We start from the raw sequence: 50,973 nt of genomic DNA on the forward strand, positions 1-50,973 counted from the left end.
CCGACACCGCCGAGCACCACCACCAAAAACGAGTCGATGATGTAGCTTTGGCCCAGGTCGGGGCCGACGTTGCCAACCTGGCTCAGGGCCACGCCGCCGAGCCCGGCGATGCCTGAGCCAAGGCCGAAGGCGAGCATGTCGATGCGCCCGGTGGGCACACCGCAGCAGGCGGCCATGTTGCGGTTCTGGGTGACCGCGCGCACGTTCAGCCCCAGCCGCGTGCGGTTGAGCAGCAGCCAGGTGAGCAGCACCACGGCCAGGGCGAAGCCGATGATGACCAGGCGGTTGTACGGCAGCACCAGGTTGGGCAGCAGCTGGATACCGCCCGACAGCCACGCCGGGTTGCTGACCTCGACGTTCTGCGCGCCGAACAGCAGGCGGATGGCCTGGATCAGAATCAGGCTGATACCCCAGGTGGCCAGCAGGGTTTCCAGCGGGCGGCCGTAGAGGTGGCGGATCACCGTGCGCTCCAGCGCCATGCCGACCGTGGCGCTGACCGCGAAGGCCACGGGCAGGGCGATCAGCGGGTAGAACTCGATGGCGCCAGGGGCGTAGCGCTGCAGCAGCACCTGGACCATGTAGGTGCTGTAGGCGCCGAGCATGAGCATCTCGCCATGGGCCATGTTGATCACCCCCAGCAGGCCGAAAGTGATCGCCAGGCCCAGGGCCGCCAGCAGCAGGATCGAGCCCAGCGACAGGCCGCTGAAGGCCTGGCCGAGCAGTTCGCCGAACAGCAGTTTGCGTTTGACCTGGGCCAGGCTGGTTTGCGCCGCGGTGCGCACGCCGGCGTCGGTTTCGGCGTCCGGTTGCAGCAAGGTCTCAAGGCGGGTGCGGGCCAGCGGGTCGCCGGTTTCGCCGAGCAGGCGCACGGCAGACAGGCGCACGGCCGGCTCGCTGGCGCCCAGTTGCAGGTTGGCCAGGGCCAGGCCGAGGGCCGCGTGCACGGCCGCATCTGGCTCGCTGGCGAAGCGCCGGTCGAGGAAGGCCACCTGCGCCGGTTGCGCGCTTTTCTGCAGTTGCTGGGCGGCGGCCAGGCGGGTGTCGCTGTTGTCGCTGAGCAACTGATGACTGGCCAGGGCGTTGTCGATCAGGCCGCGCAGGCGGTTGTTCAGGCGCACCTTGCGCGTATCGCCTTCGGCGATGCGGCCCTGGCGCAGGTTTTCCAGCAGCGGCAGGCGTGCGGCATCGGGTTGCGCGGCCCAGCCCTCAAGCAGGCTGGCTTGTTCGGCGGGCTTGGCGGTGAGGAAGAATTCGCCCTCGCTCGCCTGGCTTGCCAGGGGCAGCAGGAGCAGGAGGGTGAGCAGGAGTCTGAGCATGCGAGCAATCCTGGAGATCGGCGGTGGATTCATCGCGAGCAAGCTCGCGCCTACAGGGAGTTGTAGGCGCGAGCTTGCTCGCGATTGGGCCGCATGGCGGCCCCAGTACACTCAGTTACCTTTCACTGCATAGTCCGGGCGCTTGTCATTGCCCGGAATGAACGGGCTCCAGGGCTGGGCCCGCAGCGGCTGCTCGGTTTGCCAGACCACGCTGAACTGCCCGTCATCCTGGATCTCGCCGATCATCACCGGCTTGTGCAGGTGGTGGTTGGTCTTGTCCATGGTCAGGGTGAAGCCCGACGGTGCCTTGAAGCTCTGTCCGGCCAGCGCCTCGCGCACTTTGTCGACATCGGTGGACTTGGCCTTCTCGACGGCCTGGGCCCACATATGGATGCCCACGTAGGTGGCCTCCATCGGGTCGTTGGTCACCGCCTTGTCAGCGCCTGGCAGGCCTTTGGCCTTGGCGTAGGCCTTCCAGTCGGCGACGAACTTCTGGTTTACCGGGTTATCCACCGACTCGAAGTAGTTCCACGCGGCCAGGTGACCCACCAGCGGTTTGGTATCGATGCCGCGCAGTTCTTCTTCGCCCACCGAGAACGCCACCACCGGTACGTCGGTGGCTTTCAGGCCCTGGTTGGCCAGCTCCTTGTAGAACGGCACGTTGGAGTCGCCGTTGACCGTGGAGATGACCGCGGTCTTGCCGCCGGCGGAGAACTTCTTGATGTTGGCAACGATGGTCTGGTAATCGGCGTGGCCGAACGGTGTGTACACTTCTTCGATGTCTTTGTCGGCCACGCCTTTGCTGTGCAGGAAGGCGCGCAGGATCTTGTTGGTGGTGCGAGGGTAGACGTAGTCGGTGCCGAGCAGGAAAAAGCGCTTGGCGTTGCCGCCGTCTTCGCTCATCAGGTACTCCACGGCCGGGATCGCCTGCTGGTTGGGCGCGGCGCCGGTATAGAACACGTTCGGCGACATCTCTTCACCCTCGTACTGCACCGGGTAGAACAGCAGGCCGTTGAGCTCTTCGAACACCGGCAGCACCGACTTGCGCGACACCGAGGTCCAGCAGCCGAATACCACCGCGACTTTGTCCTGGGTCAGCAGCTGGCGGCTTTTTTCGGCGAACAGCGGCCAGTTGGAGGCAGGGTCGACCACCACCGGCTCGAGCATCTTGCCGTTGACCCCGCCTTTGGCGTTGATCTCATCGATGGTCATCAGCGCCATGTCCTTGAGCGACGTTTCGGAAATCGCCATGGTCCCGGACAGCGAATGCAGGATACCGACCTTGATGGTCTCGGCGGCCTGGATGCTCCAGCTAAGACCCATCGCCGCAATCGATGCGCTGAGGGTAAAGGCCTTGATCAGACTGCGACGCTTCATGTGCTCTCTCCGCTGAGTTTTTATGGTGTTGGCCTGGCGGGAGGGGCGTTGCAAGGGGTGTGCCGAGTGGCAGAAGCTGCGGTTTAGACGGGGTGTGCGAGGTATTAGGGCGCAAGGGAGGCCCAGGATGGTGCCTGAAGGGTTTGCGTGCACAGCATTGGGGCCGCCAGACGGCCCATCGCCGGCAAGCCGACGATGGGCTGCACGGCAGCCCTGAGGTTGATCAACTGTCGCGCACAACACTGCGCGGATGGCGCTTGCTGCGCACCCACTGGTAGGTGATGGCCAGCACCACGAACCAGATCGGCGTGACCAGCAATGCAGAGCGGGTATCGTCTTCCAGGCTCAGCAGCACCAGGATGAAGGCGAAGAAGGCCAGGCACACGTAGCACATGAACCGCCCGCCAGGCATCTTGTAGATCGACGCCTGGTGCAGCGCTGCGCGGCGTTTGCGGTAGCTTAGGTACGACAGCAGGATCAAGGTCCAGACGAACATGAACAGCACCGCCGACACGGTGGTGACCAGGGTGAACGCCTCGACCACATTCGGTACCAGGTAGATCAGTACGGCGCCAAGCAGCAGGCAGGTGCAGGAGAAGTACAGGCCGTTGGCCGGCACGGCACGCCGCGAGAGCTTTTCGAACGCCTGGGGTGCATCGCCTTCCTGGGCCAGGCCATACAGCATGCGGCTGGTGGAGAACACCCCGCTGTTGGCTGAGGACGCGGCCGACGTCAGCACCACGAAGTTGATGATGCTTGCCGCCGCCGGCAGGCCGGCCAGCACGAACAGCTCGACGAACGGGCTTTTGCCCGGGACCACGTCGCGCCATGGGGTGACGGCCATGATCGCGATCAGCGCCAGCACGTAGAACACGATGATGCGGATCGGGATCGAGTTGATCGCCCGTGGCAGGGTACGTTCGGGGTTCTTCGCTTCGGCGGCGGTGGTGCCGACCAGTTCGATACCGACAAAGGCGAACACGGCGATCTGGAAGCCCGCGAAGAAGCCCATCAGGCCGTTGGGGAACATGCCGCCATCGTTCCACAGGTTGGCCAACTGCGCGGTTCGCCCGCTCGGCGACTCGAAGCCGGTGATGACCATGTACAGGCCGGTGGCGACCAGGCCAAGGATGGCGACGATCTTGATCAGGGCGAACCAGAACTCGAGCTCCCCGAACATCTTCACGGTCACCAGGTTCAGCGCCAGCAGCACGCCCACACAGGTCAGCGCGGGTATCCATTGCGGCAGGTCGGGGAACCAGAACTGCGTATAGGCGGCGATCGCGACCACGTCGGCGATACCGGTGACCACCCAGCAGAACCAGTAGGTCCAGCCGGTGAAGTAGCCAGCCCAGGGGCCGAGCAGGTCGGCGGAGAAGTCGATGAACGACTTGTAATTGAGGTTCGACAGCAGCAGCTCGCCCATGGCGCGCATGACGAAGAACAGCATGAAGCCGATGATCATATAGACGAAGATGATCGACGGCCCTGCCAGGCTGATGGTCTTGCCCGAGCCCATGAACAGGCCGGTACCGATAGCGCCACCGATGGCGATCAGCTGGATATGGCGGTTGGTCAGGTTGCGCTGCAGGTGCTGTTCTTCAGCAGGAGGGGAAGAGGTCCGGGTCATTGGCTGCATTCCATTGAGGGTCAGTCTTTTTGTGAAAGCCGAGTAGGCTAACACGAGCGTCCCAATTCGGGGCGCGACAGATCGACACGACTTTTGCGGCACAGCGGGGGGCTGCTCAGGCCTGATCGCCGGCAAGCCAGCGATGAAGCCTGAGCAGCCCGCAGAGCCTCACGCCTGCGCCAGCACGCGGCGCCGCACCACCAGGCTGTCCACCACCCACAGCGCCAGCATCGACACGCCCACCAGCGGGAACACCACGCCCAGCAGCACCATCACCCCGACGGCTGCCTTCCAGCGCGGCAGGCCATGGCGCAGCGGCGGCACGCCGAGCCCCCCGACAGGCCGACGCTTCCACCACATCACCAGCCCGCTGACCGAGCCCAGCAGAATCATCAGGCATACCAACAGAATGATGGCCTGGTTCAGCGCGCCGAACATCTTGCCCTCATGCAGCATCACGCCCAGCTCGGTGGCGCGCGCGACTGGGCTGTAGTCCTGCCAGCGCACGTCGGCGAGCACCCGGCCGGTGTACTGGTCGACATGCAACGTTGCGTCGTTGCGCGGATCGTCAGCGAACACCGCGACGGTGTACACACCGTCTGCAGTGGAGGGCACGGTGATGCTGTAGCCCGGTTCGACCTGGCGTGAGGTGGCGATGGCTTCTACCTGCTGCAGGGTCACCTGGGGCGCGGCCGGCAGCGCTGACATGCCATGATGCCCCGCATGTTCGGCATGGGCGCCGGACTGCGGCATCGGCGTGTTTTCCATGGCCCACGGTACTGTCTGGCGATGGGCGCTGTTCAGTTCCCTGGCCTGTTGATCGGACTTCGGCACGTCGTTCCACATGGCCACCGGAAAACGGTTCCACAGGTCGGCGTACTGCTTGCCCCACAGGCCCGTCCAGGTCATGCCGCTGAGCAGCATCAGCAACAACAGGGCTGACCCCCAGAACCCGCTCACGGCATGCAGGTCACGCCAGAGCACTCGGCCACGGGCCGATAGCCGGGGCCACAGCACGCCGGCACCCTTGCGCCCGCGTGGCCACCACAGGTAAAGGCCAGACACCACCAGCACGATGCCCCAACCGGCGGCCAGCTCCACCAGCCGGTCGCCGACCGTGCCGACCATCAGCTCACCGTGCAGGGCCCGGGCGATGGCCTGCAGGTTCTGTTTGCCGTCCTGTTCGCCAAGAATCTTGCCGCTGTACGGGTCGACGAACACGTTCAGCTCGCGGCCACTGTCATGCACCACGAATTGCGCGCTGCGCTCGGCGTTGATCGGCGGCAGGTACTGACCTACGTGGCCCTTGGGGTAGGCCTGGCGCACTTCGGCCAGCATCAGGTCGGCGCCCTGGCGATGATGCCCCGCCTCGACCACCATCAGGTCACGGTACAGCAGCGGGTCCAGCTGGGGCTTGAACAGGTAGATTATCCCGGTGATCGCCAGCAGGATCATGAACGGGGCGACGAACAGACCCGCGTAGAAGTGCCAGCGCCAGGCGAGGTTGTAAAAGGAAACACGTGGTCCACTCATGGGAACCTCCTGTTGACCAGTAAGGGGCGCAACCCGAGGTAGCGCCCATGGTTATTGTCAGAAGCTCAAGTCGACCTTGGTCCAGAAGGTCCTGCCGGGCTCGTTCACCGGCTGTGGATCGGTGGCCGGGTAACCGAACCCGGCGTTCCCGGCCAGGTTCAGGTGCTCGGCGTAGGTTTTGTCGAACAGGTTGTCGACCCCCGCGCTGAGCTTGAGATTCTGGTTCACCTTGTAGGCACCATTGAACGAGAACACGCCGAACCCGGCGCTCTTGTCGTAGTCCTTGCCGACCACGTTGCCCTGGTTTTCCGCGATGCGGTTCTGCGCCGCGACCAGCCGCCACAACGCCCCCACGCTCCAGGTATCACGGCTGTAGGTCAGGCCCAGGCGGCTTTCCAGAGGAGGCATTTGCGGCAGCGCCTTGCCGTCGCTGCTGTTCTTGCCCCAGGCGTAGGCCAGGGTGGCGTCGGCCTTCCAGCTGTCCGTTAGCTTGTAGGCGGCGCCCAGTTCGCCGCCCATGATGCGCGCGTCGATGTTCTGCGCCTGGGAGGTGCCCATGCCCATCATGCCGGTGCGGTAGTCGAACAGGATGTAGTCGCGGATCTGCCCGACATAACCCGAGGCCCAGGCCTCCAGGCGTTCGTTGCGGTACTGGATGCCGACGTCGAGCTGGGTGGTCTTCTCAGGCTTGATGCCGTCGAAGGCGTTGGCAGCACCAGGCGGCGCCAGCTTGGGCGAAAACAGTTCCCAGTAGTCGGGGAAGCGTTGGGCGTGGCCCAGGCCGATGTAGGTAGTGGCAGGGAGGCCGGCCAGGTCGTGCTCGTAGCGCACGAAGCCGCTGGGCAGGGTATCGGCGCGGGTATCGCCTTCGGTTGCGCTGCCAGCCCGGAAGTCGCGCGCCGACGCGCGGTCCAGGCGGGCACCGGTGATCAGCCGGTCTTCACCGGTGGCGTACCAGGTCAGTTCGCCGAAGGCACCATAGTTGTGGAAGTCGGCGTCCTTGGTCCAGGGCTGGCCCTTGTGGGCATCGACGCCCATGCCGCCACGTTGGCGGTGTTCGTTGGTCTGGGCGTCGATGCCGCTGATCAGTTGTACGTCGGCCCACCGCCAGGTGGCCTTGAGCCGCGCCCCCAAGGTGCGTCGGTCGACGTTGCTGACCATGGGCATGCCCATCATGCCGCTGCCTGACGGTGTGCGCAGGCTGTAGTTGTCCATCACATGGTCGGCGTAGTTGTAGTAGACCTGCGCCTCGACCTTGTCGAGCACCTCGCCCAGGTTTGATTTTTCAAAGCGCAGGCCCAGGCTTTCGCGCTTGAACTGCGAGCCGTCCATGCCGCGCCCGGCATAGCGGGCCTCGCCGTCGCCCTTGCCGGCCGTGAGTTCCAGCAGGGTGTCCTGGTCGGGTGTCCAGCCCAGGGTGACATCGCCGTTCCATTTGTCCCAGCGCGAGGGCACGGTATCGCCGCCGCCGTCCTTGTAGTCGTCCGAACGCGACTGATTGCCCACGAAACGTGCATAGGCCTGGCTGTTGCCGGCGGCGGCGTCGAGCACCTTGTCGAAGCGGCCGTTGGAACCGGCCAACAAGCTGGCGTTGACTCGGCTACCGAGGGTGCCGAACTGCTCCGGCTCACGTTCGAAGAGGATGGTGCCAGCCGAGCCTCCCGGGCCCCAGATCACGCTTTGCGGGCCCTTGATCACGGTGAGGCGGTCGTAGGTTTCAGGTGCGATGTAGGAGGTGGGGGCGTCCATGCGGTTGGGGCAGGCACCGAGCATCACTCCCCCGTTGGTGAGGATGTTCAGGCGGGAGCCGAACATGCCGCGCAGCACCGGGTCGCCGTTGGTGCCGCCGGCACGGATGGCCGAGAAACCGGGGATGGTCTTGAGGTAGTCGGCGCCATCGCTGGCCGGCACCGGCTGGCGCGGGTCCTTCGGGTTGGTGACCACGGTCAGGGGTGAACTGGGCGCGACGGCGGTGATGACCGTGGGGCTTAGCTCGGGCGCGTCGAGGGCGTGGCCTTCATGGCCTGGGTCGCCGGCCAGGGCCATGGGTGCGAGCAGCGAGCCGCAGACTGCGGCAAGCGTTCCTCGCAGGTAAGGGGCAAAAACAGGGATGCAGCCGGACATAGTGATTCCAGTCGATCAGTCATGGGGTGGCGCGAAGCCTCCTGGCTCCGTGCGGCAAAGGTGTTTTCAGAGGCTGATCGGATGGGGTGGTGCACGGCTGCGGGCACCGGGGAACACAGCCTGCCGGGCATGGCCCTGGTGCGTCGGCGCGAAGATGCGGTTGCTGGGAACAATGACGCTGGCGCTGAGCGGGCTGAGGGTTTGCGGTAATGCGGGGCAATTGAACAACAGGCTGCAGTAGCCGCACTTTTCCCACATCACGTGCAACTGGCCATCGTCACCATGGCCGTGATGTGCATCGCCGTGCGTGTGCCCGGCCTCCATGGCCATGCCCATCGGCATGTTCATGCCGGCGTGATGATCCATCGGCATCGCCTGGGAAATCAGCGGGCCGATGAAAATCATCCACATGGCGAACAGACTCAGCCAGCCGCCACCCACGCGCCTACGCTCAGGGCGGGTGATACGGCTGGTGCTGTTACACGGCAGGCTCATGGTGGCAAGCGCCTGTCAGCCAGAACTCAGTGCGCGTGTTCGTGGCCTTGAGCTTGGTCTGCCGGTGGCTGCTTCTGCACGGCCACGTCGACGGTGATGTCGCCGGCCTTCTCGAAGTGCAGGGTCAGCGGGAAGCGCTTGCCGTCGCTAAGCAGGCTGCGGTCCCTGGGCTGCATGAGCATCACGTGGTAGGCGCTGGGGGCAAAGACCAGGTCCTTGCCAGCCGGTACGGCCACGCTCTGCACCTGCTGCATCTTCATGGTACCGCTGGTGGTCAGCACATGCTCGTGCAGTTGCGCGTCCGCGCTGATCGGGCTGTCGACGCTGAGCAGGCGGTCATCGGCCTTGCCGTTGTTGTGCACGACAAAATACGCGGCAACGTTCGGCGCATTCGGTGGCAGTTCAAGCGACCAGGGGTGGGCGATGTGCAGATCGCCCACGGTGTATTCATGGGCATTGGCGAAGGCGCCGGGCAGCAGCAAGGCGGCCATTACAAGAGCTTGCTTGAGCATGGTGTAACTCTCCGTTCTGTTCAGATTCAGGCAGACAGCGTGATGAACTCAGGCCAGGGGAGAGGCACGGGGGTTTAGCGCGGGCCATAGCTGGCGCGGCGTCGGCTGGTAGCGGGTGAGCGGTGGCGTATGCTCCGCCAATAGCGTGGGCGGGTTGTGCAATTGGGGCGGGTAGCCCGGCAAGGCCAGCAGTGGTGCGCCGCCAGAGCAGCACCAGCAGTGCTGCATGTTGGAGTGCTCGTCGCTTTGCGTGCCAAGGTCGATCTTGGCCAACGCCTGCACATCGACCTTGGCCTTGCCTGCCATGCTGGAACAGAACGCCCCCCATAGCAGCTGCTCGGCCGGGCCTTTGGGCGCGGCAGAGGACAGCGGCATGGCCAGCAGGTTGAACAGCACTGCAAGGCAGGCTATCCAGGCAATGTGCCGACGTGGGGGCATGGAGAGATCCGGTCAGGAATCGTGGTGGCTATTGTACGGCGGAGTATAGGTAAAAAAGGTGGGGTGCGGTGAAGTGACGCAGGTGGGCGATGCTATCGGGGCTGCTTCGCGACTGGACCGCCGGCAAGCTGGCCCCCGCAGAAATCAGCGGCGCTTGCCGTACTCGGGGCGCCGCTGCCTTGCTCAAGGGCTATCAACCCTTGCTACGGCCCATCAGGCCGCGGACGGTCTCCTGCAGGTCCGCCGGCAACACCACCACCTTGGCATTGCTGCTGCTGGCCAGGCTTTCCATGGCACCCACATACCGCTCCCCCAGCAGGTACATGGCCGGCACCGTTTCATTGCCCACCGCTTCCTTGACCAGCGAAATTGCCCTTGCCGACGCTTGTGCCAGGTTGATCTGAGCCTCGGCATCGAGCTTGGCCGATTGCAGCCGTGCCTCGGCTTCCAGAATTGCCGCCTGCTTGGCACCTTCGGCGCGGGTCACATCGGCTTTTCGTTCACGCTCGGCGGCCGCCTGGCGCTCCATGGCCAGTTGCATGTTCTGGGACGGCTTGATGTCCTGAATCTCCACCGAACGCACGGTCACCCCCCAGTCCTCGGTCTGCTCCGACATCGCTTCACGCAAGCGTGCCTTGATCTGCTCGCGGCTCGACAGCGCCTCGTCCAGGTCCATGGCGCCCACGATGGCACGCAGCGATGTCATGGTCAGACTGGTGACGGCAAACGAGAAGTTCTGCACGCCATAGGACGCCTTCTGAGGGTCGACCACCTTGGCAAAGCACAGGGCATTGGCAACGATCACGGCGTTGTCGCGGGTGATGATTTCCTGCTCCTGCACGTCGAGGATGATGTCCTTGGTCGGCAGCCGGTAGGCAACCACGTCCATGTACGGGATGACAATGTTCAGGCCGGGCTTGAGGGTGCTGTGGTAGCGGCCCAGGCGCTCGACGATCCACTCTTCGCCCTGGGGCACGATGCGCACCCCCTTGAAGACGGTAACCAATACAAATGCGGCAAGGGTGCCGACGACGATGAGGCTGGTCATGCTGCGAACGTCCTTTTCAGTAAAGAGTCAGGCCCGAATGACCCGGGCAGTATTGCCTTCGATGGCGACGAGGCGCACGCGCTCGCCGGAGGGGATGTCACTGTCGGCGACGCAGGTCCACTGCTCGTTGCCGAGGATCGGCTTCTGGAAGCGCACGCGGCCTTTCTGGAATTGTGAAACGCTGCTGGTCAACAGCCCGACTTCACCGATCACGCTGTCGGCAGTCCAGCGCACATCCGGCTGCTTGCGCCGGAACACCTTGAACCACAGGGCCGTGGTGAGCGAAGAGAACAGCACCCACAGCAGACCCTGCATATCCAGTTGCAGGCTGGGGGCGGCGAGCGAAACGAGCGAGACCAGCACGGCGCCGATGCCGAACCAGAGAATGAAGAACGTGGGCAGGACCAGCTCGAGCAGAATCAGCGCGATACCGAAGACCAGCCAGATCCACCATTGCATTTCCATATGAGTGAAGCCTTCCGGGGGAGGGGCGATGATTTTAAGGGTGTCGACCGTCCAATGGCCACATGAAGGTATCTAACTTCAACGGTGGGAATGCTCAATTGTTGCTGTAGGACATACGAATGGAACCCGCCAATCAGGAACGATCAGAATCCGAGGGCGGAAAGCAGCAGACGGGGTTGGCTGAAGACGCAGTCAGCCTCGGGCAGTGTCGGCCGTTTCAGCACAAGCACCGGCACACCGCGCTCACGCGCCACTTCAAGCTTGGGTTCGGTCGCCACGCTGCCGCTGTTCTTGCTGACTAGCACATCAATATTGCGCCGTGCGAACAGCGCCCGTTCATCTTCCAGATGAAACGGCCCGCGCGCGCCGATCACTTCGCAGCGCTCGTTGCCGGGGCAGGCTTCCAGCGCCCGCAGGGTCCAGAACTGCTCCGGCGGAATGTCGTCAAGGTGTAGCAGCGGTTCACGCCCGAGGGTGAACAACGGCCGCCGAAATGGCCTGAGCGCCTCGATCAGCCCTGCCCAGTCATCCACTTCGCGCCAGTCATCACCCGGCTGCGCCTGCCAGGCCGGACGGCGCAAGGCCCAGCAGGGAATGCCGACGGCATAGGCGGCCGCAGCGGCATTGCGGCTGATCTGTGCAGCGTAGGGGTGGGTCGCGTCGATCAGCAGCGTGATACCCGCTTCACGCAGGTAGGTGGCCAAACCGTCGGCACCGCCGTAGCCCCCCACCCGTACCTGGCATGCCAGGTCCTGTGGCACGCGGCCGATACCCGCCAGGCTGTAGACATGCTCCGGCCCGAGCTGGCGAGCGATGGCCAAGGCTTCGGTGACACCGCCTAGCAACAGGATACGCCGGCTCATTGCACGCCTGCCTTGCCGACGATGCCACCCTGGCGATCGATGGCGAACACTTCCACCGCTACCTGTGCCGGCACCACGCTGCGGGCAAACGCCAGGGCATGGGCGCACACCGCATCGCCCAGCGGGACTGCGGCTGCATGCGCCAGTGCCAGGGCTTGCTGACTGGTGTTGGCGGCAATGATCGCTGCCTGCAGGTCGGCATCGGCGCCAAGGTCTGCCGCCCAGCCAGCCAACTGTGGCAGGTCGATGCTCGAGTGGCGGCTGTGCAGGTCCATGTGCCCGGCGGCCAATTTGCTGATCTTGCCGAAGCCACCACACAGTGACAGACGGGGCACCGGCACCTTGCGCAGGTGCTTGAGCACCGCGCCGACAAAGTCGCCCATCTCGATCAGGGCGATCTCCGGCAGGCCGTAGACGCGGCGCATGGTGTCTTCGCTGGCATTGCCGGTGCAGGCGGCGATATGCGTGTAGCCATTGGTGTGGGCCACGTCGATGCCCTGGTGGATGGAGGCGATGTAGGCCGCGCAGGAGAACGGCCGGACGATGCCACTGGTGCCGAGAATCGACAAACCACCGAGGATGCCCAGGCGCGGGTTCATGGTTTTCAGTGCCAAAGCCTCGCCGCCTTGCACATTCACCGTGACCTCGAAGCCGCCGCTGTAATTGCAGCCGTCGGCCAACTGCTGCAGGTGCTCGCTGATCATGCGCCGCGGCACCGGGTTGATCGCCGGTTCACCCACGGCCAGCACCAGACCGGGGCGGGTGACCGTTCCAACACCCTGGCCCGCGACAAAGCGTATGCCGGGCTCGTCCAGCAGGCGCACTTGGCTGTAAAGCAGTGCGCCATGGGTGACATCCGGGTCGTCGCCGGCATCCTTGAGGGTGCCGGCTTCTGCCCGTTCGCCGTCGCGGCGGCAGAACTCCAGGCGCATCTGCACCACCTTGCCCTTGGGCAGGGTGATGCTCACTGCATCGTCACATAGACCAGTGAGCAGCAGGCGTGCGGCCGCCAGGCTGGTGGCGGTGGCACAGCTGCCGGTGGTCAGGCCGCTGCGCAGGGGGGCGGGTTGTTCACGGGTTTCTTCACGCATCGCGAGGCTTGACCACATCGAGCAAGGTAATCGGCAATGCCTGGCGCCAGGTGTCGAAGGCGCCCAGCGGCTGGGCCTGGGCGACATGGATGCGGGTCAGTTCGCCGCCATGCTGTTCGCGCCAATGGGCCAAAGCCAGCTCGCTCTGCAAGGTCACCGCGTTGGCCACCAGCCGGCCGCCTGGGCGCAGGCGCTCCCAGCACAGCGCCAGCACGCCTTCGCGGGTGACGCCGCCGCCGATGAAGATGGCATCCGGGCGCTCCAGTTCCGCCAGAGCCTCTGGCGCTTTGCCGCGCACCACTTGCAGGCCGGGCACACCGAGGGCATCGCGGTTGTGCTCGATGAAACCCTGCCGGCCTTCGTCGGCCTCGATCGCCAGGGCTCGGCAGGCGGGGTGGGCGCGCATCCATTCGATACCGATCGAACCGCAGCCAGCGCCGACATCCCACAGTAGCTCCCCAGGCTGGGGCGCCAGCCGGGCGAGGGTGATGGCGCGCACGTCACGTTTGGTCAGCTGGCCGTCATGGCGGAAGGCGCTGTCTGGCAAGCCTGCAAGCGGCGAGAGGCGCGGGGTATCCGGGTTGGCCCGGCACTCGATGGCGACCAGGTTAAGGGCGGCGACCTGGGGCGCTGCCCAGTCATCGGCGGTGCCCACAAGCCGCCGCTCAGCCGCACCGCCGAGGTGCTCGAGCACCTGCAGGCGGCTTGGCCCAAAGCCTCGTGCGCACAGCAGCGCTGCAATGGCCGCAGGGCTGTGGCCGTCGTTGCTAAGCACCAGCAGGCGTACGCCGCTGTACAGGTGGGCGTTGAGGATCGACAGGGGGCGTGCCACCAGCGACACCACCTGAGTGTCTTGCAGCGGCCAGCCTAGGCGTGCGGCGGCCAGGGCACACGAGGAAGGCATCGGCAGCACGTGCATTTCTTCGGCCGGTATCTGCCGCGCCAGGCTGGCGCCGACGCCGTAGAACATCGGGTCTGCGCTGGCCAGCACGCATACGGGCTCGCCGCGCAGGGCCAGCACCGGGGCCAGCGAGAACGGGCTGGGCCAATCCTGGCGGGCAGCGCTGATGCAGCGTGGCAGCAAGGCCAGCTGGCGTGGGCTGCCGACGATCCGCGAAGCGCCGAGCAGGGCGCGCCGGGCCTGCTTGCCCAGGCCGTTGAAGCCGTCTTCGCCGATGCCTACTACTGTCAGCCAGGGTGTCATGTATTTCTGTTCCGCCATTTTGGGGGCCGCGTCGCGGTCTTGCCCGCAAAAGGGGCGACGCGGTGATGATTTTTTGCTCAATCGCCAACGGTGCTCGACCACCGGTTTTTCATGCCGCCGGCCAAAGCAGGCATAATACCGCGCCTTCTACACTCAAGCGCACATTCAGCGATTGCCGGACACCCCTTTGAAGCAGCTTCATGCCCCCACCGTATCGCCCCGTCCCTCGGCTTGCCCGGGGTTGTGGCGCATCGTCAGTGCCCGCGACGGCGGCATCTGCCGGATCAAGCTGCCTGGTGGCCTGCTGCTGGCCGACCAGGCGGATGCGGTGGCGGGCGCGGCCGAGCGGTTCGCCGCGGGCGTGATCGAGGCGACCAACCGCGGCAACCTGCAGATTCGCGGCATAGGCGCTGACCACAGCGGCCTGATCGACAGCCTGCTGGCCGCCGGGCTGGGCCCGCGCGACGCCGCCAGTGACGATGTGCGCAACCTGATGCTGAGCCCGCTGGCCGGGCATGACCCGGCAATGGTGCTGGATGTCCGGCCACTGGGTGAGCAGATCCTCAGCCTGCTGCAAGGCACGCCACGCTTTCACCAACTGTCGGCCAAGTTCGCCGTGCAACTGGACGGCGGCGAAGGCCTGGCCATGCTCGAGCACCCTCATGACCTGTGGTTGTCGGCAATGCGCCTTGACCAGCGCACCTGGCTGGCGTTTGGCCTGGCGGGTTGCCCTGGCGATGGCCAGGTGCTGGGCGCGGTGCCGTTGGAGCAGGGCCTGGCGTTGGTACGCGCGGTGCTCGAGCGGTTCCTTGACCTGGCCAACCCGGATCAGGCGCGGATGCGCCAGTTGCTTGCCGGCTACCCGGTGGCGCGGTTCATCGCAGGCCTTGGGCTCGATCTGCGCCGCGATGCGGCGGTGCTCGGCTGGCGCCGCGAAGCAGGCAACAGCCCATGGCTGGGTGCGTTGGCGCAGCGGCACGGCATGGCACTGGGCGTCGCGCCGCCGCTTGGCAGGCTGACGGCCGACATGTTGCGCGGCGCTGCCCGCGTTGCCCGTGAGTGTGGGGATGGCAGCCTTCGCCTGAGCCCCTGGCAGAGCCTGATGCTGACGGGCATCGCTGCGACCCGTATCGCCCAGGCGCAACGTACGCTGTCAGCCTTGGGCCTGCTTTGCCACGACCATGAACCCTTGGCCCGCGTGGTCGCCTGTACAGGTGCCAGCGGCTGTGCCAAGGCGCACGGTGAGACCAAGACCGATGCCGTGACCCTGGCAGCCCTGTTGCCCACTGGCGCGCCTGCCAGCGTGCACCTGTCCGGCTGCTCGCGTTCGTGTGCCGTGGCCCATGTCGCCCCGGCCACCCTGCTGGCCCGCTCGCCGGGCCGCTATGACCTCTATTTGCGTGACGCGCAGTTGCCGGGCTTCGGTGCCCTGCGCGCCACCGACCTCACCTTGAACGAAGCAGGCGCCATGCTCGCCCTGCCGACGGAGCACCTTGATGATTGACTACATCCGCGATGGTCAGGAGATCTATCGCAATTCTTTCCGGATCATCCGAGAGGAAGCCCGACTCGAGCGGATTCCCGCAGACCTGGAAAAACTCGCCGTGCGTGTGATCCATGCCTGCGGCATGGTCGAGGCCATCGACGGCCTGCAGTTCTCCGAAGGTGCCGGGCGCGCCGGGCGTGAAGCCTTGGCCAATGGCGCACCGATCCTGTGCGATGCGCACATGGTCGCCGAAGGTATTACCCGCGCCCGCCTGCCTGCGGACAACAAGGTGATCTGCACCCTGCGTGACCCAAGCGTTCCCGGCTTGGCCAAGGACGCCGGCAACACCCGCTCCGCCGTCGCGCTGGAGCTGTGGCGGTCGCATCTGGAAGGCAGCGTGGTGGTGATCGGCAATGCCCCGACCGCCCTGTTCTACCTGCTGGAAATGCTCGACGCGGGGGCGCCCAAGCCTGCGCTCATCCTCGGCTTCCCGGTCGGTTTCGTGGGCGCGGCTGAGTCCAAGGCGATGCTCGCCGCCGACAGCCGTGGCGTCCCGTTCGTGATCATGCAAGGTCGCCTGGGCGGCAGTGCGATGGCTGCGGCCGCAGTCAATGCCCTGGCCACGGAGGTGGAATGATGGCGCGTGGACGTCTGCTTGGCCTGGGCGTGGGCCCTGGTGACCCCGAGCTGATCACCGTCAAGGCACTGCGCCTGTTGCGCGAGGCCCCGGTGGTTGCCTACTTCGTGGCCAAGGGCAAGCGTGGCAATGCCTTCGGCATCATCGAGGCACACCTGCAACCTGCGCAAACGCTGTTGCCGCTGGTCTATCCGGTGACCACCGAGGTGCTGCCGGCACCGTTGTCGTACGAACAGGTGATCAGCGACTTCTACGATGAAGCGGGCGAGCAGGTGGCCCAACACCTGGATGCCGGTCGCGATGTGGCGGTGATCTGCGAGGGCGACCCCTTCTTCTATGGCTCCTACATGTACCTGCATGACCGCCTGGCGCAGCGCTATGAGGCGCAGGTGATACCCGGCGTCTGCTCGATGCTCGGTGGTGCTTCGGTACTGGGCGCCCCGCTGGTGTATCGCAACCAGAGCCTGTCGGTGCTGTCCGGCGTGCTGCCAGCCGAGGAGCTCAAGCGCCGCCTGGCCGATGCCGATGCAGCGGTGATCATGAAGCTTGGCCGCAATTTCCCCAAGGTGCGCCAGGTGCTTGGCGAACTTGGCCTGGATACGCGTGCGCTGTACGTCGAACGGGCCACCATGGCCAACCAGAAAATCGTCGCACTGGACGCGGTCGACCCACAGTCGTCTCCGTATTTCTCGCTGATTATCGTGCCGGGTGAAAAATGGCAGGGGTGAGCATGGACAAGGCAGCGGCAATTATCGTGCTTGGCACCGGCAGCCTGACCACCGCGCGGCGCATCCAGCAGCGCTACCCACAGGCGACGATCCATGGCCTGGCTGGCCGGGTGGACGGCGCGGACCAGTACTACGAGGCGTTTGGCGACACGCTGCGGGCGTTGTACCAGCAAGACACGCCAATCATCGCACTGTGCGCGGCGGGCATCGTGATCCGTAGCCTTGCCAGCCTGCTCAACGAAAAAGGCGCCGAGCCGCCGGTGCTGGCGGTGGCTGAGGACGGCAGCGCGGTGGTGCCGCTGCTCGGTGGGCTCAGCGGCGTCAATGTCATGGCCCGCGAGCTCGCTGAAACGCTGGGTGTGGCGGCAGCGATCACCACCAGTGGCGAGCTGCGGTTTGGCACTTGCCTGCTCAACCCGCCTGAGGGGTACGCCCTGGCGGATATCGAACAGGGCAAACGCTTCGTGTCCGACCTGCTGGCCGGGGAGGCGGTGCGTATCGAGGGGCATGCGCCTTGGCTGGCCCAGGCTCAGCTGCCTGCCAGCGAGGCTGCCCAGCGCACCATCCATGTAGGCAGCAGCGCCCGTCCCGCCAGCCGTGACGAGCTGTTGATCCACCCCCGCTCGGTGCTGGTGGCAGTGGAGGCGGTTGGGCCCGGGCTGGCCGAGCGCGTGCGTGGCGCCCTGCACGAGGCGGGTATCGCCGAGCAATCGTTGGCTTGCCTGCTGGCTGCCGAACAGGCAATGGCTGAACCCGCGTTGCAGGATGCGGCTCAGGCGTTGGGGGTTGCAGTGCGATTCGCATCCACCGCCAGCACCCTCGCCACCATGGCCGGCGACGCCTTGCCGGGTGCCCGGCTGATCGAACAGCCGGGCCTGGTCATCGCGGTCGCATCGGCGCCCATCGAGGCCGACCGGGTAGGACGCAAGCGGGGGCGCCTGGCAGTGATCGGCCTGGGCCCTGGCGCTGCCGAGCTGATGGTACCCGCGGTCAAGGCCGAGCTTGCGCGCGCTGAGGATGTGCTGGGCTATGAAACCTACGTGCGCATGGCTGGTCCGTTCCGTGCCGACCAAGTGCTGCACTGCACTGACAACCGCGAAGAGATGCAGCGCGCTCGCCATGCTTTCGAGCTGGCCGCCCAAGGGCGTTCGGTGGTGGTGGTGTCGTCGGGTGACCCGGGAGTGTTCGCTATGGCAGCCGCTGTGCTCGAAGCACTGCATGCCTCCAGCGACCCCGCCTGGCACCGGGTCGATCTGCACATACTGCCAGGTGTCTCAGCCTCGCTGGCAACCGCTGCCCAGGCGGGGGCGCCGCTGGGCCATGACTTCTGCGTGATGTCGCTCTCGGACAACCTCAAACCGTGGTCGATCATTGAAAAACGCCTGGACCTCGCCGCCCAGGCGGACCTGGTGCTGGCGTTCTACAACCCGATTTCCAAGTCCAGACCGCACCAGCTTGGGGTGGCGCTGGAGGTTGTGCGTCGGCACCGCGAGGGGAACACGCCTGTAGTCCTTGGCCGTGACATTGGTAGGCCGGGGCAGACACTGAGGGTCATTACATTGGCCGAACTGCTGCCGGAAATGGTCGACATGCGCACGATGGTGCTGGTCGGCTCCTCGACGACCTGCGTCTTTGAACGCCCTGGAGGTGGGGCGTGGGTCTATACGCCTCGCTGGTATCCCACCCCACAGGGTCGGTAGTCGGGAAACCCTTCAGTCCTGCCAGGTAGCGACGACCTGGCTATGGTGCTCCCCCCACTCAAGGGGCAACCATGAAGGATTTTTCCCATGTCCGATGCAAAAGAGCTCTCCACGAATAACGCCGCTATTTTGGTGGAGGGCAACTTGCTGGCGTGCGGCGCCGGCATGTCTGCACAAAGCCGCCACGATGTAAAAAACGCTTTCCACTTCGCCACCCTGGTCGCGGACAAGGCATTCGATGCCGAAAAGCAGAGCCGCGAATGGTATGACAAGTTTGTCGATGTCATGCGCGACCTTGGCTTTACCATCCCCAAACGTAGCTTTGAACTTGAAACGTGCGCTGAACTGTCGGTTACCGTCGGCGCCGTTGCGATCCGTGCTATTGGCGCTGCGGGCAACGCCATGCTCGGTGGCACGGTGCTGGGCGATCTAGCCAAGATGGCGTTCGACAAGATGACGACCATCGAGAACGATGCACGCATTTTGGAACACAAACGCAAGAACAAGGCCAGGGGCATGGTGGGCCTGGCGGCGTGTACCGAGACGGCCAAGGGCGATGTCGTCATGGTGGTCAGTTGTGTGCAGGCCGCTGCGCCCAAGTTGGATGACGATGTATTAGGGATCCAGTGGACGCTGGACAGGTCGAAGTATTATTCCGGTATTGCAGTGCTGACACTGAACACCTTCGTCTATGACAAGGTGCGTGAAACGGTGGAAAACAAGCTTGGCGTGCGCAGCATCGAAAACGTCCTTCAATATGATATCTGAGAAGCACGCGGCAGCAGCGATGTTGCCGCGCTTCTGGACCTTCGTGATGAGAGGTCGTTATGGATGAAGCAGCCAAAGCATTGGCGCTGATAGGCGGTACGGCATTATTGAATGAGCCGGGACAGGACGAAAGGCAACGTCAGGCCGCTTGGGATTCAATGCTGTATGCGCAACTGGTCGCCAACAAGCAAGCCGGCTCGCGGTTTGATGATTACGACGCGTGGTACGCGGCTTATACCGCCACGTATCGTCAGTTGGGCTGGTTGAAAATCGCCGGGACGCATGACCAGCGGCAGTTGGGCATGGCGAGGCCGAATGGGCCGATCCAGCCGCTGGAAGCCTGGATGCGGATACGCGCTATCGAACACAAGGCAGTGGTGGCTGCGGTGACGGGGCAGTTGAGCCGCTCAGGGGCAGCCTTTGGCCATTTACTTAAGTTTTGTGCACGCGATGAGGCAGGTGTCTCCAGTGTTGTGGTGGAGATTGGGTTGCTCAAGCCCGGGCCTGTCATGGACTTATGCAGCATTGCACTGCACACCACTAAACCCATCACGGGTTATGCGCTGAGTACGCTAATGAGTGAGCAGTTGAAGCAGGGTGAGGCTGTGTTCAATGGCGTTTCCCTGGCCTTGGATAGCGAGCGGTTCGCCCCTCAGCGTGACGAACTCAAATCGCTGATGGCAAGCAAAGATCAGCACGGTGCGTATCGTTTCTATCTGAACGCCGAGCGCACAGGAGAAGAGTATGAGTAATGCCACATCTGCCGTTATTGGCGCAGGTATTGTTTCGTTCCTGCCGGGCCTTGCCGCGACGCAAAAAAATAAAGTGAAACTGGCACTTGCCATGGCTGAGCGGGCGACCGCTACGGCTTATAAGGAAGGTTTGATAAAAGACTGGTTTGCTTACTACCGCAACCAGCTCAAGTTCCTGGGGTGGGATGCGGTGACGGCTGAGCAAATTCACTGGCCGGACAAAACGCGAACCGAGCAGACGGATCACGTGTTGCAGACCTTCTCCAAAGCGGCGGGGGACAGCTTCGCCTCGTCAATCAACGTGTCCATGCGCACGCTGCTGTCCAAGCCGACGCTGCTCAAAGAACTTGAGAAAAAGGCGTTCGAGCGGCAGCACTTTCAATTGTTGGCCTGTGCGCCGGCCGGTAATAATCGAGTCGATATGGTGCTTTATCACGAAACGGATAAGCAGTCTGTTTTCAGTGCGGGGTTCATCAGCCGCAAGCGCGGTCATAAGCATGTACGCGCGGAGCTTGTTCGGTTCAACATCCTGGCCTTTGAGAACAGTGTCTTGCCAAACGTCCAGGAAAGCGTAGTCAAGGTATCCCTGGAGCGTATTCATGACTATGGCATCTAAGGCGCCAGATACCCTTTGATCCCGGTAAAAATGATCTGGGCCGCCAATGCGCAAACGAACAGCCCCATCAAACGGCTGACGATCTGCAGGCCCTGGTCACCGAGGATCCGTTCGATGCCGTGCGACAGGTACAGCACCAGGCCCACGGTGAAGCTGGCCAGTGCAATGCTGACGATGGCCAGCGCCTTGTCGTCCCAATGCGGCTGGCTCACGCCCATCACCAGCAGGGCACCGATGGTGCCTGGGCCTACGGTGAGCGGGATGGTCAGCGGCACGATGGTCACATCCTGCTGCACGTTGTCGGCTTGCACGGCCGGTTTGCCCTGGGCCATGCCCAGCGCCGAGATGAACAGAACGCTGCCAGCGCCGATCCGGAAGGCGTCTGCAGTGATGCCGAAGATACCGAAGATCACCCGCCCGAACAGGTATAGCAGCACACTGGCAATCAGTGCGGCGAAGGCGACTTTCCAGGCAAGTTGCTTGCGCTCTTTGATGGAGTGGCCTCGGGTCAGCCCAATGAAGCACGACAGCACGAAGAATGGGCTATAGAGCACGAGCATCTTCAGGTAGACACTGAACAACTCATGGAGCATGAGGTGGGTCCTTGTAGAAGCGATATCCGCTACGAGGTATGCAGCGGATCCGCCTTGGCTTCTCGCTGGTTCGCCCAATACTGGATCAACTCGCGCAATTGCGACAGCTCAACCGGCTTGGCCATGTGCCCATCCATGCCGGCCAGCCGCGCACGCTCCTTATGCTCGGCAAGGATGTGCGCCGTCAACGCCACCACCGGCGTGCGCTGGCGTTGATTGGCGATTTCCCAGGCGCGCAGTTGCTCGGTGGCGGAGAAACCATCGAGCACCGGCATCTCGCAGTCCATCAATACCAAGTCATAGCGCCGGGCCTTCATGGCGTGCAGCGCTTCCTCACCGTTGCACGCGGTGTCTGGCTCCAGGTTGAGCTTGCCCAGCATGCCGCGGATCACCTTGGTCGAAATGCTGTTGTCCTCGGCCACCAGCACGCGGAAATCGCCAGGCAGCTCGCGCACCGGCGGCACCCCTGGTTGGGGCATCGGCACGGTCTGTTCGCGGCCACGTTGGGCCAGTTCTTCGGCCAGGGTTGTCTTGAGGGTGTAGCCGGCCACTGGCTTGGCCAGAATGCGTTTGACTCCGGCATTGCGGGCGATAACTTTGCTCGGGGCATTGCTGATACCCGTAAGCATGACCACCAGGATGTCGTGGTTCAGGCTCGGATCTTCCTTGATCTTGGCCGCCAGTTGCATACCGGTCATCCCCGGCATGTTCTGGTCGAGCAGGACGGCATCGAAATAGTCGCGCAGGTGCGCCTTGGTCCGCAGCAGGGCAAGGGCTTCCTTCCCCGATGGCACCGCGCTGACGTTCATGCCCCAGGCGCTGCACTGTTGCACCAGCACCTTGCGGCAGGTGTCGTTGTCATCCACTACCAGCACCCGGGCGTCGCGCAGCGGGCCGTCGAGGTCCGTCGGAGGTTGCTCCAGGCGCAATGGGTCGAGCGGCAAGGTCAGCCACAGGGTGTTGCCCATGCTGGTGCTGCTCTTGATCCCGAACTCACCCTGCATCAGGCCGATCAACTGTTTGGCGATGATCAAGCCCAGGTGGCCCCCCAGCTTGTTGCTCGACAGGAAGTGGTGGCTGTGCAGTTCTGCCTGCAGCAGGGCGTCGCGCTCGGCAGCGGGCAGGGGTTCGCCGCTGTCCTGCACGGCAATGCGCAGGCGGGGTACGTCGCCGCGTTGGTCCAATGCAACCACCAGCAGAATCTCGCCTTGGTCGGTGTTTTTCAAGGCGTTTTCCAGCAGGCTGGAGAGCGCCTGGCGCAGGCGTGTCGGGTCGCCGCTGATTACACGCGGGACCTGCGGCTGGGTAAAGCTGATCAGCTCGATGTTCTGCTGTTCGGCCTTCGCCCGGAAGATGTTCAGGCAGTCTTCGATCAGGGCGTTGAGGTCGAACTGCACGTCGTCCAGCTCGATCTGCCGCGACTCAAGCTTGGAAATGTCGAGAATTTCGTTGATCAGCGTCAGCAGTTCATTGCCGGCGCTGTGGATGGTTTGAACGTAGTCGCGTTGCTTGACCGACAAGGGGGTGCCGAGCAGCAATTCGGTCATGCCGAGCACGCCGTTCATGGGGGTGCGGATTTCGTGGCTGATCTTGGCCAGGAACTCGGCCTTGGCGTTGATTTCAGCATCGCTGGCCGCCAGTGCTCGGCTGGCGCTGAAGTGCTCTTCGTTCAAGCGCCGCAGGCGCTCGCTGACCGCCAGGTTCAGCAGCAGGCCGGTGACCACCGTCAAACCAAGCAGAATGCACAGCAGCCACGGTGTCGAGGTACGCGTCAAACCGAGCAATGCGGGCAGCAGCACCAGGCCGCCGAGGTTGAAGACCACCATGGCCAGACAGAACAGCCGTGCTGGCCCATAGCCCTTGTACCAGTGGTAGCTGCTGACCAGCAGCATGCTTATGCTGCCCAGGGCGAGCAGCGCATAGGTCATCAGGTTCAGGGGCAAGGTATCGATGAACAGGAGTATCAGGCCGCTGACCGCGGCTACCAGCATTTCGCCCTGCAGCAGGCGGCTGAGCTGCGGCGAGTTGCGCGCAGAGAAGAAATGCTGAGTGAAATACAGCCCCGCAATGCTCGCCAGTACCAGGGTGAGGTAGGCAGCAGGGGTCTGCGCACTGTGCCACAGGTGCCACCACGGGCCGCTGAGGTTGAGCAGGATCAGGCTGCTGAGCAGCATCAGGCCATGGTACAGGGCAAGTACCAGCGTGGTGCTGGAGCGGGTGTACAGAAAGCGGATCAGGTTGTGCAGGATGAGCATCACCAGGCCGCCGAACAGCATGCCGAACAGCAGCGGCTGGTTGTTGTTGGAGGCGGCTTCAGCCGCAGGCTCCAGGCTGATGGCCGGGCGCAGTTGATGCTCGGACACCAGCCGCAGGTAGATGTCCAGCGGTTGCTGGCTGTGGGGCAGGGGCAGAACGTGGTCGCTACCGCGCAGGGTAGGGCTGCCATTGCCGGGCTGACGCCCATGGTGCAACTGGCGCAGCAACCTGTCGCCGTCAAGGGCGAAGAGGTCCAGGCGTGAAAGGTCGGGGGCGAAGACGCGCAGCAGTTGCTCCTGCTCACCCGGCTCCAGGCGATAGTGCAGCCACAGGGCTTGTTCGGCAGGGGCGGCGTCAAGCTCCCTGAGAGTGGTCGGGCTGAACTGGCTGCGATAGCGATCGGAGCGCACGTCGCTCAACTGCAGGTTGGCCTGTTCATCGAGCAAAACGGACCAGCCACCGCCTTGTTCGGCCGAAGCCGGGAGCAGGCAGAGCAGGGTCAGCAAGCTGACGATCAGAGCTGTGGCAATCCGACGCCGACGCACTACGAGATCCCTTCCTAGCTGAGGTGCCGGGCATTAACTATGCGCGGCGCGCCAAGTCGAAGGCAAGGCCCCGAAGGGGCCCTGTCGACGAGCCGATCACCGCAGGCCCAAGGCGCTGCGGCAATCCGGTAAAACTTACTGCTGGTGTTCACCGCGCTCACGGGCGATGGCCCGGTAGCCGATGTCGGTGCGGTAGAAGCTACCGTTCCAGGTGACCTCCCTGGCCAGGCGATAAGCCTGCTGCTGCGCATCGGCCACTGTGCTGCCCATGGCCGTGGCGCACAGTACACGGCCACCGTTGGTGACCACTTGGCCGTCCTTGAGCGAGGTACCGGCATGGAACACCTTGCCCTCAATTGTGGCCGCTGCTTCCAGGCCGCTGATCACGTCGCCCTTGGCGTAGTCGCCTGGGTATCCGCCGGCAGCCAGTACCACGCCCAGGCTCGGGCGCGGGTCCCACTGTGCTTCTACCTTGTCCAGCGCCTTGGCGAACGCCGCTTCGATCAACAGTACCAGGCTCGACTCCAGGCGCAGCATGACTGGCTGGGTTTCCGGGTCGCCGAAGCGGCAGTTGAACTCGATGACCTTGGGGTTGCCCGCCTTGTCGATCATCAGGCCGGCATACAGGAAGCCGGTGTAGACGTTGCCTTCCTCGGCCATGCCGCGCACGGTCGGCCAGATCACCTGGTCCATCACGCGCTGGTGCACGTCGGCGGTGACCACCGGCGCAGGCGAGTAGGCACCCATGCCGCCCGTGTTCGGGCCGGTGTCCTGGTCGCCGACACGCTTGTGGTCCTGGCTGGTGGCCATTGGCAGCACGTTGTGGCCGTCGACCATGACGATGAAGCTGGCTTCCTCGCCGTCGAGAAACTCTTCGATCACCACGCGCGAACCGGCGTCGCCGAAGGCATTGCCGGCAAGCATGTCACGCACGGCGGCTTCGGCTTCTGCCAGGGTCATGGCGACGATCACGCCCTTGCCCGCAGCCAGGCCGTCGGCCTTGATCACGATCGGCGCGCCTTTTTCCTGCAGGTACGCCAGGGCCGGCTCGATCTCGGTGAAGTTCTGGTAGTCGGCAGTCGGGATCTTGTGGCGCGCCAAAAAATCCTTGGTGAAGGCCTTGGAGCCTTCCAGCTGGGCCGCGCCCTTGGTCGGGCCGAAGCAGTCCAGGCCACGGCTGCGGAACAGGTCGACCACGCCGATGACCAGCGGAGCCTCGGGGCCGACGATGGTCAGGTCGACGTTCTGTTCAGCGAAGTCGGCCAGTTGCTCCAGGGCGGTCACGTCGATGGCAACGTTCTCGCACTTGGCTTCAATGGCGGTGCCGGCGTTGCCCGGGGCGACGAAGACTTTTTCGACGCGTGGGTCCTGCGCGACTTTCCAGGCCAGGGCGTGTTCACGGCCGCCGCTGCCGATGATCAAAACTTTCATGTCAAAACCTCGAATTCTTTCGGACGCAAGGCAAAGCCTCACGCGGTACGAGGTCGCACTGAAGCAGCTGCCCGCTTCAGTGCGGCCGATTGCCGTAAATCAGTGGCGGAAGTGGCGCATGCCAGTAAAGACCATGGCGATACCGGCTTCATCAGCGGCAGCGATGACTTCAGCATCACGCATCGAACCACCAGGCTGGATCACCGCGCTGATACCCACTTTGGCCGCGTTGTCGATGCCATCACGGAACGGGAAGAACGCGTCCGACGCCATGACCGCACCCTGCACCTGCAGGCCAGCATGCTCGGCCTTGATGGCAGCAATGCGTGCGGAGTTGACACGGCTCATCTGGCCGGCGCCGACACCGATGGTCTGGCGCTGCTTGGCATAGACAATAGCGTTGGACTTGACGAACTTAGCCACTTTCCAGGCAAACACCAGGTCGTGGATTTCCTGCTCGGTCGGCGCACGCTTGGTGACGATTTTCAGGTCATCGGCGGTGATCATGCCGATATCGCGGCTTTGCACCAGCAGGCCGCCGTTGACCCGCTTGAAGTCCCAGCCGGCAGCGCGCTCGGCAGGCCACTCACCGCATTCCAGCAGGCGCACGTTCTGCTTGGCCGCCACCACGTCGCGGGCAGCCTGGGAGATTTTTGGGGCGATGATCACTTCGACGAACTGGCGGTCGACGATGGCCTTGGCGGTTTCGCCATCCAGCTCGCGGTTGAAGGCGATGATGCCGCCGAAGGCCGACTCGGTGTCGGTGGCGTAAGCCAGGTCGTAGGCCTTGCGGATGCCGCCTTCGTCTTCAGGCACCACGGCAACGCCGCAAGGGTTGGCGTGCTTGACGATGACGCAGGCCGGTTTTACGAAGCTCTTCACGCACTCCAGTGCGGCATCGGTGTCGGCCACGTTGTTGAACGACAGCTCTTTGCCTTGCAGCTGGACAGCGGTGGAGATGCTGGCTTCGCCTTTGTTGGCCTCGACGTAGAACGCGGCGCTCTGGTGCGGATTCTCGCCATAGCGCATTTCCTGGGCCTTGACGAACTGGCTATTGAAGGTGCGCGGGAACGCGCTGCGGTCTTCAGTGCTCAGGGTGTCCTTGGCCTGGTCGATGGTGCCCATGTAGTTGGCGATCATGCCGTCATAGGCGGCGGTGTGCTCGAAGGCCTTGAGCATCAGGTCGAAGCGCTGGGCGTAGGTCAGGCCACCGGCTTTGAGGCCTGCGAGGACGCTGGCATAGTCGCCGGCGTTGACCACGATGGCGACGTCCTTGTGGTTCTTGGCGGCCGAACGGACCATGGTCGGGCCGCCGATGTCGATGTTCTCGATGGCGGTCGGCAAGTCACAGCCAGGCTTGGCGATGGTGGCTTCGAACGGGTACAGGTTGACGGCGACCAGGTCGATCGGCTTGATGCCATGCTCGTTCATGATGGCGTCGTCGGTACCGCGACGGCCAAGGATGCCACCGTGGATTTTCGGGTGCAGGGTCTTGACCCGGCCGTCCATCATTTCGGCGAAGCCTGTGTAATCGGCCACTTCCACCGCGTTCACACCGTTGTCCTTGAGCAGCTTGTAGGTGCCCCCGGTGGACAGGATCTCGACACCGAGCTGCTGCAGCTCACGAGCGAATTCGAGGATACCGGTCTTGTCGGAGACGCTGATCAGGGCGCGGCGGACTGGCAGGCGGGTAGTCTGGTCGGTCATTTCGGATTCCAATAACGCGGTGGAGTCAGCAAAAAAGGCGCCTCTGTTCAGGGAGCCGCCTTTTCTGGTTGGGATTCTGGCTTACAGCAAGTCGTACTGCTTGAGCTTCTTGCGCAGGGTGCCTCGGTTGAGCCCGAGCATCTCGCTGGCTTTGGTCTGGTTGCCCTTGACGTAATTCATCACGCTCTCGAGCAGGGGCGCCTCGACTTCGGAGAGCACCAGGTTGTACACGTCAGTGACGGTAGCGCCTTCCAGGTGTGCGAAGTAGTTGTGCAGCGCCTTCTCGACGCTGTCGCGAAGGGTCTGGCCTTCTTCGCTCGGCGTGTTGAGATGCTGTTTGAGGTTGGCGTTGTCGCTCACGGGCGTTGTTCCACTCACTAATGTCTCGGTCATCATCGTCATGCGGCCACCCCTTGTTCGTCCTCTGTCTCAAGGCTCTGTCGACGTTCGTCGAAATACGCACGAACGTTGGCGCACTGCGCTTGTGTGTCTTCCAAAGCGTTGAACCGGGAGCGAAACTCCTTGCCGCCGGGTCGTGTTGCCAGGTACCAGCCAACGTGCTTGCGGGCGATACGAACGCCCATCACATCGCCATAGAAGGCGTGCAGCGCGGCCAGGTGCTCCAGCAGGATACGTTCCACTTCGTCCAGCTGCGGGGCCGGCAAATGCGCGCCAGTCCCCAGGTAATGCTCGATCTCGCGAAAGATCCACGGCCGCCCCTGGGCAGCCCGGCCAATCAGCAGGCCGTCGACCCCGGTGGCATCCAGCACCGCCCGGGCCTTTTCTGGCGAAGTGATATCGCCGTTGGCAAAAACCGGGATTGACACCGCCTGCTTGATGGCAGCGATGGTGTCGTATTCGGCTTCGCCGGTGTACAGGTCGGCGCGTGTGCGGCCGTGCACCGCCAGCGCCTGGATGCCAGCCTGTTCGGCGATTTTCGCTACGTTCAGGCCGTTCTTGTTCGACCGGTCCCAACCGGTGCGGATCTTCAGGGTCACCGGGACGTCCACCGCGCCAACCACGGCGTGGAGGATCTCGCTGACCAGCGCTTCATCTCTCAATAAAGCAGAGCCTGCAGCTTTGTTGCAGACTTTTTTTGCCGGGCAGCCCATGTTGATATCGATGATCTGCGCGCCGGCCTCGACGTTGGCCCTGGCCGCTGCTGCCATCATCTGCGCATCGCCACCGGCGATCTGTACCGAACGGGGTTCGGGATCACCTTCGTGGATGCGGCGCAGGCTCGACTTGCGGCTGTTCCACAGGCTCATGTCGCTGCTGACCATCTCCGACACCACCATGCCGGCGCCCAGGCGCTGGCAAAGTGTACGGAAAGGCTGGTCCGTGACCCCGGCCATGGGCGCGAGGATCAGGTTGTTGCGTAGTGTATATGGGCCGATGCGTACCGCCGACATAGGTGTTCCCTGTTGTGGGGCCGAATCATTGGAGTCGAAAAAGGGTTGGCATGATACCCGCTCTCGGTGACCGGATAAAGATGGATTTGGATAAAATCTGAACAGTTGAGGGCTTATGCCTTTGCGCTTCAAGCAGCAAGCTTCCAGCGGCGAGAGGGAGCCGACCGATTGTCGGCTCGCTTGTCTCGTGGCTTGCAGCTGGCAGGTTATTCCGGGGAACGGAAGCTGAGGCTGTAGTTCACGGCCTTGGGCCCCGGGTCGAGGATGTCCAGGGCGATGTGAATCGGCGTCTGGCTAGGCATTTCACCGCGCCCGGCCAGCTCGCCGGACAGGTACTCGCTCGGCTTGAAGCGTCGGCTGGCGATCAGTTGGCCGTTGAGGTCGGCGAAGCGCAGCTCCAGCAGCGGGAATGGCTGGGCGAAAGAGGCGCGGTTGTAGATGATCGCGTCGACGATCAGCGCACCCTTGAAGTCCGGGTGGCTGCGCACCACCAGGTTGCTGCTCTTGATCCGGCCGATGTCCACGCGGGTGGGCACTTCGCAGCCAAGCATCGGGCACAGCTGCTGGAAGATCGGGCGATAGGTGTCATGGCGGGCCATTTCGTCGAAATGGAACCATACGTACTGGAACGCCAGCAGGCCAGCGGCCAACAAGGTCAGGAAACCCCACAACAGGCGCTTGCCCCAGTTGGGTTGGGGCTTCTCCCAGCCCAGTTGCAGCGGGTCGTCGACCACATCGACCAGCGGCTCCTTGCGTGACGGGCGCTCGGCCCTGGTGGACAGCCCAGGTTCCAGGCGTTCGCCGGGCAGGGCGGGTGCGGGGGCGTGGTCGTGGGCCGACAGATGGACATCCGTTTCGTCGTCATCACGGGCGCTCAGGCCTTGTTCGTGAATGATTTCATCGTCGCCTGACAGGTGCTCATCCAGCCTGTCGAGGTCCGCGTGTGCGTCAGCCCGATGCCCCGGTAGCGGATCGTCCAGGTCAAGGTCCAGATTGCCGCCCAGGGTGGGCTCGGTACGGTCGCCCGGCGCCGGTTCAAGGTCCAGCGGCTCCTGGGCCAGCAACACCGGGGCCGGCTCATGAACGGCCTGAGGTTCAAGGTGATCGTCGGTGGCGGTGCCAAACAGTTCGTCGCCATGAACGTCAGCGGCCGGCTCGTCGCGCCGGGCCTGCAGTGCATCGGCCGCAGCAGCGGGGCGTGCCTCGGCGGGCTTGCCGCGGCGCTCAAGGCGGGCCAGCTCCTGGTCCAGGTCGAGCTCATCCAGGGCCTGTGCGGTCGCTGCCCAGTCGTCCTGCGCGGCGGGCGGACGCACGCTGACCGCAGGTTCGGGTACAGGGGCCGGCGCGACCACCGGGGTGGGCGGCACCACCGGCGTGGCGCCGGCGCGATTTTGCTCCAGCAGCTGTTTCGCCGCATTGAACACCTGCAGGCAGTGGCCGCAACGCACCACGCCGCGCGCCACGCTCAACTGGTGATGGGTGACGCGAAAGCTGGTCTGGCAATGCGGGCACTGGGTGACGAAACTGTCGGTCATGCGGCGATCCGGGGGCTGTGCAAAGAAGTATTCTAGGCCTGCTTAGCGGCGGCGACCACTGATGCGCACCCAGCCGTCGCGCACTACGATTGGGTCCAGCTCGAAGTCGGCGGCATACGCCGCGGCCACTTCTTCGCCCTGTTCGGCGAGGATGCCCGACAGGGCCAGCAGGCCACCGGGGCGAACCAGGCCAGACAACTGGGGTGCCAACGCGACCAACGGGCCCGCGAGGATGTTGGCGACCAGCACATCGGCTTGCAGGGTCGGCATGTGCTCGGGCAGGTACAGCGCCAGCAGCTCGTCGGCGATGCCATTGCGCTGGGCATTGTCCCGCGAGGCTTCCAGTGCCTGTACATCGATATCGGTACCCACGGCTTCACGCGCGCCGAGCAACAGCGCGGCGATGGCCAGGATGCCCGAGCCGCAGCCGAAGTCCAGCACCTGGGTGCCGTCGAGCTGTTGGCCGTCGAGCCATTCCAGGCACAGCGCGGTGGTGGGGTGGGTGCCGGTGCCGAAGGCCAGACCCGGGTCGAGCAGCAGGTTGACCGCGTCCTTTTCCGGCGCCTCGTGCCAACTTGGCACGATCCACAGACGCTGGCCGAAGCGCATTGGCTGGAAATTGTCCATCCAGCTGCGCTCCCAGTCCTGGTCCTCGATCACTTCGGCCTGGTGTTCGGGCAGTTCGGTGCCGGTCAGCAGGCGCAGGTGGGCGAAGACCTGCTCTGGGTCGGCGTCGGCTTCGAACAGCGCCAACAGATGCGTGTGCGACCACAACGGGGTGGTGTTGAGGTCGGGTTCGAAGATCGGCTGATCTTCGGCATCCATGAACGTGACCGAGACGGCACCGACTTCGAGCAGGGCGTCTTCGTAGGTTTCGGCTTGTTCCGGGCTGATGGCCAGGCGTACTTGCAGCCAAGGCATGGCGGGCACCTTTGGTAAATCGACAGGGGCAGCCCGAGGCTGCGCGAAGGCTGGCAGTTTACGCGAGTGCGGGGGTTTATGCATGACTAGAGGGGCCTGCTCAGCAGGCCCGCCGACCTCAGTGCAAACGTAGGAACTCCAGCACCTTCTGGTTCACCTGTTCCGCAGCCTCCATCTGCACCATGTGCCCTACACCGGGCACCACCAGCACCTCGGCCTCCACGCCCTCGGCATGCGCAGCTGGAATGATGGCATCCTCGGCGCCCCAGATCACCAGCGCCGGGTGTTGCCCGAGCACGCTGCGCAGGTCATGCCGCTGGCGATCACCCTCGGCAATGGCTGCTCCGAGCTGCTGAAGGGCCAGATCTACCCCCTCCAGGCGCTTGAACTTGAGCATGTCTTCAAGCAGTTGTCGGGTGACCAGCCCCGGGTCGGCGAACAATTGCACCATCTGCGGCTTGAGCGCATTGCGGTTGCTGGCCGCAACGAAACCTTGCAGGTACTGGCCATTGATCGCGTCACCCAGGCCGGCACTGGCCACCAATGTCAGGCTCGCCACCCGCTGCGGTGCCAGGCGCGCCAGGTTGAGGCTCACCGCGCCGCCCATGGAGTGGCCGGCCAGGTGCGCCCGGGGAATGTCCAGGCGGTCGAGCAACGCCAGCACGGTTTCGCTCAGTTCGTCCAAGTCACCGCGCTGTAAGGCTTTGGCCGACTCGCCATGCCCTGGCAAATCAAGGGCGATGACCCGGCGCTCGGCAGCCAGCGCGGGGTGGTTGAACAGCCAGTTGTTCAGGTCGCCGCCAAAACCGTGCACCAATACCAAGGGCGTGCCACCTTCACCCAGCTCGAACCAGCGCAGCAGCCGGCCTGCCACTTCGCCCTTCTGCGGCGCCGGCCCCTGGGCCTGGTCGGCGCCGCCTTCGGCCACGAACTCGGCCTGGAAGCGTTGCACCACCGCGTCGATCTCCGATTCCTCTGCCTGGCCTTCCACCACCACGGCCAACAGCGCACCGACGGGCAGGGTTTCGTCAGGTTTGGCCACCTGCCGGCGCAGTACGCCACTGAAGGGCGCCTCGACGCTGCTGCTGATCTTGTCGGTCTCGACGTCCAGCACTTCGTCGCCCTTGTTGATCTCGTCGCCTTCTTGCTTGAGCCAGGCATCGACCCGGCCCTCGGTCATCGACAGGCCCCACTTGGGCATGGTCAGGGTATGGATCTGGCTCATGCGGCACTCCTTGCGGTTTCGATCACCTTGCGCACGGCGGCTTCGATCTTCGCCGCGTCAGGGATGTACAGGTCTTCCAGGGCGTCGGAGAACGGCACCGGAGTGTGCGGCGCGGTGACCATTTCGATGGGCCCTTTGAGCGCGCCGAACGCCTTTTGCGCCACCAGGGCGCTGATGTCCGTGGCCATCGAGCAGCGCGGGTTGGCTTCGTCGATTACCACCAGGCGGCCAGTCTTCTCGACGCTTTCAAGGATGCTGTCCTCGTCCAGTGGGCTGGTGGTGCGCAGGTCCAGCACTTCGCAGTCGATACCCTGGCGGGCCAGGTTGTTGGCGGCCTCCAGGGCCACGTGCACCATGCGTCCGTAAGTCACCAGGGTGACGTCGTCGCCGTCGCGCAGGTAGTTGGCTTCGCCAAAGGGCACGGTGTAGACCTCTTCCGGCACTTCGCCCTGCATGCTGTAAAGCAGCTTGTGCTCGCAGAAGATCACCGGGTCGTTGTCGCGGATCGCCTGGATCAACAGACCCTTGGCGTCGTAGGGCGACGATGGGCAGACCACCTTCAGGCCCGGGATGTGCGTCCACAGCGAGGTGAGCATCTGCGAGTGCTGCGCCGCCGCGCGCAGGCCCGCACCGTACATGGTGCGCATCACCAGCGGGGTGACGGCCTTGCCGCCGAACATGTAGCGAAACTTGGCCGCCTGGTTGAGGATCTGGTCCAGGCAGCAGCCGGCGAAGTCGACGAACATCAGTTCGCACACCGGGCGCAGGCCTTGGGTAGCGGCGCCCACGGCGGCGCCGACGTAACCGATTTCCGACAAGGGCGCATCGAGCACCCGGCCCGGGAACTGGTGGTACAGGCCCTTGGTCACCCCTAGCACGCCGCCCCAGGCATCGTCCTCACCTGGCGCACCCGCGCCGCCGGCCACGTCCTCGCCAATGATGAACACGCTGCTGTCGCGGCGCATTTCCTGGGCCAGGGCTTCGTTGATGGCTTGCTGGTAACTGATTTTTCTAGCCATGGTCATTCTCCTGTTGTTCTTGTTGTCCGGGCTCAGGGGTAGCTGACATAAACGTCGGTGAGCAGATCGGCGGGCTGAGGCTTGGGATCGGACTTGGCCCGTCGCACGGCGTCTTCGATCATGTCCTCGACACGGGCATCGATGGCATCGAGCTGTGCGGCCTGCAGCAGGCCGGCGCGGGTGGTCTTGTTGCGGAACTGCAAGAGGCAGTCGCGGCTTTCGCGCAGGTTCTTCACTTCATCCGGGGCCCGGTAGGTTTGGGCATCGCCTTCGAAGTGGCCGTAATAACGGCTGAGCTTGACCTCGATCAGCGAAGGCCCTTGCCCGGAGCGCGCGCGCTCGATTGCGGCGCCAGCGGCCTCGTGCACGGCAAAGAAGTCGAAACCGTCGATGGTCACCCCGGGCATGCCGAAGCCGGCAGCGCGGTCGGCGATATGGTCGCAGGCGACCGACCAGGTCGAGGCGGTGGCTTCGGCGTAGCCATTGTTCTCGGCGACGAAGATGCAGGGCAGGTTCATGATCGAGGCCAGGTTCATTGCCTCGAATACCGCGCCTTCGTTGGAGGCGCCGTCACCAAAGAAGGCCACGGCCACATCGTCGCTACCCTTGATCTTGGCCGCGAGTGCGGCACCGGCCACCAGCGGCGCGCCGGCACCGACGATGCCATTGGCGCCGAGCATGCCTTTTTCCAGGTCGGCGATGTGCATCGAGCCGCCCTTGCCGCCGCACACACCGGTTTTCTTGCCGTAGATCTCGGCCATCATGCCGTACACGTCGACGCCTTTGGCGATGCAGTGGCCATGGCCGCGGTGGGTCGAGGCAATGCAGTCGCTGTCGCGCAGGTGCGCCATGACGCCGGCGGCGGAGGCCTCTTCGCCGGCATACAGGTGGACGAAGCCGGGGATCTCGCCGGTGGCGAACTCCACGTGCAGGCGTTCTTCGAATGCGCGAATGGTGCGCATCATTTCATAGGCGTGCAGCAATTGCGCTGAGCTGAGGTCAGTGGACATCTTGTTGTTCTCCAGGGTTGTCTCGAGACGGGGTTGCAGGGTGCAGCCGGTGGCCGCGCGGGACGGCCAGCAGGTGGTGGCGGGCGGCATGGGCCAGCACCGCTTCGACATCCACGGTCAGTGGGCCTTGGTGGTCGAGGGTGACGGTGGGGGTGTCGTGTTCGGCGAATTCGATCTCACGTTCGCCGTCCAGGGCCAAGGTGCCGGCGGCCAGGCTCAGTCGATGGGCCACGCCCGGGGTGAGCGTGCCACTGGCGGTGATGCCGCAGCCCTGCAACAGGCCCGGCGCCAGCGGTGCCAGCAGGGCCTGCTCGGCGCCGGGGTTTAACCGTACCCAGGCGCCATGCGGCTCATGGCGGGCCACGGGGCACCACAACCCGCACAAGGCGGACAGGCCAATGGCATGGGGTTCGGCAAAGCAGGCGAAGACTTCGCTGAGGTCCTCGCTGCGGCTCAGGGCGCGAGCGCCAATGAAGCGCTGCGGCGATACGGCGACTTCGACCAGGGCCCATTCGCACAACTGCTGCTGCGGCACGTTCACCAGCAGGCGTTTGTTGCGGCGCAGGCCGATGCTTGCCGGTACCTGGGCGCCGGCCACAAGGCCGCCGGCAAGGCCGGCACTGGTGGCTTCGCGCAGCTCCGGGAAGGCGTTATTGGTACCGGTGGAGAGGGTCAGCAGGGGCACGTCCCCGGCCTCTGCCGCCACTGCCTTGTGGGTGCCATCACCCCCGAGCACGGCAATCATGGCAACACCCTGTGCCACCATCTGGCGCGCGGCCAGGCGGGTGTCGCTGACGGTCTGGGTCAGGGGCAGGTCCAGCAGTTGCAAGGCTGGCCAGTGCTGGTCACGGGCCACGGGGCCCTGGCTGGCCTTGAGCACGGCGGCGGCGATGCCGGTCATGTCGGTGGGCAGCAGCACCTTGGCAACACCCGTGGCACCGAACGCGGCGAGCAGGCGCTGGATCACCGAAGCTTTGTCGGTGCTCGAGTACAGCCCGGCGTTGGCCGTCAGGCGGCGCAGGTCGCGCCCAGAGGCAGGGTTGGCAATGATCCCGATGATCGGGGCAGGTTGCGGCATGGCGCACCTCGTTTTCTTGTTTGCCAGGTGTTCAGCAAGCGCGGTGCCAGGTTTCGATAAATCGCCTGAGGGCACTGTTGCAGAGCGGCTGCAGGCTGCGCCAGCGGGGCGGCGTAGCGTGGCGGGCGAGACGCCGGGTGCCAGCAGCGGGTTGCCCTGGCCGAGACCCTGAGACGCTGCGTCTCAAGCCAACCGGTAATCACACAGCACTTGTCGGGGCTTGCCGGCAGGCGCTTAATGGCCGCACAACGACAAGAACAAACAGGAACCGGAGGCCTCATGCTTGCCGCGAACTCCCGAGCCCATGTCGATTGCGTCAGTCGTGTGCTGAAGAATGCCGAGCGCCTGCCGCAGGCGCCGGTGCCGCCGCTGATCCTCGATTCATGGCGCCGTTCCATGGAGCTGTACCGTCTTGACCCAGGGTCCCAACAGGGGCCGCGTATTCTTTCCCAGAGCCTGCTCAACGAGTGCCGTGAACGCGCCGAACTGTTTCTGCGCATCGCCAGCGATGCCGTGGCGCGCCTGCATGAACGTGTGCGCGGCGCCGACTACTGCGTGCTGCTGACCGATGCCCTTGGGCGTACCATCGATTACCGGGTCGAGTCGGCCATCCGCAATGAGTGCCGCAAGGCTGGCCTTTACCTGGGCACCTGCTGGTCCGAAGGTGAGGAGGGCACCTGTGGGGTTGCGGCAGTGTTGACCAGCCGGGCGCCCGCCACGGTACACAAGCGCGATCACTTTCGCGCGGCGTTCATCGGCCTGACCTGCACGGCGGCACCGGTGTTCGACCCGCTGGGCGAATTGCTGGGCGTGGTGGATGTTTCGGCCCTGCAATCGCCCGACGACCGCCGCAGCCAGCACCTGATCCGCCAGTTGGTGGAACAGACCGCGCGGGAGATCGAGAACGCCTTTTTCATGCACAGCGCCCAGGGCCACTGGGTGATGCGCGCGCATGGCACGCCGGGTTATGTGGAAAGCCAGCCTGATTATTTGCTGGCCTGGGATGCCGATGGCCGCCTGCAGGCGATCAACAGCCTGGCCCGCGAGCGCCTGCTGGCGCGGGATGGGCGGTTGCCGGAGCACATCGGCGAGTTGTTCGACTTGGACCAGCTGCGCCGTGCCAGCGAGGCGGCGGCGCAACGCCTGTCAGGCTGGGGCGGGCTGTACGGCCGGGTCAGTGCGCCGCAGCGGCGGGGCCGGGTACAGCCGATACAGCAGGCTCAGGATGCCCGCATCGAACAGCATCTGCGCCTGGCTACCCGGGTCAAGGACTGCAATTTGGCAGTATTGGTGCAGGGCGAGACGGGGGCTGGCAAGGAGGTTTTCGCCCGCCAGCTGCATCAGCAGAGCCAACGCCGCGCCGGCCCGTTCGTCACCCTCAATTGCGCGGCCATCCCGGAGAGCCTGATCGAGAGCGAACTGTTCGGCTATGTCGCCGGGGCGTTCACGGGCGCGTCGAGCAAGGGTATGCAGGGGCTGTTGCAACAGGCCGATGGCGGCACGTTGTTTCTCGATGAGATTGGCGACATGCCGTTGAACCTGCAGACCCGTTTGCTGCGGGTACTGGCGGAGGGCGAAGTCGCCCCACTGGGCGCGGCCCGGCGCGAGCGGGTGGATATTCAGGTGATTTGCGCCACCCACCGGGACCTGGCGGCGATGGTGAGTGAGGGGCGTTTTCGCGAAGACCTTTACTTCCGACTGGCCAACGCCCGGTTCGAGTTACCACCGCTGCGCGATCGGGAGGATCGGCTGGGGTTGATCCATCGCCTGCTGGCCGAGGAGGCCGAAGCCTGCGGGGTTGAGGTGGTGCTGGCTGACGACGCGCTGCAGGCGCTGTTGGTCTATCGCTGGCCGGGCAATCTGCGACAGCTGCGCCAGGTGCTGCGCTATGCCTGCGCGGTCAGCGAGGGTGGGCAAATTGGCCTGGAGGATCTGCCGCAAGAGGTGCGTGGCGATGCAGTGCCTTGCGCGGATGCGGGTGCCTCGAACCCTGCGCGGCAGTTGCTGCTCGATGCCTTGATTCGCCATCGCTGGAAGCCGGCGGAGGCGGCGCGGGCCTTGGGCATATCGCGGGCGACCTTGTACCGGCGGGTGCATGAGCACCGTATCGACATGCCGCGGATGAAAGGGTGATCGCTTCGGGCCGCGCCTGGCCGGCAATAAAAAACCCCGGCACCTTGGCCGGGGTTTCTCATCCATCACGCTAACGCGATCACTCCTGGTTGGCCAGTTTGTGCTCGAGGTAGTGGATGTTGACGCCGCCTTTGCAGAAACCTTCATCACGCACCAGGTCGCGGTGCAGCGGGATGTTGGTCTTGATACCGTCGACGACGATCTCGTCCAGGGCATTGCGCATGCGTGCCATGGCTTCGTCGCGGTCCTTGCCGTAGGTGATCAGCTTGCCGATCAGCGAGTCGTAGTTCGGCGGAACCGAATAACCGCTGTACAGGTGCGAGTCGACGCGAACGCCGTTGCCACCTGGGGCGTGGAAGTGCTTGACCTTGCCTGGGCTCGGAATGAACTTCTTCGGGTCTTCGGCGTTGATGCGGCACTCCAGCGAGTGGCCGCGGATGACCACGTCTTCCTGGCGAATCGACAGCTTGTTGCCAGCGGCGATGCTGAGCATCTCCTTGACGATGTCGATACCAGTGACCATCTCCGACACCGGGTGCTCAACCTGCACACGGGTGTTCATTTCGATGAAGTAGAAACGGCCGTTCTCGTACAGGAACTCGAAGGTACCCGCACCGCGGTAGCCGATTTCGACGCATGCATCGACACAACGCTTGAAGACTTCCTGACGGGCCTTCTCGTCGATGCCCGGTGCAGGTGCTTCTTCCAGGACCTTCTGGTGACGGCGCTGCAGCGAGCAGTCACGGTCGCCCAGGTGGATGGCGTTACCCTGGCCATCGGAGAGCACCTGAACTTCCACGTGGCGTGGGTTGGTCAGGAACTTCTCCAGGTAGACCATCGGGTTGCCAAAGGCCGCGCCGGCTTCGGTACGGGTGAGCTTGGCCGAGGCGATCAGGTCCTCTTCCTTGTGCACCACGCGCATGCCGCGACCACCACCGCCACCGGCGGCCTTGATGATCACCGGGTAGCCGACTTCACGGGCGATCGCCAGGGCGGTCTCTTCGTCTTCCGGCAGTGGGCCGTCGGAGCCCGGTACGGTCGGTACGCCAGTCTTGATCATCGCGTCCTTGGCCGAAACCTTGTCGCCCATCAGGCGAATGGTGTCGGCTTTCGGGCCGATGAAGGCGAACCCGGATTTCTCCACCTGCTCGGCGAAGTCGGCGTTTTCCGCCAGGAAGCCGTAGCCCGGGTGAATGGCGGTGGCGCCTGTCACTTCAGCCGCGGCGATGATCGCCGGGATGTGCAGGTACGAATCTTTGGACGAAGCAGGACCAATGCAGACCGACTCGTCTGCCAGGCCCAGGTGCATCAGTTCGCGGTCGGCCGTGGAGTGCACGGCGACGGTCTTGATGCCCAGCTCTTTGCAGGCACGCAGGATCCGCAGGGCAATTTCCCCGCGGTTGGCGATCAGGACTTTTTCCAGCTTCCCAGACATCGTTGGCTCTCCGCGAATCAAACGATGGTGAACAGCGGCTGGTCGAACTCAACCGGCTGACCGTCTTCCACCAGGATGGCGTCGATGACACCGCCAACATCGGCTTCGATGTGGTTCATCATCTTCATCGCTTCAACGATGCACAGGGTGTCGCCTTTTTTCACGCTCTGGCCAACTTCAGCGAAGTTCGGCGAGGTCGGCGAAGGCTTGCGGTAGAAGGTACCGACCATTGGCGAACGGATCACGGTGCCTTTGAGGGCCGGGGCAGCAGCGGCAGCTTCGGCAACGGGGGCGGCAGCAGCGGCAACCGGGGCAGCAACTGGCGCGGCGACCGGCGCCGGGGCGAAGTATTGCTGGGCAGCTGGGGTCTTGCTGTGACGGCTGATACGGACCGACTCTTCGCCTTCCTTGATCTCCAGTTCGTCGATGCCAGACTCTTCCAGCAGCTCGATCAGTTTCTTGACTTTACGGATATCCATTAATCATCAACTCCCAAAGGTTTCGGTCAGGGGGCGTAAGTTAAAAAACGTATCTGAAACGTTTTTCTCGAACCCCGGCCCACTTAGGCCAGGGTCTCTGTCATCAGGGCTGTGCGTTGGCAGCCAGTTGTTCCAGCGCGGACTCCAGGGCCAGTCGATAACCGCTGGCGCCCAGACCGCAGATCACTCCTACGGCCACATCGGAGAAGTAGGAGTGGTGACGGAACGGTTCGCGTTTGTGCACGTTGGACAGGTGCACTTCGATGAATGGGATGCTCACCGCAAGCAATGCGTCACGTAATGCGACGCTGGTATGGGTGAAAGCAGCCGGATTGATCAGGATGAAGTCCACACCCTCGTTGCGTGCGGCATGAATACGGTCGATCAGTTCGTACTCGGCGTTGCTCTGCAGGTACTGCAGATGGTGGCCTGCGGCGCGGGCGCGCTGCTCCAGGTCCTGGTTGATCTGGGCCAGGGTCACGGCGCCGTAGTGACCGGGTTCCCGGGTACCGAGCAGGTTCAGGTTGGGGCCGTGAAGCACCAGTAGCGTTGCCATCTGCGGATTCCTTGGATTTGTAGGGCAATTCGACACAGCGCGGCGAGTGTGCCGTAAAGCGACGGCAAGTGTCCAGTTCCCGGCAATAGCCAGCACGATGTCCGAGGTTCGCGCGAAGTATGTGACCAGATAATTAAATCTGGTCACTCGATTGGCGAAAATTCCCGGCTAGCGGGAAGTTATAGACCCAGTTGCCCGCGCACGCGCGCAAGGATCTGCGCAAATTCGCCGGCGTTTATCTCGCCAATCACCCGATCGGTGGTCATTTCGCTGCCGTTCGGGGCAAAGAACAGCAGCGCCGGCGGGCCGAACAACTGGTAGCGATCGAGCAGGGTGCGTTGTTCGGCACTGCTTTGAGTGATGTCGAAACGCAGCAGTCTGAACGCACTCAGCTGGGGTTGGACCTCGGCGGCATTGAGCACCTCGTGCTCTATCACTTTGCAACTGATGCACCAGTCGGCGTACCAGTCCAGCAACACCGGTTGGCCGGCGGCTTTAGCCTGCGCCAGGGCCGCGTCCAGCTCAGCCGGTGTAGTGATTGTGTGCCAGGCATCCGCGCTGGCCGCGGGGCTGCCAACGCGTGCTGCAGGCGCGGGGGCAGGCAGTGGGCGCAGGGGGTCGCCTTGGCCATTCAGAGCGCCATACCAGCAGGCCAGCGCATACACCAGCAGGGCCAGGCCCAGCAGTTGCGCGAGGCGTTGGCGTGGCGACTTGACCACGAACTCAAGGGCACCCAGGAACAGCGCCACGCCAGCGCTGAGAAAACCCACCAGCACCAGGGTCGCCGGCCCTGGCAGTACGCGGCTGAGCAAGCCGATCGCCAGGCCCAGCAGCAGTACCCCGATGGCGTTCTTCACAGTGTTCAGCCACGGGCCGCTCTTGGGCAGCCAGGCCGCGCCACCGGTGGCCACCAGCAGCAATGGCGCACCCATGCCCAGGCCCAGTGCGAACAGCTTGAGCGCACCGCCCAAGGCATCGCCGCTGGCGCTGATGTACAGCAAGGCGCCGGCCAGAGGTGCCGACACGCAGGGTGAAACCAGTAGGCTGGACAGCACGCCCAGCACTGCCGCACCCAGCAGCGAACCGCCCTTGGTACGGTTGGCCAGCTTGTCCAGGCGGTTGCTCAAGGCCTGTGGCAGTTTGAGTTCGAACAGGCCGAACATGGCCAGTGCAAACAGCACGAAGAACAGCGCGAACGGCACCAGCACCCAGGCCGACTGCAGCCGGGCCTGCAGGTTCAGGCCGGCGCCGAACAGGCCCATCAGTGCGCCCAGCACGGCAAAGCTGGCGGCCATGGGCATTACGTAGGCCAATGAGAGCGCCAGTCCGCGCAACCCGCCGACCTGGCCGCGCAAGACCACGCCAGAGAGGATCGGCAGCATCGGCAGCACGCACGGGGTGAAGGTCAGGCCGACCCCGGCAAGGAAGAACAGCAGCAACGACTTCCAGCGCCAGCCGTGTTCGTCGCCCTCTGCAGGGGCGCCAGCAGCGGGGCCACCTTCGCCATCGATGCTCAGGCGCTCGGTTTGCGGCGGGTAGCACAGGCCCTTGTCAGCGCAGCCCTGATAGCCCACCAGCAAGGTGAAAGCGCGGGCATCGGTGCGTGGCAGTTCAATGTCGACCACGCCGTGGTACACCTCGACGTCGCCGAAGAATTCATCGTGCTTGGCCTCGCCCTTGGGAATGTTCGGCGCGCCCACGGCGATGCCGGCAGGCTCAGTACTGAACTGGAAGCGATGGCGGTAGAGGTAATAGCCGTCGGTAGCGACGAAGCGCAGTTTGATGCTCTGGGCATTGGCCTCGATCAGGCTGAGCTTGAACGCTTCGCGTACCGGCAAGAAGTCGGCGTTGCTGGACAGCGAGGCGGCGCCGAGGGTGGCGCTGGGGCGGTTGTCGAGCAGGCCCGTGGCGAAGGCCGGGCTGGCCAGCAGCAGGAACAGCAGGAAAAACAGGCGGCGCATGGCGGACTCGCGAGGTGGAACGTGGCGGGCATGATAACGGAGTTGGCGGGGGTTGGGAGAGTGCGGGGAAGCAGAGCGACACATGGCCGCTGCCGGCTCCCACAGGCACCTCTTCCTGTGGAAGCGGGCGCTGAGTGTCAGACCCTGAAGGCCCGCACAGCGCGGTTCAGTTCACCCCCCAACCCCAGCAACTGCTCGCCTTGCTCGCGCCCTTCGCCAATGCGCTGCAGGTTGTCCTCGCCCAACGCGTGAATCCGCTCGCTGTGGTCACGGATCTCACTCACCGCGCCACTCTGTTGCGCCGTGACATCGGCGATGCGCACCGCGGTGTCGGCAATGGTGCGAATTGCGCTGACAATTTCATCCAGCGCACCATCAGCAGCTTGGGCCTGGTTGGCAGTGGCTTCGGCATGTTCGAGCTGGGCGCGCATGCCCGCCACCGATTCTCGCGCAGCCTGCTGCAGGCGGTCGATCAGGGCCTGGATCTCGCCCGTCGCCCCGGTGGTGCGTTGCGCCAGCGAGCGCACCTCGTCGGCCACCACGGCAAAACCACGGCCCATCTCGCCGGCCCGGGCCGCTTCGATGGCGGCGTTCAAGGCCAGCAGGTTGGTTTGCTCGGCAATCGAGCGGATCACCGTCAGTACCCCGCCAATGGTCGCCGACTCCTCGGCCAGCTGTTCGATCATGCGGGCATTGCCCTGCACCTCATCGACCAGTGCCCGCAACCCTGACAAGCTCTGGCCGATCACGGCCTGGCCCTGTTCCACGGCACGCCCGGCATCACGGCTGGCATCGGCAGCAGCGCTGGCATCGCCGGCCACCTGCTGGATGGTGGCTTCCAGTTCGCCCAGGGCATCGCGAATCTGCCCAGTGTCACCGGCCTGGCGCTCGGCGCCATCGTGCAGCGCGGCGCTCATGCCCGCCAAGGCGTGGCTGCTACCGGCAACCTGCTCGGCGTTGTGACGGATGGTGCCGACCAGTTCCACCAGGTACTGGCGCAGGCGGTTGAGCGATTCCTGGATATCACGCAGTTCACGGTTGGTCTTGCCCAAGGCGATAGGCCTGGCGAAATCCCCCTCGGCCCAGCTCGACAGGGCAGGGGCCAGCCCCGTCAATGTACGCGCCAGGCGCCGCTGCAAGGTGTCGATCAGCAGGGCGATCAGCAAGATCAGGCCAATCATCAGCCCCTGCATGATGCGCACTTCATTGGCGATTTTGCCGTGCTGGGCACGCACCTCGGGCTCCAGGCCGGAAATGGCCTGCTGCACGGCCTCAAGGCGCTCATTGGTGCTGGCCGCCAAGGCACTGCGTTGCTCGATCTGTTCGCGGGTGCGCTGCAGCTCGGCGGGGTAGCGGTTGAGCAGGCTTTGCAAGTCGCGCTTGAGGTTGATGGCAACGTCTTCCTGCTGCTCGCTGGCCTGGGTTTCCAGGCCCATCAAGGCGGCGAAATCATCGGCGTTGGACTCGGCGGCGCGGGTCACGCCCAGCAGTGGCAGGCCGTCGATGAGCAGGGCCTGGGCGCGGATCAGATGCAGTTCGCGCTCTACTTCGTCGGCCAGCTCGGCGCGGCCACTGCTGACCAGCTTGTCGCGGGCCAGGGACAGGCGCCCAAGGTGGACGCTGGCATCGAGCACCGGCAGCAGGTAACGGTTGGCCTCGCTGCTGCCGCTATCGCGGGCGTAGGCGGCGAGCTGTTCGAAATTGGCGCCCAGCTCGCGCTCGGCCTGCAACAGCAGGGCTTGCGGGTCGCCGGCCAGCTTGCCGGCTGCCAGCAGTTCGTTGGCGGTGAAGGTTTGCAAAGTGTCCAGGCTCGGGCGCACGTTATCGGCGAGCTCGGCGGGCAACTCGGCCAAGGCCGCTTGCAACTGTTGGTTGGCCTCCATGGCCGCGGCATGGCGCAAGGCGTCGCCGCTGCCCAGGTAGGTCTGGACATTGCGCGCTGTCTGGTTCTGGAACTGCTGCGACAGGCTCAGGTAGCGCTCCATCAGTTGATAGGGGCGTTCCAGGGCGCGTTGCGACCACCACAGGGTCGTGGCCAAGGCGATACAGACGGTCACCAGCAACAGTGTGTTGAAATTGGTCAGCCACTTCAGGCGCATAGCCGCGAACTTCCTGCGGGGAGTGGAGAGGTAGGTGCCTGAAGTTATTGCGGTTTTGTGACGAGGTGATGACGACAGCAGGGGGTTCGCTAAAAAAGTGGCACTGTGCCGCTAGTTAACAGGTTTCACGGGCCGCTGAGGGCCTAGGGCTCGACCCGCACCACGCAATTACGTCCCGCGTGCTTGGCCCGATACAGCGCCTCGTCAGCCGTGCTGGCCATGGTCAAGGCGTCCAGCTCATCGTCCAGCTGCACCACCCCGGCACTGAACGTGCAGCGCAGGTCGCAGGGTTGCGCTGGATAAAGAATCTCGGCAAAGCGCCGGCGGATTTCGTCCAGCACCTTGTGCGCGGCTTCCAGCGCGGTGTTGGGCATGACGATGGCAAATTCTTCGCCGCCGTAGCGGCCGATGAAGTCGGTCTTGCGCAGGCGCTGCTTGAGGAACAATGCCAGGCTCTTGATGACCCGGTCGCCCATGGGGTGTCCGTGGCGGTCATTGATCTTCTTGAAATGGTCGATGTCGAGCATCGCAAAGCTCAGCGGCTGGCGTTCGCGGCGGGCGCGGAAACTGCAGTCTTCGAGCAGTTGCAGGATATGGGTGTGGTTGTAAAGCCCGGTCAGGCTGTCGCGCACCATGCGTGATTTGAGATGGCGGGCGCGGGCGGCGCGATTGCGCACGGTGGTGACCAGGTGGCGTGAGCGGATCGGTTTGGTGAGAAAGTCATCACCGCCTTCGCTCATCGCATCGAGCTGCTTGTCCAGGTCGTCTTCGGCAGACAGGTAGATGATCGGCACGCTGACGTAGCGGTCGTTGTGGCGTATCACCTTGGCCAGTTCCGGGCCTGAGCAGGCGGGCATGTACAGGTCGAGGATGATCAGGTCGGGCTGGAAGTCCGCCAGCTCGGCCATGGTGCGGATAGGGTCGGTAAGGCTGCGGGTGATCATCCCGGCATTACCCAGCACGCGCTCGGTATGCAAGGCCTGGGTGCGTGAGTCGTCGATGATCAGCACCCGCAGGGGCTCGTGCTCGGTGGTGCTGGTCATGATCTCGAGCTTTTCCAGCAGGCTGGAGGCTTCCAGCGTGCCGGTGAGAAAGGCCTGCCCCCCGGCGCGCACGGCAGCCAGGCGGGTCGGTGTGTCGGCTTCGTGGTGGCTGAAAAACAGCAGCGGGATAGGCCGTTCCAGGCCCAGTTGCGCCTGCGCCGCCAGGTGCATGCCGCGCCCCGGGCCGCTGAAGTCGACATCCATGACGATGGCCGACGGCGCCTGTTCGGCCACGGCGTCCAGAGCCGTTGCGGCATCGAACAGCGGCTGCGCGCTCAGGCCGAAAAACTCCAGCTGCTGGGCTAGCCGCTCTGCACGCTCATGATCCCGCAGCAGCAGGTACACCGGCTTGCGGGCAGGTGGCAGCGCCAGCTGATCGAGTAGATCGCCCTTGCGCAGGCTGGTGCGCGACAGGCGTTGCAGCAGGTGATCGAGTTCCTGCTTGAGGCGCTCTTGGCTCGGCTCAGCGGCTTGGGTCATGTCCTGACTACTTATAGGTGGGGAGGTGCAGGTGCGATGATGGCTCTATGCTAGCAGCTCTTTTCAGGCGTGCGAGCACCCCGCGTCAACAAAGCGTTTAAAACGATTATTCAGTTACTGACTCATTGGTCGCTTATGCGTATGGCGGCGTCTGCTTTATAGTGCAAGCACGCGGGCTTGCCGTGGCACCCTGGCGCTGGCCTGTGGTCAAAGCCCTGAACCGTCGTGACTGATTAAGGACAAAGCCATGCTGGATTGGAAAAACCGTGAGGCCAAAGCCGAGCCCCGCGAGCGTGTCGACGGCCGAGGCGCTGCTGCCCGTAGCTACCTGGGTGGCCTCTGGAGCCGCGCGCTGGGGACGTTGATCGGGCTGTACCTGCTGGTCTGTATCGGCTTGGGCTGGTACTGGAGCCAGGAGCCGGCGTTGTTCCCGGTGCAGCAGAATGCCCAGGCCGCTGCCGAGCGCAATGGCCAGCAGATGGTGGTCGGCTATACCACCATCGAAACCCTCAAGACCGTGGCCGGTACGCTGCTGAACAAGCCAGGTGGCTACATCTCCAACGACCGTTTCCCGCCAGGGCTGTGGATGGACAACATGCCCAGCTGGGAATACGGCGTGCTGGTCCAGGTGCGTGACCTGTCCCGCGCCCTGCGCAAGGACTTCGCCCGCTCGCAGTCGCAGTCCACCGAAGATGCTGACTTGGCCAAAGCCGAGCCGCGCTTCAACTTCGACAACAAAAGCTGGATTCTGCCGTCCAGCGAATCGGAGTTCGAAGAGGGCATCAAGTCGCTGTCGCGCTACCAGACTCGCCTGGCAGCGGGTGACAAGGGCGCCATCTTCTATACCCGCGCCGATAACCTGAACAACTGGCTGGGCGATGTCGCCACTCGCCTGGGCTCACTGTCCCAGCGCCTGTCGGCCAGCGTTGGCCGGGTCAAGCTCAACACCACCCTCAAGACCGAGTCGGTCGTGGCCGGTCAGGCGCCGCAGGTGGACGAGGAGTTGGTAGAGACCCCGTGGCTGCAGATCGACAACGTGTTCTACGAGGCCCGTGGCCAGGCCTGGGCGCTGTCGCACCTGCTGCGTGCCATCGAGGTCGACTTCGCCGACGTGCTGGCGAAGAAGAACGCCACAGTCAGCGTGCGTCAGATCATCCGTGAGCTGGAAGCCTCGCAAGAGCCGCTGTGGAGCCCGATGGTGCTCAATGGTAGCGGCTTTGGCATGTGGGCCAACCACTCGCTGGTCATGGCCAACTATATCTCCCGGGCCAACGCCGCGGTCATCGACCTGCGTCAGCTGCTGTCGCAGGGTTGAGCATGGTCATCAGCCCCAACGAAGCCGCCCACCGGGCGGCTTCCGACCGCGAACTGGTCGCCTGGGTGGACGACGCCGACCAGGTGCTTGGCGCACTGCCCAGGGCCGAGCTCCGTGAGCGCGGCCTGATCGGTCGTTGCACGTTCATTCTGTTGTTCAACAGCGCCGGCGAGTTGTGCGTGCACCGGCGCACCTTGAGCAAGGCGCTGTATCCGGGTTATTGGGACGTGGCCGCTGGCGGCATGGTGGCGGCAGGTGAAGCGTACGCCGACTCCGCCGCCCGCGAGCTGGCCGAGGAGTTGGGAATTGAAGGTGTCTCGCTGCGGTTTCACGAGCGCTTCTATTTCGACCAGCCGGATAACCGCTTGTGGTGCGCAGTGTATTCGGCGGTTTCCGATGCGCCGTTGCGGCTGCAGCCAGAGGAGGTGAGCGAAGCGCGTTTTGTCAGCCTCGCAGAGGTCGAAAATGATCGGCTTCTGCACCCCTACTGCCCAGATTCACTGGCCGCGCTGGAGCGCTACAAGGCAGTTCAGTAGTACGCGAACTGGTCGATCAGTTCAAGGCGCGGGACGCGAGTATTCGGCCAGAGCAACGCACCTGGGGCGATCACCGCGTTCGCGCCGATCTTACAGCCATCGCCTATCAATGCACCGAACTTGCACACCCCAGTGTCGATGACCGCCTGAGCGTGGCGAATCCTGATGACGGCGCCATCGAGCTCATTGCGGTAGTTGGCGATGATCGCGCCCGCTTCGATATTGACGTGCTCACCAATCAGCGAGTCGCCGACGAAGTTGAAGTGTGCCAACTTGCTCGAGCCGAGCATGAAACTGCTTTTCACCTCGCAGCTTGGTCCGACAATGCAGCCGCCGCCAATGTAGACCCCGCCTCGCAGGTAGGCGCCTGCCGCCACGAAGGCCCCCGGGCCGATGATGATTGCCCCTTTCAACACCGCACCGGGCTCGACGATGGCGGTTTCATGGATGGCGCAGTCACCTTGGCGCCGATAACCGGCATCGAGCCGCGCCATCATGCCCAGGACGTGCTGTTCACACGCCTGGGTGACCTGCCAGGCGGCGGGCTCAGATACGCCCAGTTCGGGCCAGCGGGCAATGAACGCGCTGATTTCGGGGATCGCCATGGGCACTTGTCCTCAATGGAAGGCCCATCAGCTTGCACCATGAGGGTCGCGATGGGGCGGCCAAGTCGCAAATCATTCGCTAAATGGCGCATTCCAGTACTTAGCAACGGCGTGATTTATCGTTAAACTGCGCGCCCTTTTCGGGCTGCCGCAAGTCTTGCAGCAGTAGCGCCGCCCCTGCCAGAGTGGGGCTTCGCGGTCGGCTCCCGCCGACCAGTTTTTGTCCTCAGCACCGAGGAACAAAAGTGGCCAAGAAAGCTTCTTCCTTCGCCGCCCTAGGCGGTCTCGTTTACTCCACCGATGCCGGTCGGCACTGCCCTGACTGTGGCCAGCCGGTGGACGCCTGCACATGCAAGCAACTGCTCATCCCCGAAGGCGATGGCATTGCCCGTGTGCGCCGTGAAAGCAAAGGCCGTGGCGGCAAGACCGTGACCACCGTCACCGGCGTGCCGCTGCCGCTCGACCAGCTCAAGGCGCTGGCCACCAACCTCAAGCGCCGTTGTGGTACCGGTGGCGCGCTGAAGGATGGGGTCATCGAAATCCAGGGCGACCATGTCGAGCTGCTGATCGATGAGCTGACTAAACAAGGTTTCAAGGCAAAGAAGTCCGGCGGCTGATGCCGGTACGCGAATTTTGCCCAGCGCTTTCTAAACTCGTTGCCGTGGGCAGGGTCTACCCCTGACACGGACGAATCGTCATTTTCAGCTTTTACACTGCGCCCGCCTCCTTGCGGGGCAGTGTCTTCGACTTTTCTATAGGGGACTTGAATGTCCGTACGACGCACACGCAAAGACGATGGTAGCCAATGGACCGTGGCCGACAGCCGCAGTGTTTATGGCATCCGCCATTGGGGCGCTGGTTATTTCGCCATCAATGAAGCCGGGCGCGTCGAAGTGCGCCCCAACGGCCCGCAAAGTGCACCGATCGACCTGTTCGAACAGGTCGACGAGCTACGCCAGAGCGGCTTGTCGCTGCCGCTGCTGGTGCGCTTCCCTGACATCCTGCAGGACCGCGTGCGCCAACTGACCGGCGCTTTCGATGCCAATATCGCGCGCCTTGAGTACCAGAGCCAGTACACCGCCCTGTACCCGATCAAGGTCAACCAGCAGGAAGCGGTGGTGGAGAACATCATCGCCACGCAGAACGTGTCCATCGGTCTGGAAGCGGGCTCCAAGCCAGAGTTGCTGGCGGTGCTGGCGCTGGCGCCCAAGGGCGGCACCATCGTCTGCAACGGCTACAAGGATCGCGAGTTCATCCGCCTGGCGCTGATGGGCCAGAAGCTTGGCCACAACGTGTTCATCGTCATCGAAAAAGAGTCCGAGGTCGCCTTGGTGATCGATGAGGCGGCTGAGCTCAAGGTCAAGCCGCAGGTCGGCCTGCGCGTGCGCCTGTCGTCGCTGGCTTCGAGCAAATGGGCTGACACCGGTGGCGAGAAGTCCAAGTTCGGTTTGTCTGCCGCGCAGTTGATTTCCGTAGTGCAGCGCTTCCGTGACGCCGGCCTGGACCAGGGCATCCGCCTGCTGCACTTCCACATGGGCTCGCAGATCGCCAACCTGGCCGACTATCAACACGGCTTCAAGGAAGCCATCCGCTACTACGGTGAGCTGCGTGCGCTGGGCCTGCCGGTCGACCATATCGACGTGGGCGGTGGCCTGGGTGTGGACTACGACGGTACCCACTCGCGCAATGCCAGCTCGATCAACTACGACATGGACGACTATGCCGGCGTGGTGGTGGGCATGCTCAAGGAGTTCTGCGACGCCCAGGGCCTGCCACACCCGCACATTTTCTCCGAAAGTGGCCGTTCCTTGACCGCGCACCACGCCATGCTGGTGATTCAGGTGACCGACGTCGAGAAACACAACGACGACGTGCCGACCATCGAAAACAAAGAGGCCCTGCCCGAGACCGTGCAGTGGCTGGCCGACCTGCTTGGCCCGACCGACATCGAGATGGTGACCGAGACCTACTGGCGCGCCACCCACTACATGGGCGACGTGGCGGCGCAGTACGCCGATGGCAAGATCAGTCTGGCCGAGAAAGCCCTGGCAGAACAGTGCTACTTCGCCGTGTGCCGTCGCCTGCATAACTCGCTGAAGGCCCGCCAGCGTTCGCACCGGCAAGTGCTGGACGAGCTGAACGACAAGCTTGCCGACAAGTACATCTGTAACTTCTCGGTGTTCCAGAGCCTGCCGGATACCTGGGCCATCGGCCAGGTGCTGCCGATCATTCCGCTGCACCGCCTGGACGAAGAGCCGATGCGCCGCGCGGTGCTGCAGGACCTGACCTGCGACTCCGACGGCAAAATCAACCAGTACGTCGACGAGCAAAGCATCGAGACCAGCATGCCGGTGCATGCGGTCAACGAGGGCGAGGACTACCTGCTGGGCGTGTTCCTGGTCGGTGCCTACCAGGAAATCCTCGGCGACATGCACAACCTGTTCGGTGACACCGATTCGGTGAACATCTACCAGAACGCCGACGGCAGCGTGTACCACGCCGGTATTGAGACCCACGACACCATCGAGGACATGCTGCGCTACGTGCACCTGTCGCCGGAGGAGTTGATGACCCACTACCGCGACAAAGTGGCCAGCGCCAAGATCAGCGCCCGCGAGCGCACCCAGTTCCTGGATGCGTTGCGCCTGGGGCTGACCCGGTCTTCGTACCTGTCTTCGTAATCGCCGGGGCCGCGTTGCGGCCCATTCGTCAGCCTGCCGACGCCCACCTCAAGCCCTGTGGGGGCCGGCAGGCCGGCGGTGGTTGCCCTTGGCAGCCACCGTCACCCCACCCACTTACCTTGCTGCTGCAACCGC

General features: G+C 64.2%; 44 protein-coding genes (1 of these 44 only partly in view). 12 read left to right on the forward strand and 32 right to left on the reverse strand.

The window, feature by feature from the left end; genetic code table 11:
• The 13 genes from urtB to cbiE form a co-directional block, all read right to left on the reverse strand.
• Positions 1–1,349, reverse strand: the 5' portion of a protein-coding gene (gene urtB, locus L6D80_RS23260) for an urea ABC transporter permease subunit UrtB (protein WP_371263296.1). The gene continues 172 nt to the left of window position 1, outside the view; 1,349 of the gene's 1,521 nt are visible here — the first part of the coding sequence; the start codon lies at positions 1,347–1,349; the stop codon falls past the left edge of the window.
• A 78-nt stretch (positions 1,350–1,427) separates the two neighbouring features.
• The gene (gene urtA / locus L6D80_RS23265; RefSeq protein WP_054900189.1) at positions 1,428–2,693 is read right to left on the reverse strand and encodes an urea ABC transporter substrate-binding protein; all 1,266 of its coding nucleotides are present in this window, start codon (positions 2,691–2,693) and stop codon (positions 1,428–1,430) included.
• Between the two features lie 223 nt (positions 2,694–2,916).
• Positions 2,917–4,323, reverse strand: coding sequence for a D-serine/D-alanine/glycine transporter (gene cycA / locus L6D80_RS23270; protein ID WP_054900188.1), 1,407 nt, complete (start codon positions 4,321–4,323; stop codon positions 2,917–2,919).
• Between the two features lie 168 nt (positions 4,324–4,491).
• The gene (locus tag L6D80_RS23275) at positions 4,492–5,856 is read right to left on the reverse strand and encodes a PepSY-associated TM helix domain-containing protein (RefSeq protein ID WP_176516192.1); all 1,365 of its coding nucleotides are present in this window, start codon (positions 5,854–5,856) and stop codon (positions 4,492–4,494) included.
• Between the two features lie 57 nt (positions 5,857–5,913).
• The gene (locus L6D80_RS23280) at positions 5,914–7,980 is read right to left on the reverse strand and encodes a TonB-dependent copper receptor (RefSeq protein ID WP_176516190.1); all 2,067 of its coding nucleotides are present in this window, start codon (positions 7,978–7,980) and stop codon (positions 5,914–5,916) included.
• Positions 7,981–8,046: 66 nt separating this feature from the next.
• Positions 8,047–8,475 carry a DUF2946 domain-containing protein gene (locus tag L6D80_RS23285; RefSeq protein WP_176516188.1) on the reverse strand — a complete coding sequence of 143 codons (429 nt, stop codon included), beginning with the start codon at positions 8,473–8,475 and terminating at the stop codon, positions 8,047–8,049.
• A gap of 26 nt (positions 8,476–8,501) precedes the next feature.
• Positions 8,502–8,987 carry a copper chaperone PCu(A)C gene (locus tag L6D80_RS23290; RefSeq protein WP_054900184.1) on the reverse strand — a complete coding sequence of 162 codons (486 nt, stop codon included), beginning with the start codon at positions 8,985–8,987 and terminating at the stop codon, positions 8,502–8,504.
• A gap of 48 nt (positions 8,988–9,035) precedes the next feature.
• Positions 9,036–9,425: a DUF2946 domain-containing protein gene (locus L6D80_RS23295; RefSeq protein ID WP_176516186.1), complete on the reverse strand. Its 390-nt coding sequence runs from the start codon at positions 9,423–9,425 to the stop codon at positions 9,036–9,038.
• Between the two features lie 193 nt (positions 9,426–9,618).
• Positions 9,619–10,473, reverse strand: a complete 855-nt coding sequence (locus L6D80_RS23300) for an SPFH domain-containing protein (protein ID WP_054900182.1) — start codon at positions 10,471–10,473, stop codon at positions 9,619–9,621.
• Positions 10,474–10,500: 27 nt separating this feature from the next.
• A complete protein-coding gene (locus L6D80_RS23305; protein WP_176516184.1) occupies positions 10,501–10,938 on the reverse strand; it encodes an NfeD family protein in 438 nt (145 codons plus the stop codon).
• A gap of 143 nt (positions 10,939–11,081) precedes the next feature.
• A complete protein-coding gene (locus tag L6D80_RS23310; protein ID WP_054900180.1) occupies positions 11,082–11,801 on the reverse strand; it encodes a cobalt-precorrin-6A reductase in 720 nt (239 codons plus the stop codon).
• Positions 11,798–12,892 (reverse strand): cobalt-precorrin-5B (C(1))-methyltransferase, encoded by a 1,095-nt coding sequence (locus L6D80_RS23315; RefSeq protein WP_176516183.1) that lies wholly within the window; start codon positions 12,890–12,892, stop codon positions 11,798–11,800. Before L6D80_RS23315 ends, L6D80_RS23310 begins: the two co-directional genes overlap by 4 nt.
• A complete protein-coding gene (gene cbiE, locus L6D80_RS23320; protein WP_176516181.1) occupies positions 12,885–14,096 on the reverse strand; it encodes a precorrin-6y C5,15-methyltransferase (decarboxylating) subunit CbiE in 1,212 nt (403 codons plus the stop codon). The genes L6D80_RS23315 and cbiE overlap by 8 nt, the downstream gene beginning before the upstream one ends.
• A 172-nt stretch (positions 14,097–14,268) precedes the next feature.
• Here cbiE and cobG point away from each other — a divergent pair, with 172 nt between their 5' ends.
• From cobG to L6D80_RS23355, 7 genes are all read left to right on the forward strand, one after another.
• Positions 14,269–15,600, forward strand: coding sequence for a precorrin-3B synthase (cobG, locus tag L6D80_RS23325; RefSeq protein WP_176516179.1), 1,332 nt, complete (start codon positions 14,269–14,271; stop codon positions 15,598–15,600).
• A complete protein-coding gene (locus tag L6D80_RS23330; protein WP_176516177.1) occupies positions 15,593–16,219 on the forward strand; it encodes a precorrin-8X methylmutase in 627 nt (208 codons plus the stop codon). The genes cobG and L6D80_RS23330 overlap by 8 nt, the downstream gene beginning before the upstream one ends.
• The gene (locus L6D80_RS23335; RefSeq protein ID WP_054900175.1) at positions 16,216–16,947 is read left to right on the forward strand and encodes a precorrin-2 C(20)-methyltransferase; all 732 of its coding nucleotides are present in this window, start codon (positions 16,216–16,218) and stop codon (positions 16,945–16,947) included. Before L6D80_RS23330 ends, L6D80_RS23335 begins: the two co-directional genes overlap by 4 nt.
• Positions 16,948–16,949: 2 nt before the next feature.
• The gene (gene cobJ, locus L6D80_RS23340; protein ID WP_054900174.1) at positions 16,950–18,647 is read left to right on the forward strand and encodes a precorrin-3B C(17)-methyltransferase; all 1,698 of its coding nucleotides are present in this window, start codon (positions 16,950–16,952) and stop codon (positions 18,645–18,647) included.
• 87 nt (positions 18,648–18,734) lie between these two features.
• Positions 18,735–19,415, forward strand: coding sequence for a hypothetical protein (locus L6D80_RS23345; protein WP_176516176.1), 681 nt, complete (start codon positions 18,735–18,737; stop codon positions 19,413–19,415).
• Between the two features lie 59 nt (positions 19,416–19,474).
• Positions 19,475–20,167, forward strand: a complete 693-nt coding sequence (locus tag L6D80_RS23350; RefSeq protein ID WP_176516174.1) for a hypothetical protein — start codon at positions 19,475–19,477, stop codon at positions 20,165–20,167.
• A complete protein-coding gene (locus L6D80_RS23355) occupies positions 20,160–20,783 on the forward strand; it encodes a hypothetical protein (RefSeq protein WP_176516172.1) in 624 nt (207 codons plus the stop codon). Before L6D80_RS23350 ends, L6D80_RS23355 begins: the two co-directional genes overlap by 8 nt.
• Here the strand turns inward: L6D80_RS23355 and L6D80_RS23360 are convergent.
• The 12 genes from L6D80_RS23360 to L6D80_RS23415 form a co-directional block, all read right to left on the reverse strand.
• Entirely contained in the window at positions 20,780–21,376 is a 597-nt protein-coding gene (locus L6D80_RS23360; RefSeq protein ID WP_054900170.1) for a MarC family protein, read from the reverse strand. The genes L6D80_RS23355 and L6D80_RS23360 overlap by 4 nt on opposite strands.
• A gap of 29 nt (positions 21,377–21,405) precedes the next feature.
• Positions 21,406–24,177 carry a hybrid sensor histidine kinase/response regulator gene (locus tag L6D80_RS23365; RefSeq protein WP_176516170.1) on the reverse strand — a complete coding sequence of 924 codons (2,772 nt, stop codon included), beginning with the start codon at positions 24,175–24,177 and terminating at the stop codon, positions 21,406–21,408.
• A 135-nt stretch (positions 24,178–24,312) separates the two neighbouring features.
• A complete protein-coding gene (gene purD / locus L6D80_RS23370) occupies positions 24,313–25,608 on the reverse strand; it encodes a phosphoribosylamine--glycine ligase (protein ID WP_054900168.1) in 1,296 nt (431 codons plus the stop codon).
• Between the two features lie 99 nt (positions 25,609–25,707).
• A complete protein-coding gene (gene purH / locus L6D80_RS23375) occupies positions 25,708–27,315 on the reverse strand; it encodes a bifunctional phosphoribosylaminoimidazolecarboxamide formyltransferase/IMP cyclohydrolase (protein ID WP_176516168.1) in 1,608 nt (535 codons plus the stop codon).
• An 81-nt stretch (positions 27,316–27,396) separates the two neighbouring features.
• Entirely contained in the window at positions 27,397–27,717 is a 321-nt protein-coding gene (fis, locus tag L6D80_RS23380; RefSeq protein ID WP_008093076.1) for a DNA-binding transcriptional regulator Fis, read from the reverse strand.
• Complete coding sequence (gene dusB, locus L6D80_RS23385) at positions 27,714–28,727, reverse strand: tRNA dihydrouridine synthase DusB (protein ID WP_054900166.1); 1,014 nt, start codon at positions 28,725–28,727, stop codon at positions 27,714–27,716. The genes fis and dusB overlap by 4 nt, the downstream gene beginning before the upstream one ends.
• A gap of 206 nt (positions 28,728–28,933) precedes the next feature.
• Positions 28,934–30,262 (reverse strand): DUF3426 domain-containing protein, encoded by a 1,329-nt coding sequence (locus L6D80_RS23390; RefSeq protein WP_176516166.1) that lies wholly within the window; start codon positions 30,260–30,262, stop codon positions 28,934–28,936.
• A gap of 42 nt (positions 30,263–30,304) precedes the next feature.
• Positions 30,305–31,183, reverse strand: a complete 879-nt coding sequence (prmA, locus tag L6D80_RS23395; RefSeq protein WP_054900164.1) for a 50S ribosomal protein L11 methyltransferase — start codon at positions 31,181–31,183, stop codon at positions 30,305–30,307.
• 118 nt (positions 31,184–31,301) lie between these two features.
• Complete coding sequence (locus tag L6D80_RS23400; RefSeq protein ID WP_176516164.1) at positions 31,302–32,408, reverse strand: acetoin dehydrogenase dihydrolipoyllysine-residue acetyltransferase subunit; 1,107 nt, start codon at positions 32,406–32,408, stop codon at positions 31,302–31,304.
• Positions 32,405–33,427 (reverse strand): alpha-ketoacid dehydrogenase subunit beta, encoded by a 1,023-nt coding sequence (locus L6D80_RS23405; RefSeq protein WP_176516163.1) that lies wholly within the window; start codon positions 33,425–33,427, stop codon positions 32,405–32,407. Before L6D80_RS23405 ends, L6D80_RS23400 begins: the two co-directional genes overlap by 4 nt.
• A gap of 32 nt (positions 33,428–33,459) precedes the next feature.
• Positions 33,460–34,437 carry a thiamine pyrophosphate-dependent dehydrogenase E1 component subunit alpha gene (locus L6D80_RS23410; RefSeq protein ID WP_176516161.1) on the reverse strand — a complete coding sequence of 326 codons (978 nt, stop codon included), beginning with the start codon at positions 34,435–34,437 and terminating at the stop codon, positions 33,460–33,462.
• Positions 34,427–35,515, reverse strand: a complete 1,089-nt coding sequence (locus tag L6D80_RS23415) for an ATP-NAD kinase family protein (RefSeq protein ID WP_176516159.1) — start codon at positions 35,513–35,515, stop codon at positions 34,427–34,429. Before L6D80_RS23415 ends, L6D80_RS23410 begins: the two co-directional genes overlap by 11 nt.
• A 279-nt stretch (positions 35,516–35,794) precedes the next feature.
• Here L6D80_RS23415 and L6D80_RS23420 point away from each other — a divergent pair, with 279 nt between their 5' ends.
• Positions 35,795–37,648 carry a sigma-54-dependent Fis family transcriptional regulator gene (locus L6D80_RS23420; RefSeq protein ID WP_176516157.1) on the forward strand — a complete coding sequence of 618 codons (1,854 nt, stop codon included), beginning with the start codon at positions 35,795–35,797 and terminating at the stop codon, positions 37,646–37,648.
• Positions 37,649–37,727: 79 nt separating this feature from the next.
• Here L6D80_RS23420 and accC read toward each other — a convergent pair whose 3' ends face one another.
• From accC to L6D80_RS23450, 6 genes are all read right to left on the reverse strand, one after another.
• A complete protein-coding gene (accC, locus tag L6D80_RS23425; RefSeq protein ID WP_054900158.1) occupies positions 37,728–39,083 on the reverse strand; it encodes an acetyl-CoA carboxylase biotin carboxylase subunit in 1,356 nt (451 codons plus the stop codon).
• Between the two features lie 17 nt (positions 39,084–39,100).
• Positions 39,101–39,562 carry an acetyl-CoA carboxylase biotin carboxyl carrier protein gene (accB, locus tag L6D80_RS23430; RefSeq protein ID WP_054900157.1) on the reverse strand — a complete coding sequence of 154 codons (462 nt, stop codon included), beginning with the start codon at positions 39,560–39,562 and terminating at the stop codon, positions 39,101–39,103.
• Between the two features lie 103 nt (positions 39,563–39,665).
• The gene (gene aroQ / locus L6D80_RS23435; protein WP_008093086.1) at positions 39,666–40,118 is read right to left on the reverse strand and encodes a type II 3-dehydroquinate dehydratase; all 453 of its coding nucleotides are present in this window, start codon (positions 40,116–40,118) and stop codon (positions 39,666–39,668) included.
• A 179-nt stretch (positions 40,119–40,297) separates the two neighbouring features.
• Positions 40,298–42,079 (reverse strand): protein-disulfide reductase DsbD, encoded by a 1,782-nt coding sequence (locus L6D80_RS23440; protein WP_176516155.1) that lies wholly within the window; start codon positions 42,077–42,079, stop codon positions 40,298–40,300.
• 137 nt (positions 42,080–42,216) lie between these two features.
• The gene (locus tag L6D80_RS23445) at positions 42,217–44,178 is read right to left on the reverse strand and encodes a methyl-accepting chemotaxis protein (protein WP_054900155.1); all 1,962 of its coding nucleotides are present in this window, start codon (positions 44,176–44,178) and stop codon (positions 42,217–42,219) included.
• Between the two features lie 143 nt (positions 44,179–44,321).
• The gene (locus tag L6D80_RS23450; RefSeq protein WP_054900154.1) at positions 44,322–45,701 is read right to left on the reverse strand and encodes a diguanylate cyclase; all 1,380 of its coding nucleotides are present in this window, start codon (positions 45,699–45,701) and stop codon (positions 44,322–44,324) included.
• A gap of 247 nt (positions 45,702–45,948) precedes the next feature.
• Here L6D80_RS23450 and L6D80_RS23455 point away from each other — a divergent pair, with 247 nt between their 5' ends.
• Positions 45,949–47,016 carry a DUF2333 family protein gene (locus L6D80_RS23455; RefSeq protein ID WP_054900153.1) on the forward strand — a complete coding sequence of 356 codons (1,068 nt, stop codon included), beginning with the start codon at positions 45,949–45,951 and terminating at the stop codon, positions 47,014–47,016.
• A 2-nt stretch (positions 47,017–47,018) separates the two neighbouring features.
• Positions 47,019–47,552 carry an NUDIX hydrolase gene (locus L6D80_RS23460; RefSeq protein WP_371419518.1) on the forward strand — a complete coding sequence of 178 codons (534 nt, stop codon included), beginning with the start codon at positions 47,019–47,021 and terminating at the stop codon, positions 47,550–47,552.
• Here L6D80_RS23460 and L6D80_RS23465 read toward each other — a convergent pair.
• On the reverse strand, positions 47,546–48,157 hold the full coding sequence (locus tag L6D80_RS23465) for an LbetaH domain-containing protein (protein ID WP_054900151.1): 612 nt from the start codon (positions 48,155–48,157) through the stop codon (positions 47,546–47,548). The genes L6D80_RS23460 and L6D80_RS23465 overlap by 7 nt on opposite strands.
• Before the next feature lie 245 nt (positions 48,158–48,402).
• On the opposite strand from L6D80_RS23465, the gene L6D80_RS23470 reads away from it, so the two are divergent.
• Complete coding sequence (locus L6D80_RS23470) at positions 48,403–48,774, forward strand: translation initiation factor Sui1 (RefSeq protein WP_054900150.1); 372 nt, start codon at positions 48,403–48,405, stop codon at positions 48,772–48,774.
• Positions 48,775–48,924: 150 nt separating this feature from the next.
• Entirely contained in the window at positions 48,925–50,838 is a 1,914-nt protein-coding gene (gene speA, locus L6D80_RS23475; RefSeq protein ID WP_054900149.1) for an arginine decarboxylase, read from the forward strand.
• Positions 50,839–50,973: the final 135 nt, after the last annotated feature.

The organism is Pseudomonas ceruminis (assembly GCF_021602025.1).
Classification (GTDB): domain Bacteria; phylum Pseudomonadota; class Gammaproteobacteria; order Pseudomonadales; family Pseudomonadaceae; genus Aquipseudomonas; species Aquipseudomonas ceruminis.

Bases quoted from the DNA above. Each gene is read 5' to 3' on its own strand.
- L6D80_RS23330 (WP_176516177.1), top strand. From the start codon at position 15,593: ATGATTGACTACATCCGCGATGGTCAGGAGATCTATCGCAATTCTTTC.
- L6D80_RS23285 (WP_176516188.1), bottom strand. From the start codon at position 8,475: ATGAGCCTGCCGTGTAACAGCACCAGCCGTATCACCCGCCCTGAGCGT.
- urtA (WP_054900189.1), bottom strand. From the start codon at position 2,693: ATGAAGCGTCGCAGTCTGATCAAGGCCTTTACCCTCAGCGCATCGATT.
- accC (WP_054900158.1), bottom strand. From the start codon at position 39,083: ATGTCTGGGAAGCTGGAAAAAGTCCTGATCGCCAACCGCGGGGAAATT.
- L6D80_RS23440 (WP_176516155.1), bottom strand. From the start codon at position 42,079: ATGCGCCGCCTGTTTTTCCTGCTGTTCCTGCTGCTGGCCAGCCCGGCC.
- fis (WP_008093076.1), bottom strand. From the start codon at position 27,717: ATGACGATGATGACCGAGACATTAGTGAGTGGAACAACGCCCGTGAGC.
- L6D80_RS23275 (WP_176516192.1), bottom strand. From the start codon at position 5,856: ATGAGTGGACCACGTGTTTCCTTTTACAACCTCGCCTGGCGCTGGCAC.
- prmA (WP_054900164.1), bottom strand. From the start codon at position 31,183: ATGCCTTGGCTGCAAGTACGCCTGGCCATCAGCCCGGAACAAGCCGAA.
- L6D80_RS23455 (WP_054900153.1), top strand. From the start codon at position 45,949: ATGCTGGATTGGAAAAACCGTGAGGCCAAAGCCGAGCCCCGCGAGCGT.
- L6D80_RS23305 (WP_176516184.1), bottom strand. From the start codon at position 10,938: ATGGAAATGCAATGGTGGATCTGGCTGGTCTTCGGTATCGCGCTGATT.
- L6D80_RS23315 (WP_176516183.1), bottom strand. From the start codon at position 12,892: ATGCGTGAAGAAACCCGTGAACAACCCGCCCCCCTGCGCAGCGGCCTG.
- L6D80_RS23310 (WP_054900180.1), bottom strand. From the start codon at position 11,801: ATGAGCCGGCGTATCCTGTTGCTAGGCGGTGTCACCGAAGCCTTGGCC.
- L6D80_RS23465 (WP_054900151.1), bottom strand. From the start codon at position 48,157: ATGGCGATCCCCGAAATCAGCGCGTTCATTGCCCGCTGGCCCGAACTG.
- cobJ (WP_054900174.1), top strand. From the start codon at position 16,950: ATGGACAAGGCAGCGGCAATTATCGTGCTTGGCACCGGCAGCCTGACC.
- L6D80_RS23390 (WP_176516166.1), bottom strand. From the start codon at position 30,262: ATGACCGACAGTTTCGTCACCCAGTGCCCGCATTGCCAGACCAGCTTT.
- L6D80_RS23420 (WP_176516157.1), top strand. From the start codon at position 35,795: ATGCTTGCCGCGAACTCCCGAGCCCATGTCGATTGCGTCAGTCGTGTG.
- L6D80_RS23295 (WP_176516186.1), bottom strand. From the start codon at position 9,425: ATGCCCCCACGTCGGCACATTGCCTGGATAGCCTGCCTTGCAGTGCTG.
- L6D80_RS23290 (WP_054900184.1), bottom strand. From the start codon at position 8,987: ATGCTCAAGCAAGCTCTTGTAATGGCCGCCTTGCTGCTGCCCGGCGCC.
- L6D80_RS23460 (WP_371419518.1), top strand. From the start codon at position 47,019: ATGGTCATCAGCCCCAACGAAGCCGCCCACCGGGCGGCTTCCGACCGC.
- L6D80_RS23415 (WP_176516159.1), bottom strand. From the start codon at position 35,515: ATGCCGCAACCTGCCCCGATCATCGGGATCATTGCCAACCCTGCCTCT.
- purH (WP_176516168.1), bottom strand. From the start codon at position 27,315: ATGACCGACCAGACTACCCGCCTGCCAGTCCGCCGCGCCCTGATCAGC.
- L6D80_RS23350 (WP_176516174.1), top strand. From the start codon at position 19,475: ATGGATGAAGCAGCCAAAGCATTGGCGCTGATAGGCGGTACGGCATTA.
- L6D80_RS23405 (WP_176516163.1), bottom strand. From the start codon at position 33,427: ATGGCTAGAAAAATCAGTTACCAGCAAGCCATCAACGAAGCCCTGGCC.
- purD (WP_054900168.1), bottom strand. From the start codon at position 25,608: ATGAAAGTTTTGATCATCGGCAGCGGCGGCCGTGAACACGCCCTGGCC.
- cycA (WP_054900188.1), bottom strand. From the start codon at position 4,323: ATGACCCGGACCTCTTCCCCTCCTGCTGAAGAACAGCACCTGCAGCGC.
- L6D80_RS23280 (WP_176516190.1), bottom strand. From the start codon at position 7,980: ATGTCCGGCTGCATCCCTGTTTTTGCCCCTTACCTGCGAGGAACGCTT.
- L6D80_RS23450 (WP_054900154.1), bottom strand. From the start codon at position 45,701: ATGACCCAAGCCGCTGAGCCGAGCCAAGAGCGCCTCAAGCAGGAACTC.
- L6D80_RS23410 (WP_176516161.1), bottom strand. From the start codon at position 34,437: ATGTCCACTGACCTCAGCTCAGCGCAATTGCTGCACGCCTATGAAATG.
- L6D80_RS23345 (WP_176516176.1), top strand. From the start codon at position 18,735: ATGTCCGATGCAAAAGAGCTCTCCACGAATAACGCCGCTATTTTGGTG.
- speA (WP_054900149.1), top strand. From the start codon at position 48,925: ATGTCCGTACGACGCACACGCAAAGACGATGGTAGCCAATGGACCGTG.
- L6D80_RS23445 (WP_054900155.1), bottom strand. From the start codon at position 44,178: ATGCGCCTGAAGTGGCTGACCAATTTCAACACACTGTTGCTGGTGACC.
- L6D80_RS23360 (WP_054900170.1), bottom strand. From the start codon at position 21,376: ATGCTCCATGAGTTGTTCAGTGTCTACCTGAAGATGCTCGTGCTCTAT.
- L6D80_RS23400 (WP_176516164.1), bottom strand. From the start codon at position 32,408: ATGAGCCAGATCCATACCCTGACCATGCCCAAGTGGGGCCTGTCGATG.
- L6D80_RS23335 (WP_054900175.1), top strand. From the start codon at position 16,216: ATGATGGCGCGTGGACGTCTGCTTGGCCTGGGCGTGGGCCCTGGTGAC.
- cbiE (WP_176516181.1), bottom strand. From the start codon at position 14,096: ATGACACCCTGGCTGACAGTAGTAGGCATCGGCGAAGACGGCTTCAAC.
- dusB (WP_054900166.1), bottom strand. From the start codon at position 28,727: ATGTCGGCGGTACGCATCGGCCCATATACACTACGCAACAACCTGATC.
- aroQ (WP_008093086.1), bottom strand. From the start codon at position 40,118: ATGGCAACGCTACTGGTGCTTCACGGCCCCAACCTGAACCTGCTCGGT.
- L6D80_RS23300 (WP_054900182.1), bottom strand. From the start codon at position 10,473: ATGACCAGCCTCATCGTCGTCGGCACCCTTGCCGCATTTGTATTGGTT.
- accB (WP_054900157.1), bottom strand. From the start codon at position 39,562: ATGGATATCCGTAAAGTCAAGAAACTGATCGAGCTGCTGGAAGAGTCT.
- L6D80_RS23355 (WP_176516172.1), top strand. From the start codon at position 20,160: ATGAGTAATGCCACATCTGCCGTTATTGGCGCAGGTATTGTTTCGTTC.